Annotated in this window: 53 protein-coding genes (2 of these 53 only partly in view); 28 read left to right on the top strand and 25 right to left on the bottom strand. The window is 73.2% G+C overall.

The window, feature by feature from the left end:
- The 5 genes from AC4MBH_RS19010 to glf form a co-directional block, all read right to left on the bottom strand.
- Positions 1-463 carry the beginning of an N-acetylmuramoyl-L-alanine amidase gene (locus AC4MBH_RS19010; RefSeq protein ID WP_491796945.1) on the bottom strand. 1,718 nt of this gene lie to the left of the window's left edge, so the window shows 463 of its 2,181 coding nt (coding positions 1-463); it begins with the start codon at positions 461-463; its stop codon lies off the left edge, out of view.
- A 352-nt stretch (positions 464-815) separates the two neighbouring features.
- Positions 816-1,598, bottom strand: coding sequence for an ABC transporter ATP-binding protein (locus tag AC4MBH_RS19005; protein WP_491796944.1), 783 nt, complete (start codon positions 1,596-1,598; stop codon positions 816-818).
- Between the two features lies 1 nt (position 1,599).
- Positions 1,600-2,496: an ABC transporter permease gene (locus AC4MBH_RS19000; protein ID WP_491796943.1), complete on the bottom strand. Its 897-nt coding sequence runs from the start codon at positions 2,494-2,496 to the stop codon at positions 1,600-1,602.
- Positions 2,489-4,531, bottom strand: coding sequence for a glycosyltransferase (locus AC4MBH_RS18995; protein WP_491796942.1), 2,043 nt, complete (start codon positions 4,529-4,531; stop codon positions 2,489-2,491). The genes AC4MBH_RS19000 and AC4MBH_RS18995 overlap by 8 nt, the downstream gene beginning before the upstream one ends.
- Before the next feature lie 5 nt (positions 4,532-4,536).
- Positions 4,537-5,784 carry a UDP-galactopyranose mutase gene (gene glf, locus AC4MBH_RS18990; RefSeq protein WP_491796940.1) on the bottom strand — a complete coding sequence of 416 codons (1,248 nt, stop codon included), beginning with the start codon at positions 5,782-5,784 and terminating at the stop codon, positions 4,537-4,539.
- A gap of 126 nt (positions 5,785-5,910) precedes the next feature.
- On the opposite strand from glf, the gene AC4MBH_RS18985 reads away from it, so the two are divergent.
- Complete coding sequence (locus tag AC4MBH_RS18985; RefSeq protein ID WP_491796939.1) at positions 5,911-6,984, top strand: phosphatase PAP2 family protein; 1,074 nt, start codon at positions 5,911-5,913, stop codon at positions 6,982-6,984.
- A gap of 1 nt (position 6,985) precedes the next feature.
- Here the strand turns inward: AC4MBH_RS18985 and AC4MBH_RS18980 are convergent, their stop codons facing one another.
- On the bottom strand, positions 6,986-7,918 hold the full coding sequence (locus tag AC4MBH_RS18980; RefSeq protein WP_491796938.1) for a glycosyltransferase family 2 protein: 933 nt from the start codon (positions 7,916-7,918) through the stop codon (positions 6,986-6,988).
- Positions 7,915-8,820 carry a glycosyltransferase family 2 protein gene (locus AC4MBH_RS18975; protein ID WP_491796936.1) on the bottom strand — a complete coding sequence of 302 codons (906 nt, stop codon included), beginning with the start codon at positions 8,818-8,820 and terminating at the stop codon, positions 7,915-7,917. The genes AC4MBH_RS18980 and AC4MBH_RS18975 overlap by 4 nt, the downstream gene beginning before the upstream one ends.
- Positions 8,821-8,843: 23 nt before the next feature.
- Here AC4MBH_RS18975 and AC4MBH_RS18970 point away from each other — a divergent pair, with 23 nt between their 5' ends.
- Positions 8,844-9,623 carry an inositol monophosphatase family protein gene (locus tag AC4MBH_RS18970; RefSeq protein WP_491796934.1) on the top strand — a complete coding sequence of 260 codons (780 nt, stop codon included), beginning with the start codon at positions 8,844-8,846 and terminating at the stop codon, positions 9,621-9,623.
- Here AC4MBH_RS18970 and AC4MBH_RS18965 read toward each other — a convergent pair.
- Positions 9,620-11,074, bottom strand: coding sequence for an LCP family protein (locus AC4MBH_RS18965; protein WP_491796932.1), 1,455 nt, complete (start codon positions 11,072-11,074; stop codon positions 9,620-9,622). The genes AC4MBH_RS18970 and AC4MBH_RS18965 overlap by 4 nt on opposite strands.
- 148 nt (positions 11,075-11,222) lie before the next feature.
- Here AC4MBH_RS18965 and AC4MBH_RS18960 point away from each other — a divergent pair, with 148 nt between their 5' ends.
- Both AC4MBH_RS18960 and AC4MBH_RS18955 read left to right on the top strand, forming a co-directional pair.
- Positions 11,223-12,440 (top strand): LCP family protein, encoded by a 1,218-nt coding sequence (locus AC4MBH_RS18960; protein ID WP_491796930.1) that lies wholly within the window; start codon positions 11,223-11,225, stop codon positions 12,438-12,440.
- Positions 12,437-13,321 carry a crotonase/enoyl-CoA hydratase family protein gene (locus tag AC4MBH_RS18955; protein ID WP_491796928.1) on the top strand — a complete coding sequence of 295 codons (885 nt, stop codon included), beginning with the start codon at positions 12,437-12,439 and terminating at the stop codon, positions 13,319-13,321. The genes AC4MBH_RS18960 and AC4MBH_RS18955 overlap by 4 nt, the downstream gene beginning before the upstream one ends.
- Here the strand turns inward: AC4MBH_RS18955 and AC4MBH_RS18950 are convergent.
- Positions 13,318-14,037, bottom strand: a complete 720-nt coding sequence (locus AC4MBH_RS18950) for a sigma-70 family RNA polymerase sigma factor (protein ID WP_491796927.1) — start codon at positions 14,035-14,037, stop codon at positions 13,318-13,320. The genes AC4MBH_RS18955 and AC4MBH_RS18950 overlap by 4 nt on opposite strands.
- A 338-nt stretch (positions 14,038-14,375) precedes the next feature.
- Here AC4MBH_RS18950 and AC4MBH_RS18945 point away from each other — a divergent pair, with 338 nt between their 5' ends.
- The 6 genes from AC4MBH_RS18945 (at position 14,376) to AC4MBH_RS18920 (ending at position 19,364) form a co-directional block, all read left to right on the top strand.
- Positions 14,376-14,798 (top strand): CoA-binding protein, encoded by a 423-nt coding sequence (locus tag AC4MBH_RS18945; protein ID WP_491796925.1) that lies wholly within the window; start codon positions 14,376-14,378, stop codon positions 14,796-14,798.
- Positions 14,795-15,220 carry an alternative ribosome rescue aminoacyl-tRNA hydrolase ArfB gene (gene arfB / locus AC4MBH_RS18940; RefSeq protein ID WP_491796924.1) on the top strand — a complete coding sequence of 142 codons (426 nt, stop codon included), beginning with the start codon at positions 14,795-14,797 and terminating at the stop codon, positions 15,218-15,220. The genes AC4MBH_RS18945 and arfB overlap by 4 nt, the downstream gene beginning before the upstream one ends.
- Before the next feature lie 136 nt (positions 15,221-15,356).
- On the top strand, positions 15,357-16,442 hold the full coding sequence (gene alr, locus AC4MBH_RS18935; protein WP_491796922.1) for an alanine racemase: 1,086 nt from the start codon (positions 15,357-15,359) through the stop codon (positions 16,440-16,442).
- A complete protein-coding gene (locus AC4MBH_RS18930; RefSeq protein WP_491796920.1) occupies positions 16,439-17,383 on the top strand; it encodes a D-alanine--D-alanine ligase family protein in 945 nt (314 codons plus the stop codon). The genes alr and AC4MBH_RS18930 overlap by 4 nt, the downstream gene beginning before the upstream one ends.
- Positions 17,384-17,394: 11 nt before the next feature.
- A complete protein-coding gene (locus tag AC4MBH_RS18925; RefSeq protein ID WP_491796918.1) occupies positions 17,395-18,684 on the top strand; it encodes a sensor histidine kinase in 1,290 nt (429 codons plus the stop codon).
- Positions 18,681-19,364: a response regulator gene (locus AC4MBH_RS18920; RefSeq protein WP_491796916.1), complete on the top strand. Its 684-nt coding sequence runs from the start codon at positions 18,681-18,683 to the stop codon at positions 19,362-19,364. The genes AC4MBH_RS18925 and AC4MBH_RS18920 overlap by 4 nt, the downstream gene beginning before the upstream one ends.
- On the opposite strand, the gene AC4MBH_RS18915 is transcribed toward AC4MBH_RS18920, so the two are convergent.
- Positions 19,270-20,379, bottom strand: a complete 1,110-nt coding sequence (locus AC4MBH_RS18915; RefSeq protein ID WP_491796915.1) for an acyltransferase family protein — start codon at positions 20,377-20,379, stop codon at positions 19,270-19,272. The two genes, AC4MBH_RS18920 and AC4MBH_RS18915, sit on opposite strands and share 95 nt — an antisense overlap.
- 146 nt (positions 20,380-20,525) lie before the next feature.
- Here AC4MBH_RS18915 and AC4MBH_RS18910 point away from each other — a divergent pair, with 146 nt between their 5' ends.
- From AC4MBH_RS18910 to AC4MBH_RS18890, 5 genes are all read left to right on the top strand, one after another.
- Positions 20,526-22,082, top strand: a complete 1,557-nt coding sequence (locus AC4MBH_RS18910) for a BCCT family transporter (RefSeq protein WP_491796913.1) — start codon at positions 20,526-20,528, stop codon at positions 22,080-22,082.
- Positions 22,083-22,123: 41 nt separating this feature from the next.
- Positions 22,124-22,627, top strand: coding sequence for an Hsp20/alpha crystallin family protein (locus AC4MBH_RS18905; RefSeq protein ID WP_491796911.1), 504 nt, complete (start codon positions 22,124-22,126; stop codon positions 22,625-22,627).
- A 3-nt stretch (positions 22,628-22,630) separates the two neighbouring features.
- Entirely contained in the window at positions 22,631-23,518 is an 888-nt protein-coding gene (locus AC4MBH_RS18900) for a LysR family transcriptional regulator (protein WP_491796910.1), read from the top strand.
- A gap of 131 nt (positions 23,519-23,649) precedes the next feature.
- Positions 23,650-24,600: a TauD/TfdA dioxygenase family protein gene (locus AC4MBH_RS18895; protein ID WP_491796908.1), complete on the top strand. Its 951-nt coding sequence runs from the start codon at positions 23,650-23,652 to the stop codon at positions 24,598-24,600.
- Positions 24,600-25,979: an aldehyde dehydrogenase family protein gene (locus AC4MBH_RS18890; protein ID WP_491796906.1), complete on the top strand. Its 1,380-nt coding sequence runs from the start codon at positions 24,600-24,602 to the stop codon at positions 25,977-25,979. The genes AC4MBH_RS18895 and AC4MBH_RS18890 overlap by 1 nt, the downstream gene beginning before the upstream one ends.
- Here AC4MBH_RS18890 and AC4MBH_RS18885 read toward each other — a convergent pair.
- The 6 genes from AC4MBH_RS18885 to AC4MBH_RS18860 form a co-directional block, all read right to left on the bottom strand.
- On the bottom strand, positions 25,948-27,129 hold the full coding sequence (locus AC4MBH_RS18885; RefSeq protein WP_491796905.1) for a heparan-alpha-glucosaminide N-acetyltransferase domain-containing protein: 1,182 nt from the start codon (positions 27,127-27,129) through the stop codon (positions 25,948-25,950). The two genes, AC4MBH_RS18890 and AC4MBH_RS18885, sit on opposite strands and share 32 nt — an antisense overlap.
- A complete protein-coding gene (gene purE, locus AC4MBH_RS18880; protein ID WP_491796903.1) occupies positions 27,095-27,619 on the bottom strand; it encodes a 5-(carboxyamino)imidazole ribonucleotide mutase in 525 nt (174 codons plus the stop codon). The genes AC4MBH_RS18885 and purE overlap by 35 nt, the downstream gene beginning before the upstream one ends.
- Before the next feature lies 1 nt (position 27,620).
- The gene (locus tag AC4MBH_RS18875; RefSeq protein ID WP_491796902.1) at positions 27,621-28,790 is read right to left on the bottom strand and encodes a 5-(carboxyamino)imidazole ribonucleotide synthase; all 1,170 of its coding nucleotides are present in this window, start codon (positions 28,788-28,790) and stop codon (positions 27,621-27,623) included.
- A gap of 23 nt (positions 28,791-28,813) precedes the next feature.
- Positions 28,814-29,128 carry a winged helix-turn-helix domain-containing protein gene (locus AC4MBH_RS18870; RefSeq protein WP_491796900.1) on the bottom strand — a complete coding sequence of 105 codons (315 nt, stop codon included), beginning with the start codon at positions 29,126-29,128 and terminating at the stop codon, positions 28,814-28,816.
- 71 nt (positions 29,129-29,199) lie between these two features.
- On the bottom strand, positions 29,200-30,096 hold the full coding sequence (locus AC4MBH_RS18865; RefSeq protein ID WP_491796898.1) for an adenylate/guanylate cyclase domain-containing protein: 897 nt from the start codon (positions 30,094-30,096) through the stop codon (positions 29,200-29,202).
- 83 nt (positions 30,097-30,179) lie between these two features.
- A complete protein-coding gene (locus AC4MBH_RS18860; RefSeq protein WP_491796896.1) occupies positions 30,180-31,007 on the bottom strand; it encodes a biotin--[acetyl-CoA-carboxylase] ligase in 828 nt (275 codons plus the stop codon).
- Positions 31,008-31,116: 109 nt separating this feature from the next.
- On the opposite strand from AC4MBH_RS18860, the gene AC4MBH_RS18855 reads away from it, so the two are divergent.
- The 3 genes from AC4MBH_RS18855 to AC4MBH_RS18845 are packed head-to-tail and all read left to right on the top strand — an operon-like array spanning position 31,117 to position 33,505.
- Complete coding sequence (locus AC4MBH_RS18855) at positions 31,117-32,706, top strand: acyl-CoA carboxylase subunit beta (protein ID WP_491797066.1); 1,590 nt, start codon at positions 31,117-31,119, stop codon at positions 32,704-32,706.
- Positions 32,706-32,900, top strand: coding sequence for an acyl-CoA carboxylase subunit epsilon (locus AC4MBH_RS18850; RefSeq protein WP_491796894.1), 195 nt, complete (start codon positions 32,706-32,708; stop codon positions 32,898-32,900). The genes AC4MBH_RS18855 and AC4MBH_RS18850 overlap by 1 nt, the downstream gene beginning before the upstream one ends.
- Entirely contained in the window at positions 32,897-33,505 is a 609-nt protein-coding gene (locus tag AC4MBH_RS18845) for a Maf family protein (RefSeq protein WP_491796893.1), read from the top strand. The genes AC4MBH_RS18850 and AC4MBH_RS18845 overlap by 4 nt, the downstream gene beginning before the upstream one ends.
- A 3-nt stretch (positions 33,506-33,508) precedes the next feature.
- On the opposite strand, the gene AC4MBH_RS18840 is transcribed toward AC4MBH_RS18845, so the two are convergent.
- Together AC4MBH_RS18840 and AC4MBH_RS18835 are read right to left on the bottom strand one after the other, a co-directional pair.
- Positions 33,509-38,275, bottom strand: a complete 4,767-nt coding sequence (locus AC4MBH_RS18840; RefSeq protein ID WP_491796891.1) for a lamin tail domain-containing protein — start codon at positions 38,273-38,275, stop codon at positions 33,509-33,511.
- A gap of 133 nt (positions 38,276-38,408) precedes the next feature.
- Positions 38,409-38,867: a DUF2000 domain-containing protein gene (locus AC4MBH_RS18835; protein ID WP_491796889.1), complete on the bottom strand. Its 459-nt coding sequence runs from the start codon at positions 38,865-38,867 to the stop codon at positions 38,409-38,411.
- A 60-nt stretch (positions 38,868-38,927) separates the two neighbouring features.
- Here AC4MBH_RS18835 and AC4MBH_RS18830 point away from each other — a divergent pair, with 60 nt between their 5' ends.
- Entirely contained in the window at positions 38,928-39,410 is a 483-nt protein-coding gene (locus AC4MBH_RS18830) for an Lrp/AsnC family transcriptional regulator (RefSeq protein WP_491796887.1), read from the top strand.
- Here the strand turns inward: AC4MBH_RS18830 and AC4MBH_RS18825 are convergent.
- Complete coding sequence (locus AC4MBH_RS18825) at positions 39,359-40,771, bottom strand: HNH endonuclease signature motif containing protein (protein WP_491796885.1); 1,413 nt, start codon at positions 40,769-40,771, stop codon at positions 39,359-39,361. The genes AC4MBH_RS18830 and AC4MBH_RS18825 overlap by 52 nt on opposite strands.
- A gap of 131 nt (positions 40,772-40,902) precedes the next feature.
- Here AC4MBH_RS18825 and AC4MBH_RS18820 point away from each other — a divergent pair, with 131 nt between their 5' ends.
- Positions 40,903-41,226, top strand: a complete 324-nt coding sequence (locus tag AC4MBH_RS18820) for a hypothetical protein (RefSeq protein WP_491796884.1) — start codon at positions 40,903-40,905, stop codon at positions 41,224-41,226.
- A 38-nt stretch (positions 41,227-41,264) separates the two neighbouring features.
- On the opposite strand, the gene AC4MBH_RS18815 is transcribed toward AC4MBH_RS18820, so the two are convergent.
- Positions 41,265-41,423, bottom strand: coding sequence for a hypothetical protein (locus AC4MBH_RS18815; RefSeq protein WP_491796882.1), 159 nt, complete (start codon positions 41,421-41,423; stop codon positions 41,265-41,267).
- Between the two features lie 23 nt (positions 41,424-41,446).
- Entirely contained in the window at positions 41,447-42,337 is an 891-nt protein-coding gene (locus tag AC4MBH_RS18810; protein ID WP_491796881.1) for a LysR family transcriptional regulator, read from the bottom strand.
- A 73-nt stretch (positions 42,338-42,410) separates the two neighbouring features.
- Here AC4MBH_RS18810 and AC4MBH_RS18805 point away from each other — a divergent pair, with 73 nt between their 5' ends.
- On the top strand, positions 42,411-43,316 hold the full coding sequence (locus AC4MBH_RS18805; RefSeq protein ID WP_491796879.1) for an EamA family transporter: 906 nt from the start codon (positions 42,411-42,413) through the stop codon (positions 43,314-43,316).
- A gap of 9 nt (positions 43,317-43,325) precedes the next feature.
- Positions 43,326-44,288: an Ig-like domain-containing protein gene (locus AC4MBH_RS18800; RefSeq protein ID WP_491796877.1), complete on the top strand. Its 963-nt coding sequence runs from the start codon at positions 43,326-43,328 to the stop codon at positions 44,286-44,288.
- A gap of 16 nt (positions 44,289-44,304) precedes the next feature.
- Here the strand turns inward: AC4MBH_RS18800 and AC4MBH_RS18795 are convergent, their stop codons facing one another.
- Entirely contained in the window at positions 44,305-44,781 is a 477-nt protein-coding gene (locus AC4MBH_RS18795; RefSeq protein WP_491796875.1) for a GtrA family protein, read from the bottom strand.
- A gap of 47 nt (positions 44,782-44,828) precedes the next feature.
- A complete protein-coding gene (locus AC4MBH_RS18790) occupies positions 44,829-46,001 on the bottom strand; it encodes an acyl-CoA dehydrogenase family protein (protein ID WP_491796874.1) in 1,173 nt (390 codons plus the stop codon).
- A 110-nt stretch (positions 46,002-46,111) separates the two neighbouring features.
- Here AC4MBH_RS18790 and AC4MBH_RS18785 point away from each other — a divergent pair, with 110 nt between their 5' ends.
- On the top strand, positions 46,112-47,395 hold the full coding sequence (locus tag AC4MBH_RS18785) for a phytase (protein ID WP_491796872.1): 1,284 nt from the start codon (positions 46,112-46,114) through the stop codon (positions 47,393-47,395).
- 27 nt (positions 47,396-47,422) lie between these two features.
- Here AC4MBH_RS18785 and AC4MBH_RS18780 read toward each other — a convergent pair whose 3' ends face one another.
- Positions 47,423-48,085: a hypothetical protein gene (locus tag AC4MBH_RS18780; protein WP_491796871.1), complete on the bottom strand. Its 663-nt coding sequence runs from the start codon at positions 48,083-48,085 to the stop codon at positions 47,423-47,425.
- Positions 48,086-48,168: 83 nt separating this feature from the next.
- Between AC4MBH_RS18780 and AC4MBH_RS18775 the strand changes: the two genes are divergently transcribed.
- Positions 48,169-49,941 carry an acetyl/propionyl/methylcrotonyl-CoA carboxylase subunit alpha gene (locus AC4MBH_RS18775; RefSeq protein ID WP_491796870.1) on the top strand — a complete coding sequence of 591 codons (1,773 nt, stop codon included), beginning with the start codon at positions 48,169-48,171 and terminating at the stop codon, positions 49,939-49,941.
- Positions 49,925-51,169 (top strand): benzoate/H(+) symporter BenE family transporter, encoded by a 1,245-nt coding sequence (locus AC4MBH_RS18770; protein ID WP_491796868.1) that lies wholly within the window; start codon positions 49,925-49,927, stop codon positions 51,167-51,169. The genes AC4MBH_RS18775 and AC4MBH_RS18770 overlap by 17 nt, the downstream gene beginning before the upstream one ends.
- On the opposite strand, the gene AC4MBH_RS18765 is transcribed toward AC4MBH_RS18770, so the two are convergent.
- Entirely contained in the window at positions 51,156-51,446 is a 291-nt protein-coding gene (locus AC4MBH_RS18765; RefSeq protein WP_491796866.1) for a DUF1905 domain-containing protein, read from the bottom strand. The genes AC4MBH_RS18770 and AC4MBH_RS18765 overlap by 14 nt on opposite strands.
- A gap of 244 nt (positions 51,447-51,690) precedes the next feature.
- Between AC4MBH_RS18765 and AC4MBH_RS18760 the strand changes: the two genes are divergently transcribed.
- The 3 genes in view from AC4MBH_RS18760 to AC4MBH_RS18750 are tightly spaced (at most 57 nt apart) and all read left to right on the top strand, a layout consistent with a single transcriptional unit that may run on beyond the window.
- Positions 51,691-52,197: a PH domain-containing protein gene (locus AC4MBH_RS18760; RefSeq protein ID WP_491796864.1), complete on the top strand. Its 507-nt coding sequence runs from the start codon at positions 51,691-51,693 to the stop codon at positions 52,195-52,197.
- Positions 52,194-53,645 carry a PH domain-containing protein gene (locus AC4MBH_RS18755; RefSeq protein ID WP_491796862.1) on the top strand — a complete coding sequence of 484 codons (1,452 nt, stop codon included), beginning with the start codon at positions 52,194-52,196 and terminating at the stop codon, positions 53,643-53,645. Before AC4MBH_RS18760 ends, AC4MBH_RS18755 begins: the two co-directional genes overlap by 4 nt.
- Positions 53,646-53,702: 57 nt before the next feature.
- Positions 53,703-56,494, top strand: the 5' portion of a protein-coding gene (locus AC4MBH_RS18750; RefSeq protein WP_491796860.1) for a pyruvate carboxylase. The gene runs 595 nt beyond the window's last position; only the first 2,792 of its 3,387 coding nucleotides appear in the window; its start codon is at positions 53,703-53,705; its stop codon lies beyond the right edge, outside the window.

Here is a 56,494-nt window from a genome sequence, read left to right as displayed (position 1 = left end):
GGACGACGTCGCCGTGCTGCCAGGTCAGGCCCACGGCGCCGTAGCCGCTGACCCGCTGCGGCTCGCTCACGAGCCGCTGGACCCCGCTGGGCGCGACCTGGGAGCGGGCGGTGCCCAGCGCGCCGGGGGCGATCCGGGCCCCGGCCGGCGCGGTGAGGCTCACCTCGCGCACCACCGGGTCGACCGCCGCGGTCGGCACGACCGACGGCTCCGTCTGGGCCGCGGTGTACGCCGCCATCGACGCCGGCGGCAGCGCGGCCGCCGACCCGTCGGACGACCCGTCGGACGACCCACCGGGCGCGGACGCACCGTCGGGCACCGGACCGAAGTCGATGGACACGATGCGCGCCGCCGGCGTCAGCACGGCGAGGATCACGCCGAGCACCAGCAGCTGCTGGCACGTCGTGACGAACCGGGCCTGGCGGTGGCCGTCGGGCGCGGTGGAACGGGGAAGGAAAGGCATTCGAAGTCAGCTCCAGTGCGAGGGGGAAGAGTCACACGGGTAGCAACTTTCACACCAGTCACACGGGCTGGGAAGGGGAACTGAGTAACTACAAACCTGTAATTTCCAGTCGACACGCCGAGAAGTTCGAGATTGTCAAAGTCGCGTGGTGCGGGTTCAGAGGCGCGCCGCCGGCGGGATCTCACCGGTGGACCGGGGAAATCCCGAACGGGCGCCGGCGCGAGATCTCCCCGGTGGGCCGGGGAAACCTGAACTTCCCGGGCAATACATTGCCCGGGAAGTTCAGGAGTACCCGGTGGACCGGTGAAATCCGCAGCGACCGAGACGCGTCCGCGCCGACCGCCGGCGAGACCTAGATGTCGGCGCCGATCGCGTCGTCGGCGTCCTCCTGGTCCTCGGGGCGCTCGACGTCGTCGTCGTAGTGCAGGAAGGCGATCCCCTCGTCGACGTCGCCGTCGAAGACCAGGCGGCCCTCCTGCAGCACCAGGACGCGCGAGCACATCCGGCGTACCGAGCCGGCGGAGTGGGAGACGTAGAAGAGGGTGCGGCCGCTGTCGCGGACCTCCTCCATGCGCTTGAGGCACTTCTTCTTGAACGGCCGGTCGCCGACGGCGAGGACCTCGTCGGCCAGGAAGATGTCGGAGTCGACGTGGATGGCGATCGCGAAGCCGAGGCGGGCGCTCTGGCCCGAGGAGTAGTGCCCGACCTGGGTGTCGAGCTTGTCGGCGATGCCGGCGAAGTCGACGATCGCGTCGAGCTTGCGCATCGTCTCCTTCTCGCTCATGCCCAGGATGGCGGCGTTGAGGATGAGGTTGTCGCGGCCGCTGAGCTGGGGGTGGAAGCCGGCGCCGGTGGCGATCAGGCCGGCGATCCGGCCGCGGGTCAGGATCGACCCGGAGTCGGGTCGCATCACGCCGTTGATCATCTTCAGCAGGGTGCTCTTGCCCGAGCCGTTGAGGCCCATCAGCCCGATCGACTCGCCCTGCTCGACGGTGAACGAGACGTCGTCGACGGCGTTGAACTCCTCGATCGTCTTGTTGCCGCGCACCTTGGCGACGGTGATCTGCTTCAGCGTCCGCTGGTAGCGCTTGGTGAAGGTCTTGGTGGCGTGCTCCACCCGCATCGACTCGGCCACGTCAGAGCCTCTCGGGGATCTTGTTCTCCAACCGGCTGAAGACCAGCTGACCGATCCCGAGGATGACCGCGCTGACCACGACCATCGCCAGGCCACGCAGCAGGAGGTCGTCGGGCATCACGGTGCGGCTGTCGGTCGAGCCGACCCAGAAGGCCCGCTGGAACAGCAGCACCGCGTTGGCGATCGGGTTGAGGAGGTAGTAGGGCTCGGCCGCGCCGAACCGCTCGGCCACCATCTCGTAGCTGTAGATCATCGGGACGCCGAAGCGCACCAGGTTGGTGATGATGGCCACCGCGCTCCCGACGTCGCGGAAGAACACGTTGGCGGCGCTGAACAGCAGCGCCATGCCCGTGCCCAGCAGCATGATCATCACGATGGCGACGACCATGCAGGCGACGCCGTAGACGTCGGGGGTCCAGCCGTAGCAGATGGTGGCGACCAGCAGGATCACCAGCTGCGGGCCCACGTGGTAGAGCGAGACGAGCATCGTGGCCACCGGGAACATCTCCCGGGGCATCGCCATCTTCTGCACGATCTGCCGGTTGCGCACGATCGAGCGGGTGCCCGCACCCATCGTCTCGGTGAAGAAGTGCACGATGACCAGCGCCGAGAAGATGTGGATGGCGAAGTTCGGGATGCCCCGGTGCAGGGCGAAGACGACGCCCATGATGAAGAAGTAGATGCAGAACTGCGAGAGCGGGTTGATGTAGGACCACAGCAGCCCGAGCAGCGAGCCCTGGTAGCGGGCACTGATCTCGCGGCGGACCAGCAGCTTGAGCAGGTAGCGGCGTCGCAGGACGCCGGCCAGGCCGTTGTCGGCCGACGGCGCCCGCAGGGGCGGCAGGTCGGCGTCGTCGCCCGGTGCCGGGCCGACGGGGGCCTTGGCCAGGTCAGTCATCGCCGCGCTCGGACGTCCACGGCCGGAACGTCTCCTCCCACGCCTCCGGCGAGGTGATGTCGTCCAGGGCCGCGCGGTACTCCTCGGCCAGCCGGGGCCACTCGCGGCGCAGCCGCTCGTGGACGTCGACGGTCTTGCGGACCAGCTCGCGGAACTTCGCCGGGTCGCGCTGGTAGAAGGCGGCCGACGTGCCGTCGTTCATCGAGACCACCGCGGAGTCGAGGCGGCCCAGCCGGAACCACTTGGCGTCGATCGCGCGGATCTCGGCCTCGGGGTGCTTGCGCGACAGGGGCCGGGGCCGGCGCATCTGGCGCAGCGGCTGCAGCGCGGCGTTGATCCGCAGCTGCCGCCCGGTCGGCACCTCGGTGCCGTCGCGGCCCTTGCGGGGCGGCTTGGTACGGCGTACGGGCGGGAACGCGTCGGGGTCGGCCTGCAGCTGGGCGTCGGTGAACTGCTTGCGGAACGCGTTGACCTCGGCGAGCTTGGTCGGCAGCACCTCGTGGAGCCGGTGCGGACCGGCGAGCACGTCGAGCAGCGCCTGGTGGCGGATCTCGACCGTGGAGTACTGCATCGCGACCAGGTGGGCGATCTGGTGGTTGCGGCTCTCGCGCACCATCCGTCCGCCGTTCGGGTACTGCGAGTGCAGCAGCGCCGCCACGAACCGGTTGCGGACGTGGAAGTAGGCCTGCCAGTCGAGGGCGTCGTTCTTGTCCGACCACGGGATGTGCCACACCGCGGCGCCGGGGAACGTCACGGTCGGGTAGCCGGCCTCCTTGGCCCGCAGGCCGAACTCGGAGTCGTCCCACTTGATGAACAGCGGCAGCGACAGGCCGATGTCCTCGAGCACGACCCGCGGGATCGTGCACATGAACCAGCCGTTGAAGTCGACGTCGACGCGCTGGTGCAGCCAGCGCGTGGAGCGCAGGTTGCGGGCCGAGAAGTCCCAGTCGACGAAGACGCCGGGGGCCGACTGCCACCAGAACCGCCACGGCTGGATGATCTCGCCGAAGCTGTGCATCCGCGACCGGGCGTAGAGGTTGAACATGTGGCCGCCGACGATGGTGGGACGCCGGCACAGGTCACCGAACGTGACCGCGCGGATGATGCCCTCGGGCTCGCAGACGACGTCGTCGTCCATCATCATCGCGTACGTCGCCGTGCCCTTGCGCACGGACTCGAGCTGGCCCCGGGCGTAGCCGCCGGACCCGCCGAGGTTGCCCTGCTCGATGACGCGCAGCTTGTCACCGAGCACCTCCGCGGCGTAGGCGAACTCCTCGGAGTCGACGACCTTCTGGGTGCCCTGCTCCATCACGAACACCGTGTCGAGGTAGGGCTCCAGCGTCGCCCGCTCGCCGATCTGGCCCAGCAGCTTGGCGCAGAAGTCGGGACGGTTCATCGTCGTAATGCACACGTCGACGGTGCCGTGCTGGGCCCGGTCGGCCGGCACCTCGGCGGTCCACTCGGCGCTCTCCACGACGACGTCGCCGTCACCGGCGACAACGTCGTACCAGTACCAGCCACCGTCGACGAACGGCTTGAGCGTGAGGTCGAAGCCGAAGGTCTCGGTCTCCTCGGAGGTGGTGCTGACGGCGTCGACGCGCTGGCTGTTGCCGCGGGCCATCGACTTGTAGATGATCACCGTCGCGCCGGCCCCGCGCACCGAGATGGTCAGGTTGACCTCGGAGACGACCGTCCAGCGGCGCCAGTAGCTCGCCGGGAAGGCGTTGAAGTAGGTGCCGAACGAGAGCCGCTCGCCCGAGGTGACCCGCAGTGCCGTGCGGGACTCGATCTGGTCGGGGTGGATGGCAGCGCCGGTGGTGACGCCGTTGCGCATCGTCGCGGCGTTGAGCTCGCGGGCGTTGCGGTTGCTGCCGACCTCGTACTTGTCGGCGTCGAGGACGGCGGCCTCGGGGTCGACGTAGAGGGCCAGCACGTCGAAGTCGCGGTCGGTCGGCATGATCTGCCGCTGCAGCAGCCGGCGCGCGGTCTGCTCCGTGCCGTCGTCGACGCTCTGTGCCGTGCTCGTGGTGGTCATGCTGCTCACTCGTCCACTCCCCCGCTGGTCAGCGGTGCTCCGTCGGCGAAGTGCGGCCGGAGCAGGTTGTCGTACATCGACAGCGCGGACCCGATCGCCATGTGCATGTCGAGGTACTTGTAGGTGCCCAGTCTGCCCCCGAAGAGGACCATGGGCTCCTGCTTGGCCAGCTCCCGGTACTTCAGCAGCTTGGCTCGGTCTTCTGCGGTGTTGATCGGGTAGTAGGGCTCGTCGTCGTCCTCGGCGAAGCGCGAGTACTCGTGCACGACGATCGTCTTGCCCGGCAGGTAGGTCCGCTCGGGGTGGAGGTGCTTGAACTCCAGCACCCGCGTGAACGGGACGTCCTGGTCGTTGGCGTTGACCACACCGGTGCCCTGGTAGTCGTCGACGTCGAGCGTCTCGCGCTCGAGGTCGACCGTGCGCCACGACAGGCGGCCCTCGCTGTTGCCGAAGTACTCGTCGACCGGGCCCGTGTAGACGATCGGGACCTTGCCCTTGTACTGGTCGGCGACGCCGTTGGACCGGTCCAGGAAGTCGGTGTCGAGGCGGATGGTGATGTTGGGGTGGTCGGCCATCCGCTCGAGCCAGGCGGCGTAGCCGTCGGTCGGCAGGCCCTCGTAGGTGTCGTTGAACCACCCGTCCTGGAACGTGTAGCGCACCGGGAGGCGGGTGATGATGTCCGCGCTCAGCTCGGTCGGGTCGGTCTGCCACTGCTTGGCGGTGTAGCCCTTGATGAACGCCTCGTAGAGCGGGCGCCCGATCAGGCTGATCGCCTTCTCCTCGAGGTTGGCCGCCGACCGCGTGTCGAACTCGCTCGCCTGCTCGGCGATCAGCGCCCGCGCCTCGTCGGGGGTGTGGGCCTTGCCGAAGAACTGGTTGATCAGCCCGAGGTTCATCGGCAGGGAGTAGACCTGCCCCTGGTACTTGCCGAAGACCCGGTGGCGGTAGCCGGTGAAGGACGTGAACCGGTTGACGTACTCCCAGACCCGCTTGTTGGAGGTGTGGAACAAGTGCGTGCCGTAGAGGTGCACCTCGATACCGGTCTCCGGGTCGATCTCGGAGTAGGCGTTGCCGCCGAGGTGGTAGCGGCGCTCGAGGACCAGCACCTTGAGGCCGAGGTCGGTCGCGCAGCGCTCGGCGATGGTCAGGCCGAAGAAGCCCGATCCGACGACGACGAGGTCGGGCTGCTCGGCGGGCTGCTCGGCGGGCTGCGCGACGGGGTCTGCGGTGGGCGGCGGGGTGGCGTCTGACACGATGGTCGAGTCTACGGACGACCCACCCCCCGGCCCGAAACCGGCGCGCCCACGACTACCTCACACCTGCCGCGCACCCGGCCCGGTGATGCGCCATTTCCCGGGCGCACGATTTACCCTGGCCGGATGGAAGAGCCTCGTCCGCACGCCGGTCTGCGTGCCGCCCTGGAGCTGAACTTCGCCTGGGCCTGGGTCGCCGGCTTCGCCATGGCCGTCGCGACGGGGCTGCTCGCCGCGATCTCCGAGGTCCCGGTCCTCGACCCCGACGCGGTCGTCGCCGGCGTCCCCGCCTACGTCCGGATGCCCGCGATCATCCTGGGCGCCATCGCCCTCGACATCATCGGGGTCACGCTGTGGCGCGCCCGCCGCGACCGCAACGGGTTCCGGTGGGGTGAGGTGGCGCGCGACCGCTGGCACCGGACCCAGCTGCTCTTCGCGGTCAGCGGGGTGGGCGCCTGGTACCTGACCTACGCCACCTTCCGCAACCTCAAGAGCTACGTCCCGTTCGTCAACGGCAAGAACTGGGACGCCGAGCTGCGCGAGCTCGACCAGTGGCTGTGGTTCGGCCACGACCCCGCCGTGGTGATGCACGACTTCTTCGGCACCGGCTGGGCGGCGCACTTCTTCAGCGGCGTCTACTTCGTCTGGATCGTGCTGGTGCCGGCCACCATCGCCATCGCGCTGGTCTTCGTCCGGCACCGTCCGGCCAGCTCCTGGTACGTCACCGCGGTCGCCCTCGACTGGATGCTCGGCGCGGCCATCTACTTCGCCGTGCCGTCGCTGGGCCCGGTCTTCACCGCCGCGCAGCGCGACCAGTTCGGCGACCTGCCGCACACCTACAACTCCAACCTGGTCGACGTGCTCTGGTCCGACCGGGTCGCGGTGCTGGGAGACGTCTTCGGTGCCGGCACCCTGCAGACCATCGCCGCCTTCCCGTCGCTGCACTGCGGGATCATGGTCACCATCTGCCTGATCGCCCAGTACGTCGGCCTCCCCCGGTGGATCCGCGTCCTGTCGTGGGTCTTCCTGGTGCTCACGATGATGTCGACCCTCTACCTCGGCTGGCACTACTTCGTCGACGTGATCGCCGGTGCCGCGGTCGGCTCGTTCACCGTCTGGGTCGCCGCCCTGGCCACGGGCAACACCATCGGGCTGCGGCCGCGGCTGCAGGCCGAGCAGCGCGAGACCGTCGACGCCTGAGTCAGCGCGGCTGGGGCTCGGCCTCGGCGGAGAGCCGGTCCATCCGGCGCGCGTCCCGCACCGCCCGCACCACGTTGCCGGCCTCGGCGCGGCCGCCGCGCAGCGGGCTGAGCACCACCACGGCCAGCGCCACGAGCCAGGGCTTGGCGCGCACCAGCCGGTTGGCGCCGTAGCGGCGGTGGACGACGAAGAGGTTGCGGTACATGTAGTAGCCCTTCCACCCCGCCAGGTCGTGCTGCTGGTCGAAGTCGAGCTGGCGGACGAGCACCGCGTCGCGCACCGCCCAGATCCGCCGGCCCGTGCGGCGGGCGCGCAGGGCGTAGTCGACGTCGTCGTAGAAGATGAAGTACGCCGGGTCGGGCAGCCCGATCTCGGTGACGACCTCACGGCGCACCAGGAAGCCCTCGAAGGCGACGTTCTCGACCTCGACCAGCTCGGGCATCGCGGCGCGGGTGCCGAACTCGGTCTCGACCATGCCGGTCTTGGGCTTGATCGCCAGCGGGTTGTCGAGGTCGAAGCGGGTCGCGGCCTTCTCGACCAGGGCGCCGGCGAGGTCCTCGCGGACCGCGGTCAGGCACGCCTCGTCGTGGCTCATCAGCACCGCGAGGCAGTCGGGCGCCGGCACCACGTCGTCGTCGATGAGCCAGATCCGGTCGACCCCGCGCGCGTACGCCGTCCGCACCCCGGTGTGGAACCCGCCGGCGCCGCCGGTGTTGTCGTCGAGGTGCACCCGCTCGAGCGGCAGCCCGGCCGGCGCCGCGTCGAGGACGGCGCGGGTGTGGTCGGTGCTGGCGTTGTCGACCACGACCACCAGGTCGGGTACCCGCTCCTGGGCGGCCAGGCCGGCGAGCACCCGGGCCAGCAGGTCGGCCCGGTTGTAGGTGACGACGACGACGCCGACGGTCTCGGCGGTCCCCGTCGCGGCACCTGTCACCGGAGGTACCGCCGGTGCCCGGTGAAGTCGCCGCGGACGCCGGCCCAGGCGGCCCGGGCACTCATCGGGATCCGGGCCGGCTGGCGCCGGGTGAAGGCGTAGAACCAGAGGGTCTTGACCCAGAACATCAGCACGTGCGGCCAGCCGCGGTAGGTGCGCAGGTTGACGGTGTTGTTGCGGGCCATGCAGTAGTGCTTGAGGTCGCTCGGCGTGTGGTTGTACGTCGTCCGCCCGCGCATCATCGGGGTGCCGAGGTCGTCGGTGGCCGGGTGCGCGAACCGGGCGGCGACCACGGTCGCGATCCGGGCGCCGGCACGCTCGGCCCGCCAGAGGTACTCGACGTCGTCGCCCCAGATGAAGAACTCCGCCCGCGGGACCCCGATCTGCTCGACCAGGGCACGGGTGACCAGGACGCCGTTGAAGGGGATCACGACGCCGCGCACCAGGCCGTCGCGCGCGGCGGCCTCGACGTCGGCCATCCGGTGCACGACCGTGGTGCCGCCCGGCAGCCGGATCGGGAAGCACAGCCGCGACGGGTCCTGCTCGGCGAGCACGGCCGGACCCCAGAGGTCGAGGTCGCCCTCGTGCTCCAGGAGGCCGGCGAGGCAGTCGGGCTCGGGCAGGCCGTCGTCGTCCATCAGCCAGACGAGGTCAGCGCCCCGCTCCACCGCCCAGCCCAGGCCGTCGGCGAACCCGCCGGCCCCGCCGGTGTTGGTCGCCAGGGTGCGCACGACGACGCGGTCGAGACCGTCCTGGTCGCGCAGCCACTCCCCCGTGCCGTCGGTCGAGGCGTTGTCGACGACGAGGACCTCGGTCACCTCGGGCACCTCGCGGAGCCGGGCCACCAGGCGCTGGAGGAGCCCCAGGCGGTTGAACGTCACCACCACCGCCGTCACCGCCACGGCCGACACCCTACGGTGAGCCCGTGGAGACCGATGACATCGCTGCCCTGCTCCGCGACGTCGCCGCCGAGGTCATCACCCCGCGGTTCCGGCTGCTCGGCGAGGGCGACGTGAGCGAGAAGAACCCCGGCGACCTGGTCACCGTGGCCGACCGCGAGGCCGAGGTGCTGATCACCGACGTGCTGGAGTCGGCCTACCCCGGGGCGGTGGTGCTCGGCGAGGAGGCCACCGCGGCCGACCCGGACGTGCTGGCGCGCTACGCCGCCGCCGAGCACGCCTTCACCGTCGACCCGGTCGACGGCACCAAGAACTTCGTGCACGGCTCGCCCGACCACGCCGTGATGGTGGCCGAGCTGCGCGGTGGCGACGTCGTGCGCTCGTGGATCTGGCAGCCGCAGCACGAGGCGATGTACGTCGCCGAGCGCGGCGCCGGCGCGTTCTGCAACGGCGAGCGGCTGACGACGACGCCCCCGACCGGATCGGCGCAGGGGTGGCGCGGCGTCACCTCCCGCCGCTCCTGGGTGGGGCACGCGCTGGTCGGTCACGCCCCGCTGGAGCAGTCGTGGGTCGCCTGCGGCGTCGACTACCCGCGCCTGGTCGAGGGTGCCGCCGACTACCTCGTCTACTGGCACTGCCAGCCCTGGGACCACGCCCCGGGCCTGCTGCTGGTCACCGAGGCGGGCGGCGTCGTCCGCACCCCCGACGGCGGGACCTACGAGCCGCGGGCGCGTCGGGACGGACTGGTCGTGGCGCCCGACCGCGCGACGTACGACGCCGTGGTGGCCGGGTGGGACCTGTCCTAGCAGGACGCGGCCAGGTCGTCGGCCTGGTTGGCGGCGTAGCCCTCCTGGAGGGAGCCGATCGACCCACCGGTGACGGCGGTGGCGTCGGGCTTCGGCCCGCCCCCACCCTTGCGCGGCGCGGGCGCGTCGCCCTCGGCCCGGTCGATCGCCTCGGCGACCTTGCGGTGCACCAGGTCGATGTCGGGGTGGGCGGTGTCGATCATCGGCGGCACCAGCGAGACCGAGGCCATCTTCTGGCTGCGGGCCTTGAGCGCGAGGTCGACGAACCGGTCGAGCTCGGAGGCCGGCAGGTCGGTCCTGACCATGTCGGAGGTCGCCCGGGCGATGCTCTCGAAGTTGCGCACGGCCTGGGCGGGGCTGACCTGCTGGAGCAGTGCGTTCATCACGCACTTCTGGCGGGCCATCCGTGAGTAGTCGTCGGAGCCCTCGCGGGCGCGGGCGAACCACAGCGTCTCGAACCCGTCGAGCTCGCGGGTGCCGGCCTCGATCTCGCCGGTGACGGCGTCGCCGGGCAGCCCGATCGGGATCGGCTGGCGCACGGTGAGGGTGACGCCGCCGACGGCGTCGACCAGGTTCTTGAAGCCCTCGAGGTTGACCATCGCCCAGTAGTTGATCCGCAGGTCCGTGACGCCCTCGACGGCCGAGATGGTGGCGTCGATGCCGGGGTCCTCGGAGCCGGGGAAGAGCTCCCGGTTGTCCTCGGCCCAGGTGCTGACGCCGTTGAGCATGCAGCCCTCGCAGTCGAACCCGTCGGGGAACTGCTCGGCCATCACCGTGCCCTCGCGGAACGGGAACCGGGTCAGGTTGCGCGGCAGCGCGACCAGCACGGTGCGGCCGGTCTCGGCGTCGATCGAGGCCACCGTCATCGAGTCGGTGCGCGAGCCCCAGCGCCCGGCACCGGCGTCGCCGCCCATCAGCAGCACGTTGTAGCGCCCGGCGTGGGCGTCGCTGGCCGAGCCGTCGCCGAAGGTGGTGAGGATGAAGTCGCGCTGGACCGAGACCAGGTGGGCGCTGAACAGCAGCACGCCGGCGACGCCGAGCACGAGCAGGCCGTTGACGCCGACCGAGACCCGGCGGTGCGTCATCGAGTAGCTCAGCGGCTGCCCGATCCGCCAGGCGTCGAGGAGCAGCGCGGCCCAGCCCAGCGCGCCGACGACCAGCGCGGCGTTGAGCCAGAACAGCAGCGCGGTGTCGGTGGCGAAGGTGATCACCAGCGTGCGGTCGACCAGCAGCGCAGCGACGGCGACCACGCCGAGGGCGAGCGCGCCGACGTAGATCACGAACGCGACCATCCCGACCCGGCGGTTGCCGGCGACGACCTGGGCCGAGCCCGGGGCGAGCAGGGTCATCAGCATCAGGGACAGGGCACGCCGGAAGCGCACCTGGGCGGCACGTCGGGCGACCGGGGTCGACGACAGCGCGCGGTAGGAAACGGGTGACACGGAAGACATCAGGGGAAGAACCTCTGCCTGGGGAAGGAAGCAGACCGTCCGTCAGTATCACCAGTCACAGGAGTCACAGGCGTGCAGACGCGCCGAGCGAGGGAGGATCGGCTGCCGAACCCCTCTCGCGACCGGACGACCGGTAGCGTCTCGCGTCATGAGCGATCGCCCGGGGAGCCGGGGGCCCGACGACGGACCCGAGTTCGGCTGGCTGTACGGCCAGCGGCCGGGCAGCCCCGGCGACGACCCGGAGGCGACCCGCCGGCTGCCCGTGCAGCCCCGGCCCGACCAACCCCAGCAGCCGCCCCAGCAGCCCCCGCGACAGCAGCCGGTGCCGCCGCCGCACCAGCCCGGTCCCCCGCCGCCGTTCCAGCCCGGCCCGCCGCCGCGTCGCCAGGGCGGCGGCTTCTGGGCCAAGCGCCGGTCCAACCCGTTCTTCTACGTCCGGGTGGTCCTGGCGCTGCTGCTCGTCTGGGTGCTCTACACCGTGGCCGTCCCGTTCATCACCTGGCAGAGCGCCGACCGGGTCGACTTCGAGCCCGACGCCGACCGTCCCGGCGAGCAGGACGGGACGACGTACCTGCTCGTGGGCAGCGACTCGAGGGGCGACCTCACCGAGGCCGAGCGCAAGGAGCTGGCCACCGGCAACCCGCAGTCGGAGCTCACCGACACGATGATGCTGCTGCACACCGGCGACGGCCCGAGCGTGCTGCTGTCGATCCCCCGCGACAGCCGGGTCGACCGGGGGTTCTACTCCGGCAAGATCAACGGCGCCTACGCCCAGGGCGGCGCGCGGCTGCTGACCCGCGTCGTCGAGGCCGAGACCGGCGTCCGGGTCGACGAGTACGTCGAGATCGGGCTCGGCGGCGTCGTCGACGTCGTCGACGCGGTCGGCGGCATCACCATCAACCCGCGCGAGCGGCTCAAGGACCCGCTGGCCGGGCTCGACGTGCGCAAGGGCGAGCAGGAGGTCGACGGCAAGACCGCGCTGGCCTACTCCCGCTCGCGCAAGGAGTCGGCCCTCGGCGACCTCGAGCGCGTCCGCCGCCAGCGCGAGGTGATCGGCGCCATCGGCGAGAAGGTCCTCTCGCCGTGGTCGGTGATCAACCCGGTGCGCTGGTGGCGGCTCAACGACGCCGTCCCGTCGTTCTTCCGGTTCGGCGAGGGCACCAGCGCGCTCGACGCCAGCCGGTGGGCGCTCGCGATGACGCGCACGAGCAACGGCGACAACCGCACCTGCACGATGCCGGTCACCGACGGCTCGGCCGAGGTCTGGGACCGCGACCGCGCCGACCCGCTGCTGAAGGCGATCGCCGACGACGAGACCGACCGGATCACCGACGAGCAGTGCACCCCGAACGGAGTCCGGCCGTGAGCTACCAGACCCTGGACTGGTCGGTCGACGCCGACGGCGTCGCGACCCTGACCCTGGACCGGCCCGACGCGCTCAACGCCTTCGACCTGACCATGGCGCGCGAGCTGCTCGCGGTGTTCACCACCGACGCGCTCGACGACGACGTGCGCGCCGTCGTGGTGACCGGCGCCGGCCGGGCGTTCTGCGCCGGGATGGACCTCTCGGCCGAGGGCAACGTGTTCGGTCTCGACGAGACCCTCGACGTCACCCCCGAGACGCTCCGCGAGCGGTTCGACGACCCGGCGTACGCCGACGGCGTCCGCGACACCGGCGGCCGGGTCACCCTCGCCATCCACGCACTGCCCAAGCCGGTGATCGCCGCGATCAACGGTCCCGCCGTCGGGATCGGCGCCACGATGACCTTGGCGATGGACCTCCGGCTCGCCTCGACCCGGGCCCGGATCGGCTTCGTCTTCGGCCGGCTCGGGATCGTGCCGGAGGCGGCGTCGACCTGGTTCCTGCCGCGGATCGTCGGCGTCTCCCAGGCACTGGAGTGGATCTACTCCGCGGAGGTCCTCACCGCCGAGGCCGCGCACGCCGGCCGGCTGGTGCGCTCGGTGCACGAGCCCGATGAGCTGCTGCCGGCCGCCCTGGAGCTGGCCAGGTCGTTCGTGGTCGACCGCTCCCCCGTCGCGGTCGCGCTGGCCAAGCAGCTGGTCTACCGCAACAGCGCCGCCGACCACCCGCTCGAGGCGCACCTCTCGGACTCCGTGGCGATGTGGCACACCTCGGTCGGCGACGGCAAGGAGGGCGTCGCGGCGTTCCGGGAGAAGCGCGCGCCGCGGTTCACCGGCAGGGCGTCACGGCTGCCGCGGATCTTCCCGGCCGAGTCGGAGGACTAGGCGGCGAGCGAGCGGCGCATCTTGCGCAGGATGCCGGTCAGCAGCCGGGAGACCTGCTCCTGGCTGATCCCGACGTCGGCGCCGATCTGGGCCTGGGTGCGGTTCTCGAAGTAGCGCAGCTCGAGGATCCGCCGCTCACGCGGGGGCAGCGAGTCCATCAGCGGACCCAGGGCGACGCGCGCCTCGGCACTGGCGAAGGCCGGGTCGAGCTGGCCCATCCGGTCGATCGGCGACTCGACGCTCTCACCGTCGGGCCGCGGGGCGTCGAGGGAGACCGGGCTGAAGCAACCGGTGGCCGACATCGCGTCGACGACGAGGGTCAGCGGCACGTCCAGGTGCAGCGCCACCTCGGCGGGGAGCGGGCTGCGCCCCAGCTGCTGGGTCAGCTCGGCGTCGGCGAGCGTCACCCGGGGCTGGACCTCCTGCACCGAGCGCGGCGGGCGGACCGCCCACCCGGAGTCACGGAAGTAGCGGCGGATCTCCCCGCGCAGCGTCGGCACCGCGTAGCTGAGGAAGTCGTCCCCGACCGCCGGGTCGAAGCCGCGCACGGCCTTGACCAGCCCGAGGTAGGCGACCTGGTCGACGTCCTCGGCCGGGATGCCCCGACCGTGGTAGCGCCGGGCGACGTCGGTGGCGACCTGCATGTTGAGGCGGATCGCCTCGTCCTCGTAGCGGCTGCGCTCGGCGCCGCCGGCCTCGCGCGCTCGGAGGAGCAAGCGCGTTGTCTCGACTCGACGACGTGCGTCACTGACGGTGCGACTCGACCCCATGTGCGAGCTACCTTCCGGAGCGGGATCTCCCAGTCGAGATCCCCAAAAGTGATGTTGACATGCCGTCATCCGAGGCGCAAGCGTTTCCGTGGGACGCGTGGGGCCCGCAGGGCGGCCTGGCGACCCCGGATGTGCCCGGGTGAAGGAGCCGCCGAGTGGGGGGATCCCGGCGGCTCACGCCGTGATGTACCCCGGGTGCCGGACGGTATGCGACCGAATTTGACTGATCCGCCCGCCCGGTCCGCCCGCCCGGTGCGCTTGACCGGTTGGACTAGCGTGCCGGGATGGCCACCTCCCCCGACTGGCAGGACCCCGCCGCCGTCGCGATGATGCTCGACGACTGCACGGTGTGGGCCGTGGTGGGCCTGACCACCAACACCGACCGGACGGCGTACTCGATCGCCGCGATGATGCAGCGGCGGGGCAAGACGATCGTCCCGATCAACCCCGACGCCGCGGAGGTGCTGGGCGAGCAGGGCTACGCGACCCTGGCGGACGTGCCGTTCCCGGTCGACGTGGTCGACGTCTTCCGGCGCTCCGAGCACGCCGGCGAGTTCGCCGACCAGGCGGTGGCGATCGGCGCCCGCGGCGTCTGGTTCCAGCTCGGCGTCGTCGACGAGGCGGCGTTCGCACGCACCCGGGCGGCCGGCGTGGCGATGGTGATGGACACCTGTCCCGCCATCGAGTACCGCCGCCGGGAGTCGTGACCGGGGCGCCGGGGTCCGACCTGGAGGTCCGGCCCGGCGTGACCGTCCCCGCCGTCGAGCTGGTCGAGCGCTTCAGCCGGTCCTCGGGGCCGGGCGGGCAGTCGGTCAACACCACCGACAGCCGCGTCGAGCTGGAGTACGACGTGCTGGCCTCGACGGCCCTCAGCGACGCCCAGCGGGCGCGGGTCGTCGGCCGGCTGGGCTCGCCGGTCGTCGTGGTCGCCTCCGAGCACCGCTCGCAGCACCGCAACCGGGTCGCCGCCCGCGAGCGGCTGGCCGCCCGCCTGCGCGACGCCCTGCTGCCGCCGCCGCCGACGCGCCGGGCCACCCGGCCGACCAAGGGGTCGCAACGGCGCCGCCTGGAGGCGAAGAAGCAGCGCGGGCAGACCAAGTCGCTGCGCGGCCGCGTCCGCGGCGACTGACCCGCCCAGGACCGACCGTCCGGTACCTGCGGCCAACCCGGCGGCACCCGAGGACGATCCGGACCACCCCGCGGCAGACCTAGCGTCGTCGTGTGCCCACAGCCCTCCCCGTCCCCGCCCCCGGTCCGGCGAGCGCATGAGCGCCCGCCTGTCCGTCGACCACCACGCCGTCGCCGCCAACACCGCGCTGCTCGCCGCCCGCACCCCGGGCGCGCTGATGGCGGTCGTCAAGGCCGACGGCTTCGGCCACGGCGCCGTCGGCGTCGCCCGCACCGCCCTGGCCCACGGCGCCTCCTGGCTCGGCGTCACCAGCATCGAGGAGGCGCTCGCGCTGCGCGCCGCCGGTCTCGGTGCGCCGGTGCTGAGCTGGCTGAACGCGGTCGACGCCGACTACACCGCCGCCGTCGCGGGGCGGATCGACCTCGCCGTGCCCGACCGCGACCACCTCGACGCGGTCGTCCGCTCGGCCGTCGGGGCCCGCATCCACCTCCACCTCGACACCGGCATGGCCCGCGACGGTGCCTCCCCCGGTGCGTGGCCCGCGCTGTGCCGCGCCGCCCGGGACGCCGAGCGCGACGGCCGGGTGCGGGTCGTCGGCGTGATGGGTCACCTCGGGTGCGCCGAGGTGCCGGGCCACCCGGCCAACGCCGTGGGCCGGGCCCGCTTCGACTGGGGGCTCCGCGTCGCCCGGGCCGCGGGGCTGCGTCCGCCGCTGCGCCACCTCGCGGCGACGGCCGCCACCCTGACCGACCCCGCGTCGGTGCACACGATGTGCCGCGTCGGCGCCGGGCTCGTCGGCATCGACCCCAGCGGCACGACCCGGCTCGCCCCCGCGCTCACCCTCACCGCACCCGTCGTCGGCGTACGCCGGGTGGGCACCGGCACCGCGGTCGGCTACGGGCAGGCCTGGACCACCGACCGGCCGACCACGCTCGCCCTGCTCCCGGTCGGGTACGCCGACGGGCTGCCCCGGGTCTGCGAGGGACGCGCCGAGGTGTCGCTGGGCGGACGCCGGCGCCCGGTCGTGGGCCGGGTGTCGATGGACCAGGTGGTCGTCGACGCCGGCGACCACCCGGTCGCGGTGGGCGACGAGGCCACGATCTTCGGACCGGGGCACCTCGGCGAGCCGACGACAGCCGAGTGGGCAGCGTGGGCCGGCACCATCGAGCACGAGATCGTCACCGGCATCGGTGCCCGGGTGGTGCGCTCGTGGGCCGCGTGAGGGTCGCGGTCGTCGGCGGTGGCGCCAGCTGCGAGCACGACGTCTCGCTCGCCTCGGCCGCCTCGGTCGCCGCGGCTCTCGACCCGCAGGCCTACGAGGTCGTCCGCCTCACCATCGACCCGCACGGCACCTGGCTCGACGGCGGCGGCCGCCCGATCGGGCTCACCGGGGCCGCGTGCGTGCTGCGCCGCTGCGACGTGCTGCTGCCGGTCGTCCACGGCCCGCACGGCGAGGACGGCACCCTCGCGGCGCTCGGCGACCTCGCCGGCCTGCCGGTCGTCGGCTCGGGCGTCCGAGCCGGAGCCCTCGCCATGGACAAGTGGGCCACCAAGCTGGTGGCCGGCGCGGTCGGCGTCGCGACCGCGCCCGGCGTGCTGCTGACCCGTCCGGCGTACACGTGGACGCACCCGGTGGTCGTCAAGCCGGTCGCCGCCGGGTCGAGCCACGGCGTCACCCTGGTCGACGACCCCGCCGGTCTCGACGACGCGCTCGCGGCGGCCTTCGCCCTCGACGACCGCGTGCTGGTCGAGGACGTCGTGGTCGGCCGCGAGGTCGACGTCGCCGTGCTCCGCCGCCCCGACGGCGGCCGGGTCGTGGCACCGACCCTCGAGATCGTGACCGACGGCGTCTTCGGCTTCGAGGAGAAGTACGACGGCACCGCCGACTTCCGCATCCCGGCCGACCTCGAGGACCACGAGACCAAGGCGCTCGAGGAGGCCGCGGTCGCCGTCTACGACGCGCTGGGCTGCGCCGGTGTGGCCCGCGTCGACTTCTTCTGGGCCGACGGCCCCGACGGCCACCACCCGGTGCTCAACGAGGTCAACACGATGCCCGGGTTCACCGAGCAGTCGCAGGTGCCGCGGATGTTCGCGGCCGCCGGCCTCCCCTACCCCGCCCTCCTCGACCTGCTCGTGCGCGACGCGCTCGCGGGCACTCGGTAGCCTCGCGCCGGATGGACGACCGAGCGATCGACCGGGCGATCGAGCGCCTGCGTCCCTGGGCACCCGAGCTGGTGGTCGGGGTCGTCCTGCTGGTGCTGGGGATCCGCGAGGCCGAGTCCGCCGCGGTCTACACGGTCGACCCCTACCTCTCCTACCCGTCGCTGGTGACGCCGTCGTCCTTCGGGACCCTCTGCGCCGTCGCCGCCCTCACCGCCCTCGCCGCGGCCCTGTCGCGTCGCGCGCCGAGCGTCGCCCTGGGCCTGGCCTGGGTGCTGGCCCTGATGCACCTCCTCGGCGAGGTGCAGCCGATGTACGTCGAGCTGTCACTCGTGCTCGTGCTGTACGGCGCCGCGCGCTGGGGCCGGGTCGGCACCGTCGTGGCGGCCGGGATGTCGATCCCCCTCGTGGTGATCGCCGCCCTGCTCACCCTCTACCTCATCGGGTACGACACCTTCATCTACTCCCCCCTCGGCGTCGAGACGCGCCGCCTGTTCTCCGCCGCCAGTCCCAGCGGGATCGCCACCGCCCTGCTCGCAGCCGGCACGGTGCTGGCCGGACCGTGGCTGGCCGGGCTGACCGTGCGTTTCGCCCGGCGGGCGGTCGACTCGGGCGTCTCGCAGAACCGCGCCGAGGAGCGCGCTGCGCTGGCCGTGCAGCAGACCGAGCAGGCCCGCGAGATCGCCAGGCTCCGGGAGGAGCAGGCCCGGCTGGCCCGCGACGTGCACGACGTCGTAGGGCACTCGCTCGCCGTGATCCTGGCGCAGGCCGAGTCGGCGCAGTACCTCCCCGACGACGACCCGGCCCGCCTCAAGCAGACGATGGCGACCATCGCGGGCTCGGCCCGCTCGTCGCTGCAGGACGTGCGCCAGGTGCTGTCGGCCCCCCAGGGCGCCCCCGCCGAGACGCGCCCGCTCGACACCCTGGTCGACGGCGTGCGCGCCGGCGGGCACGAGGTCGTGGTGCGCGAGCTCGGCACCGCGCGGCCGCTGCCGCCCGAGCTCGAGGTGACGGCCTACCGCGTGCTCCAGGAGATGCTCACCAACGCCGTCAAGCACGGGCTCCGCGACGAGCCGGTCTTCGTGGAGCGGCACTGGCCCGACGACACGCTGACCGACGAGCTGCGGGTCGAGGTCCGCAACGCCGTCGACCGCGACGCGCAGGTCCGCGAGCGCGGACGCGGTCTCGACGGCATGCGCCAACGGCTCGAGGCCGTCGGCGGTCGGCTCGACGCGCGCCGTCGCGAGGAGGACGACGTCACGACGTTCACGGTCACGGCGTGGGTACCGTTGGGTCCCCGATGACCGACCAGTCCCCCACGTCCCCCGACATCCGGGTGCTGCTCGTCGACGACCAGGAGCTGTTCCGCGAGGGCGTGCGCGTCATCATCGACGCCCAGGACGGCATGGGCGTGGTCGGGGTGGCCGCCGACGGCGTCGAGGCCGTGCGCCTGGTCGACGAGCTCGACCCCGACGTCGTGCTGATGGACATCCGGATGCCGGAGATGGACGGCGTCGAGGCGACCCGGCAGGTCTTCTCCCCCGTCCGGGTCGCCGGCCGGCAGCGGCCGCTGCGGGTCGTCGTGCTCACCACCTTCAACCTCGACGACCGGGCCGCGACGGCCATCCGGTACGGCGCCAGCGGGTTCCTGCTCAAGGACACCACCCCGGTCCAGCTGCGTGACGCGATCCGCACCGTGCACGCCGGCAACGCCGTCCTCGCCCCCGGCGACCTGACCGCGCTGATGGCTGGCAGCTTCACCACGCGGCGCCCGACCCCGGCCGCCTACCTGGGGCTGACGGACAAGGAGCGCGACATCTTCGACCACGTGGCCCGCGGCCGCTCCAACAGCGAGATCGGTGCTCTGGTCTTCGCCAGCGAGTCGACCGTCAAGACCCACGTCGGCGCGATCCTGCGCAAGCTGGGGTTGCGCGACCGCGTGCAGATCGTGGTCTACGCCCACGAGCACGGACTCGTGGGCTGAACGCCCACCCGGCCCCGCAGCCGAGCAGCAGCCGGTGCAGGGCCAGCGAGGCCGCGAGCACGGCGGCCGTCACCACCAGCGGGTAGGCGGTGGCGAGCGGGAGCGACCGCGACAGCGCGCCGCCCTCGCCGACCAGGGACGCCGACGCCAGGTGGGCGAGCGCGACCAGCGGCAGGTGCAGGACGTAGACCGGCAGCGTCCGTCGACCGAGCCGGGCCAGCGGCGCGCCCAGCCGGGTGCGACCCGCGAGCACCGCCACGCCGGCGCCGGCGGCGACGCCGAGGAGCCCGAGCACGGGTCGCACCCCGAGCCAGTGGTCGGCCCCCAGCACCTGCCACACCAGCGCCGCGCCGACGAACGCCGCGACCGCGAGCAGGACCGTCCGGCGCGCGTCCGGCAGCAGCAGGGCGCGCGCCCGCGGGGGCAGGTGCGCGACCCGGGTGCCGAGCAGGAACCACACCAGGTTGGTCAGCAGGCCCGCCCGGTTGCCCGGCGTCGGCACCCACCCGGCGTACGCGACCGCACTGAGCAGCAGCGCGCCCGCCAGCGCGACGTGCGGGGCGGTACGCGTGACGCGCGCGACGACGACGTACACCGCCAGGGCCAGGAGGTACCAGAGGTTGCCGGGGGTGACGGTCAGCTGCTCGAGCAGGTCCCCCGGGCCGTGGGCGACCGCGGTGTCGAAGTCCGGGGTCAACCGCAGCACGACCGTGTGGACCAGGGTCCACAGCAGGAACAGGAGCAGGAGGGGCGCCACCCGGTCGTCCAGCACCCGCCGCCACGGCCGCTGCAGCACCGAGTGGGCGAACAGGCCCGAGACGAGGAAGAACAACGGCATCCGCACCGGCAGCAGCGACTCCGAGAGGGCACCCCACGCGCCGGTCACCGGCACCGCGGTGTCCCACGGCAGCGGCAGGTAGTCCTTGGGGGTCACGTGCCACAGCACCACCAGGACGATGCACGCGCCCTTGGCGACGTCGGGCCACAGCAGGCGCTCGGAGCGCGGTTCACTCACGCGTCGATGCTGTCGGCCCCGGAGGCCGGGCGGATCGGTCGCGGGTACCGCGGACGTGGCCGCTGGTACGAGACGCCCGCGAGCTGTTGTAGATTATCTCGACTTTGTCACTAGACATGACCAATGGACAACAGCACGGAGGCACGATGAACCGCGTGGTCAAGGGCGTCGATCCGGTCGTCTTCTGGGGGTCGGCCCTCCTCATCGCCGCCTTCGTGGGCTGGGGGCTGTTCGCCCCCGACAGCCTGGGCAAGGTGATGAAGACCAGCCTGGACTGGGTGATCGGCAACTTCGGCTGGTCGTTCGTGCTGCTCGCGTTCAGCGCCCTGGCGCTCTGCGTCTTCCTCGTCATCCACCCCTGGGGCCGGACCCGTCTCGGGCCCGACGACTCGCGCCCGACGTTCGGGACCTTCTCGTGGGTCTCGATGATGTTCGCGGCCGGGCTCGGCGCGGGCCTGCTGTTCTACGGTGTCGCCGAGCCTGTCACCCACTGGAGCAACCCGCCGCACGGCCTCGCCGAGCCGCAGAGCGAGGAGGCCACCAAGACGGCCCTGCGCTACACCTACTTCCACTGGGGGTTCAACGGCTGGGCGATGTACGCCGTGATGGGCGGCGCGATGGCCTACTTCAGCTATCGCAAGAACCTGCCGACCCTGGTCAGCGCGACGCTCACGCCGCTGTTCGGACCCGACGTCACCACCAAGCCGATCGGCCGCGTCGTCGACGCCCTCGCCATCGTCGCCACGCTGTTCGGGACCGCCACCGCCCTCGGCCTCAACGGCCTCCAGCTCAACAGCGGCCTGGAGTACCTCTTCGACGTGCCGAAGTCCGACACCGTCGCGGTCGTGATCATCGTGGTGGTGACCTCGCTGTTCCTGGTCTCCGCGACGTCCGGGGTCGAGAAGGGCATCAACTTCCTGGCCAACCTCGGCGCCTTCGCCACCATCGGCCTGTTCGTGTTCTTCCTCGTCGTGGGCGGCTCGACGGTGCTGGTGATCTCCAACGGCATCGAGTCGATCGGCGACTACGTCATCCAGGTCTTCCCGATGTCGCTGGAGACCGGCGTGGGCGACGAGCAGTGGATGGCCGGCTGGACGATCTTCTACTGGGCCTGGTGGGCCTCGTGGGCGCCGTTCGTCGGCATGTTCGTCGCCCGCATCTCGCGCGGCCGCACCATCCGCGAGTTCGTCATCGGCGTGGTCGCCGCGCCCACCGGCTTCGGGTTCCTCTGGTTCGCCGTCGTCGGCGGCACCGGGATCGACCTGCAGGAGAGCGGCAAGGCCGACATCCTCGGCACGCTGGCCACGCCGGAGCTCTCGCTCTTCACGGCCCTCGACGCCCTGCCGCTGCCGATCATCAGCTCGGCGCTCTGCGTGGTGCTGATCGCGCTGTTCTTCATCAGCGGCGCCGACGCCGCCAGCGTCGTGATGGCCACGATGGCCTCGCGCGGCTCGCTGCACCCGTCGCGGCTCGTGGTCGTCGTGCTCGGCGTCCTGATGGGCGGCATCGCGTGCGCGATGCTGCTGGTCGGGGGGCTGGTCGCGCTGCAGCAGGCGGCCGTGCTGGGGTCGGTGCCGTTCGCGGTGGTGCTCGTCCTGGTCGCCTGGTCGTGGGTCAAGGCGCTGCGCGAGGAGCACCGCACCGACCGCGTCGACGACGACGACCGGGCCGAGGTGCTGGTCGCGGCCCCCGACCGCGACTGACGACCCCACCCCCCATCCCCTGCCCCGAGAGGACCACCACCGTGCCCCAGCGACGCAACCCCTTCGAGGGCGTCACCGACTACGTCAGCGAGCTCGGTCGGCTCCGCTCGCTCGGCATCCACGGCACCGACCACGGCGCCGAGGTCACCGAGCGCACCCACGCCTCGGCGTGGGTGCCGCCGACCGACATCCTCGCCCGCGGCGACGACCTGGTGATCCGGGTCGAGCTCGCCGGCGTCGCGCCCGACGACGTCGACCTGCACCTGCAGCACGGCGCGTTGACCGTCTCGGGCGCCCGGGGGGCGACCGGCGGCGAGGCGCACGCCGACTTCTACGTCCGCGAGCGGCCGCACGGCGCCTTCCGGCGGGTGATCACGCTGCCGGAGGGCACCGAGGCCACCCAGGTGGAGGCGGCCTTCGACGCCGGCCTGGTCGAGATCACCGTCCGCGGCGCCGTCCGTCCCCGCGAGAGCACCCGGATCGGCATCGCCGACCGCTCGGCGGGGGCCACGTCGCGCACCGTCGAGGTCGACCAGGACGCTTAACGGGTGGACCGCCGCCAGCTCGAGTACTTCCTCGCGATCGCCGAGGCCGGCAGCTTCACCCACGCCGCGCGCGTGCTGACCATCGCCCAGCCGTCGCTGTCGTACGCGATCCGGGGCCTGGAGCGCGAGCTCGGCGAGACGCTGTTCGCCCGGCACGGGCGGGGTGTGCGGCTCACGCCGGCCGGCGAGGCGCTCGTGCGGCCGGCGCGGCGCACGTTGCGCGCCTTCGCCCAGGCCGAGGTGGCGGTCCGCGGCTCCGGCGACAGCGCGTTCGCCCAGGTGCGCGTGGTGACCAACACCGTCTGGGCGCTGGACCCGCTGGTGCGCGTGGTCGGCGAGCTGCGACAGCTGCGGCCCGGCCTGCAGCTGCAGGTCACCGACCCGGCGAGCCGGGTCGTGGTGGTGGAACAGGTGCGCGCCGGCGAGGTCGACTTCGGCCTGCTCGCCGGCACCCCGCCCGGTCCCCCGCTGACCAGCCTGCACATGGTCGACCTCGACCTGGTCGCCGTGCTGCCCCCGGGCACCGGGCCGCAGCACGGCCTGGTGGCCGACGTCGGCGACCTGCAGCACCACGGGCTGATCTGCACCCCGCCCGGCAGCGCCCTGCGCACGCTGCTCGACGAGCGCTTCGAGGCCGCGGGCCTGGTGCCGGAGGTCGCCGTCGAGACCGCCCACGTCGCCAGCCTCGTGCCGCTCGTGCTGGCCGGCGCCGGCGCGGCGCTGCTGCCGGAGGCGATGGCCGCCGAGGCCGGGGCCAAGGGCGCCCGCCTGGCCCGCCTCGAGCCGCCGAGCCGGGCCGCGGTGCACCTGGTCTGGCGCGAGGGCACCCTGTCCGAGGCATCGGCAGCCCTGCTCGGCGTCGCCCGGGGCCTCGCCGCCGACCAGCGATAGACATTCGCTATCGCAGGTGGCCGAAGCCGGTCTGGCTCGCGGGCGGTCCCGGCTTCGGTTCTCAGGTTTTTAACTCTATTGTTTCACTATAACTAGGCGAGACAGCCTGGAGGACAACCCGAGGAGGACCCGTGACCAGCACTCTCGAGCGCACCGAGCACACCGCCCACGCCACCGACGTCGAGGTGCACCGCCTCGGCGGCCGCATCGGCGCCCGCATCGACGGCGTCCGCCTCGGCGGCGACCTCGACCCCGTGACCGTGGCCCAGGTGCGCAGCGCCCTGCTGGAGCACAAGGTGGTCTTCTTCCGCGGCCAGCACCACCTCGACGACGCCGGCCACCAGGCCTTCGCCGAGACGATGGGCCCGCTCACCACGGCCCACCCGACGGTCAACACCGGGTCGGGCCGGGTGTTCAAGGTGACGGCCGACAAGGGCATGGCGGCCAACGCCTGGCACACCGACGTCACCTTCGTCGACCGCGTGCCGGCCATCAGCGTGCTGCGCGCCGTCGTGCTCCCGCCGTACGGCGGCAACACCGTGTGGGCCAACGCCGTCGCCGCCTACGAGTCGCTCCCGACCTCGCTGCGCGCCCTGGTCGACGAGCTGTGGGCGGTGCACACCAACAGCTACGACTACGCCCGGCTGAGCCACGACGAGGAGTCGGAGGAGCCCGACGCCAACTACACCCGCGCCGACTTCACCGCCCAGCTCTTCGAGACCGAGCACCCGGTGGTGCGGGTGCACCCCGAGACCGGCGAGCGCGCCTTCGTGCTCGGCCACTTCGTGAAGAACTTCACCGGGCTCAACGCCCGCGAGTCGGCGACGGTCTTCAACCTCCTGCAGAACCGGATCACCAAGCTCGAGAACACCATCCGGTGGACCTGGCAGCCCGGTGACGTGGCGATGTGGGACAACCGCGCCACCCAGCACTACGCCGTGGCCGACTTCGGCACCGAGTACCGCGAGATGCGCCGGATCACCGTCGCGGGCGACGTCCCCGTCGGCATCGACGGGCGCCGCAGCCGGGTGCTCCGCGGCGACGCCAACGGCTACTCGCGCATCGACGAGCTGATCAGCTGATGCCGGTCGACCTGATCGACCTGGTCGACCCCGTCACGGGCGAGGTGAGGTCGCGGGTGCCGGCCAGCAGCCCGGACGACGTCACGGCCGCGGTCGACACCGCGGCCGCGGCGTTCCCCGGCTGGGCCCGGCGTACGCCGGGTGACCGCGCCGACGCCCTGCTCGCCCTCGCCGACCTGGTGGCCCGGCACGGCGACGAGCTGACCCGGCTCGACGCCGAGGACGTCGGCAAGCCGATCGTGCACGCCCGCGAGGAGCTGCCCGGCGTCGTCGACCTGATCCGCTTCCTGGCCGGCGCCGCCCGCGTGCCCGCCGGCGGGTCGGGCTCCTACGCCGCCGGCCGGACCTCGACGCTGCGGCGCGAGCCGCTCGGCGTGGTGGCCCTGATCGCGCCGTGGAACTACCCGCTGCTCGAGGCGGTGTGGAAGGCCGCCCCCGCGCTCGCGGCCGGCAACACCGCCGTCCTCAAGCCGTCGGAGCTCACCCCCCGCTCGACGCTGCGGCTGGCCGAGCTGGCCGAGGTCGCGCTCGGGCCCGGGGTGCTGCAGGTCGTGCTCGGCGACGGCGAGGTCGGGCAGGCCCTGGTCCGCGACCCCCGCGTCCGGCTGGTCTCGGTCACCGGCGACAGCACGACCGGCAGCGCGGTCGCGCAGACCGCGTCGGCCTCGCTGACCCGCGTGCACCTCGAGCTCGGCGGCAACGCGCCCGTCGTGGTCTGCAGCGACGCCGACCTCGACGACGCCGTGGCCACCCTGGTGCCGGCGGGGTTCCTCAACGCCGGGCAGGACTGCACCGCCGCCTGCCGCCTCCTGGTCGCCGACGACGTCCACGACGCCTTCCTCGAGCGCTACCTGGCCGCGGTCGACGACCTCCGGGTCGGCGACCCCGCCGACGAGGAGACCCGGCTCGGACCCGTGGTCAGCCGGCGCCACCTCGACCGGGTGGCCGGCTTCGTCGAGCGTGCGGTCGCCGACGGCGCCGAGGTGCTCACCGGCGGCCAGCGCCTCGACCGGGACGGCTGGTTCCACGCCCCCACGGTGCTGACCCGGGTGCGCCAGGACGCCGAGGTCGTGCAGCGCGAGGTGTTCGGCCCGGTGGTGACCGTCCAACGGGCCGGCTCCGACGACGAGCTGCTCGCGCTGGCCAACGGCGTCGAGCAGGGGCTCTCGGCCGGCGTGTGGACCACCGGCCTGGCCCGGGCCGAGCGGTTCAGCGCCGCGCTCGACTTCGGCACCGTCTGGGTCAACGACCACCTCACCACCGTCGCCGAGATGCCCTTCGGCGGGTTCGGGGCCTCCGGCTACGGCGCCGAGCTGTCGCTGCGCTCGATCGACGACTACTCGCGGTTCAAGCACGTGCTGACGAGGACCGGCGCCTGATCCCGCCCAGCCTGACCCGGCGGGACAGCCACCCGACCAGCCACTCCAGCGGCCCGCGCCGACCGAGGGCGGCGTACGCGCCACCGATCCAGAGCACCGCCAGGACGTGCCAGACGTAGGTGTCGGGCTCCTCGGCCGGCCAGACCGGCTCGGTCTTCATCACCAGGTGCAGGGTGTAGAGGGTCAGCGTCATCGCGCCGGCGCCGAAGACGACCTGGACGAACCGCTCCCCCGTGCGGGACACGTCGCCGACCGCGCCGACGACCAGCAGGCAGAGGCCGATCACCAGCGCGGCGCTGCCGCCGGTCTGCGCCAGGTCGAACGGCGTCGTCGAGTGCGGGGCGACCAGGAGCAACCAGCGCGCGTCGTCGGTGGGCGTCTGGCCGTACATCCCGCCCTCCGCGTCGACGAGCTCGGCGGGCGTGAACCGCGAGTCGGTCAGCGCGTGGGAGACCACGGTCGCCGTCACCGCGACCGCCAGCCCGGCGCCGGCCAGGGTCGCCGCGACCCGGCGCGAGCGGAGGCCCATCCGGCCGATCGCCAGGCCCAGCAGCAGGTAGGCCAGCCACGGCACCGCCGGGTAGTAGCCGGTGAGGAGCAGCTCGGAGACCAGGGGGCCCAGGTCGTCGAGCTGACCGGGCCGGGGACTGTCGAAGCGACGCTCCGGCAGCTCCGGCCGCAGCACGTGGCTGACCACCGGCGCCACCGCGGCCCAGCCGACCGCGAGGACGAGCAGGGGCCGCCAGGTCAGCCCGAGGAACGGCAGCCCGAGCACGAAGAGCACGGCGTAGTAGGTGAGGATCACCGCGATCCCGGTGTCGGGGATGCCCAGCACCAGGCCCAGCGCGCCCACCAGCAGGGCCCGCACCAGCAGGGCGAGGGAGACGTCGAGGCGCTCGCGCCCCCGGACCGGCGTACGCCGGCCGCTGACCAGCGCGATCGACACCCCGGCCAGCACGGCGAACAGGGCCGAGGCCCGGCCGCCCGCGAGCCACTGCGCGGTCGTCAGGTCGCCCTCGGGCGTGCGCGCGTCGAGCACGTGGGTGGCCATCATGCCCAGCAGGGCCAGGCACCGCGCGACGTCGATCGCGACGAGGCGGCCGCGGTCGGACGTCCTAGAAGCCGAGCCGCCGGCCACCGCTGTCACCACGCACGGCAGCGCCCTTGTCCTGGGCCGTCTTCCGCAGGTCGTCCTGGAAGGCGACCATCCGCTCCTGCAGGTCGGGGTCGGCCGCGGCCAGGATGCGCACGGCGAGCAGCCCGGCGTTGCGGGCGCCGCCGATCGCGACGGTGGCCACCGGCACCCCGGCCGGCATCTGCACGATCGAGAGCAGCGAGTCGAGCCCGTCGAGGGTCTTCAGCGGCACCGGCACCCCGATCACGGGCAGCGGCGTCACCGCGGCGAGCATGCCGGGCAGGTGGGCCGCACCCCCGGCACCGGCGATGACCACCGACAGCCCGCGGCCGGCGGCGTCCCTGCCGTAGGCGAGCATCTCCTCCGGCATCCGGTGGGCCGAGACGACGTCGGCCTCGTGGGCGACGTCGAACTCGGCGAGCGCGGCGGCGGCCTCCTTCATCACCGGCCAGTCGGAGTCGCTGCCCATCACGATGCCGACGCGGGGTCGGTCAGACGCGGTCATGTCACTCACTTTCGTTGCCGAGCTCGCCCGCGAACCACGCGGCGGCGTGCCGCGCGCGCTCGAGGCAGTCGTCGAGGTCGTCACCGTAGGCGTTGACGTGGCCGACCTTGCGGCCCGGCCGCAGGTCCTTGCCGTACAGGTGCACCCGCAGGTGCGGGTCGCGGGCCAGCGCGTGCGGGTAGCCGTCGTAGAGGCGTCCCGCCCGGTCGTCGGGCCCGCCGAGGATGTTGACCATCACCGTCCAGGGTGCGCGGGCCGCGGGCGAGCCGAGCGGCAGGTCGAGCACGGCGCGCAGGTGGTTCTCGAACTGCGAGGTGACGGCGCCGTCCTGGGTCCAGTGGCCGGTGTTGTGCGGCCGCATCGCGAGCTCGTTGACCAGGATCCGGCCGTCGGCGGTCTCGAACAGCTCGACGGCCAGCACCCCGGTGACGTCGAGCTCGCCGGCGACGGTGAGGGCGACCTCCTGGGCCCGGGTGGCGAGGTCGGGGTCGAGGTCGGGCGCCGGGGCGACGACCTCGCGGCACACGCCGTCGACCTGGGTCGACTCGACCACCGGGTAGGCCGCCGCCTGGCCGCTGGGTGAGCGCACGACCAGCGCCGACAGCTCGCGCCGGAAGTCGACGAGCTCCTCGGCCAGCAGCCGGACGCCGCTGGCGGCGGCCACGCGCAGCGGCTCCTCGGCGTCCTGCGTCGTGCGGACGACCCAGACGCCCTTGCCGTCGTAGCCGCCGCGGGTGGTCTTCAGGACGCACGGGAAGCCGAACGCCTCGACCTCGGCGGTGTCGGCGACGATCGCGTTGCGCGGGCACGGGAGGCCGAGCGCGGCGAGCCGTTCCCGCATCACGCCCTTGTCCTGGGCGTGCACGAGGGCGTCGGGACCCGGGCGGACGGCGACGCCGTCGGCGGCGAGGGCCCGCAGGTGCTCGGTCGGCACGTGCTCGTGGTCGAAGGTCACGACGCTCGCGCCGCGGGTGACGGCCCGCAGGTCGTCGAGGTCGGTGTGGTCGCCGACGAGCCGGTCGACGACCACCTGGGCCGCCGAGACGCCCTCGGCCTCGGCGAGCAGCCGCAGCGGGATCCCGAGGGCCGCGGCCGGCTCGGCCAGCATCCGGGCGAGCTGGCCGCCCCCCACCACCGCCACCAGCGGCGCGGACGACGTACCTGAGGTCACGCGCAGAGACTAGTGAGCGCCCGTCACGGGCCCACCGGCGCCTCGGTCTCGAACCGCAGCCCCCGCCCCCGCAGCGTGGTGATCAGGTGGGGACGCCGGCTGTCGTCGCCGAGCTTGCGCCGGACCCAGCCGAGGTGCACGTCGATGGTCTTCGAGGACGTCCAGAACGTCGTGTGCCACACCTCGCGCATCAGCTCGTCGCGGGAGACCACCTCGCCCGCGCGGGAGATCAGGGCCAGCAGCAGGTCGAACTCCTTGCGGGAGAACGCGACCTCCTCCCCGTCCCGCCAGACGCGGCGCTCGGCCGGGTCGACGCGGACTCCCTGGACCTCGAGCACACCTCAACGTAGGAAGGCCCGGTCGGCCCGGACACCCCTTCCGGCGAATTGACGCGTGTGCTCTAGACCGGTCAGTGGCGGCGCACGGCGACGGGCTCGACGAGGCCGAAGCCGCGCACCGGCCGCTCGGGGAGCCGCCGGGTCTCGAACTGGTCGTCCGGCAGCAGTGCGGCGGTCGCGGCGTCGATGATGACCCGGTTGCGCCGCGCCACGGCGGTCAAGCGGGCCGCCAGGTTGACCGGCGGGCCGAACACGTCGCCGAGGCGCATGATCACGGCCCCGCTGGCCAGGCCGACCCGCACGTCGGGCATCCGGGTGTCGCGCCCGATGACGGTGATGATCCCCTCGGCGGTGTCGTAGGCCCGGACGGGGTCGTCGTTCACGAACAGCACGCTGTCGCCGATGCTCTTGATCACCCGGCCCCGCTGGCTGGCCACCACGTCGGCGCACCGCGACTCGAACAGCTCGACGAGGTCGCCGATGCGCTCGCGGGAGATCTCGTTGCTCAGCGCGGTGAAGCTGACGATGTCGGCGAAGCCCACGGTGAGGTCGTTGGTGTGCAGGTCGTCGGCCTCGCCGAGGGCCACGATGCGCGAGACGGCGGCCGCGAGGTGGCGCCGCCAGGCGTAGACCATCATCGCCTCGAACCCGTCGCCGAAGTCGTCGAGCATCCGCATCGCGGTGGCCATCCGGTTGCCCGGCTGCTCCTCCTGGAGCTCCTCGATGCGGTGCACGAGCGCACCGACCTCCCAGTCGGCGAGGCGCGCCATGGTCTGGCCGAGCGCGCGGGTGATCGTCACCGCGTTGTCGAAGTCGAGCAGCCCGGACTCGATCGGCGCGACCAGCGTGCGGATCGCCTCGGCGTCGGAGGAGGTGTAGACGACCGCGGCGCCGTCGGCCTCGGGGAAGCCGAGCGCCCGCCACAGCCGACGCGCCTGCTCGAGCGGGATGCCGGCCTCGCGCGCCACCTCCGACGCCGAGTAGGACGGCGCCTCGCGCAGGATCGCGTTGACGATCGCGGCCGGGTCGCCCCAGCTGGACTCGGTGGTGATCAGGCCCCCTGGGTGCGCACGTGCACCACGTCACCGGCCGCGACCGTGCGGCGGCGGCCGCCCGGGCCGCCGGCCTCGACCACGAGCTTGCCCGACGGGTCGACGTCGACCGCCCGGCCCTCGAGCACCGAGCCGTCGGGCAGGTCGACCCGGACGTCGCGGCCCACCGTGACGCAGGCGGCGACGTAGGACTCCTGCAGCCGCATGCCGCTCTTGTCGCCACCCATCGTCCAGGCGTCCATGGCCTCGCGGATGGCGTTGAGCACCTGGACCAGGACGTCGGTGCGGTCGACGGGGCGGCCGAGCTCGATCGCGAGGGAGGTGGCGGTCGGGACCGGCAGCTCCTCGGGGGTCTGGTTGACGTTGATGCCCACGCCGACCACGGCGGCGGGGCCGTCGTCGGTCTCGAGGCGCTCGACGAGGATCCCCGCGACCTTCTGGTCGCCGACGAGCACGTCGTTGGGCCACTTCACGCCGGCGCTCAGGCCGGCCGCCTGCAGCGCCTTGTCGACGGCGTACCCGGTGAGCAGCGGCAGCCACGGCCAGCTGCGGGTGGGCGCGTCGGGACGCAGCACGATGGAGAAGGTGACCGAGGTGCCGGGTGGGGTCTCCCAGGTGCGGTCGAGGCGGCCGCGGCCGGCCGTCTGGTGGTCGGCCACGAGGACCAGCCCGTCGGGCGCGCCGTCCTTGGCGCGCCGCACGGCCTCGGCGTTGGTCGACTCGAGCGTGTCGACGACCTCGACGGTCAGGTCGGGCATCAGCGCGGGGTTGTCGCGCCCGAGGCGGGCCTTGTCGAGGGATGGGCGCGCGGCGGAGTCCGTGGTCACGAGGTCTAGCCTGTCGTACCGATCAGCCAAGTCAAAGCACCCCGAGAGCGGAGAGACGTTGAGCGCGCAGCCAGGTGAGGGCACCGAGGTGCCGCCCGCAGAGTCCGGCATCGACCTCCACACGACGGCCGGGAAGCTGGCCGACCTGGAGCGGCGCCTCGACGAGGCCGTGCACGCCGGCTCGGCCAAGGCGATCGAGAAGCAGCACGCCAAGGGCCGCCAGACCGCCCGGGAGCGGATCGAGCAGCTCTTCGACGAGGGCTCGTTCGTGGAGATCGACGAGCTCGCGCGGCACCGCTCGACGGCGTTCGGGCTGGAGAAGACCCGCCCCTACGGCGACGGCGTGATCACCGGCTACGGGACCATCGACGGCCGCCAGGTGTGCGTGTTCAGCCAGGACTTCACCGTCTTCGGCGGGTCCCTCGGCGAGGTCTACGGCGAGAAGATCGTCAAGGTGATGGACCTGGCCATGAGGACCGGGTGCCCGATCATCGGCATCAACGAGGGCGCCGGCGCCCGCATCCAGGAGGGCGTCGTCTCGCTGGGCCTGTACGGCGAGATCTTCCGCCGCAACGTGCACGCCTCGGGCGTCATCCCGCAGATCAGCCTGATCATGGGCAACTGCGCCGGCGGCCACGTCTACTCCCCCGCCGTCACCGACTTCACGATCATGGTCGACCAGACCTCGGCGATGTTCATCACGGGTCCCGACGTCATCAAGACCGTCACCGGCGAGGACGTCTCGATGGAGGACCTGGGCGGCGCACGCACCCACAACACCAAGTCGGGCAACGCGCACTACATGTCCACCGACGAGGAGGACGCGCTGGAGTACACCAAGGCGCTGCTGTCCTACCTGCCGCAGAACAACCTCGACGAGGTGCCGTCCTACGCCGACCAGGACGCCGACCTCGAGATCACCGACCTCGACCGCTCGCTCGACGTGCTGATCCCCGACAGCCCCAACCAGCCCTACGACATGCACGACGTGATCACCGCGGTGGTCGACGACGAGGAGTTCCTCGAGGTCAGCGCGATGTTCGCGCCCAACATCATCATCGGCTACGGCCGGGTCGAGGGCCGCTCGGTCGGGATCGTGGCCAACCAGCCGATGCAGTTCGCCGGCACCCTCGACATCGACGCCTCCGAGAAGGCCGCGCGCTTCGTGCGCACCTGCGACGCCTTCAACATCCCGGTGCTCACCTTCGTCGACGTCCCCGGCTTCCTGCCGGGCACCGACCAGGAGTGGAACGGCATCATCCGCCGCGGCGCGAAGCTGATCTACGCCTACGCCGAGGCCACCGTGCCGCTGGTCACCGTGATCACCCGCAAGGCCTACGGCGGCGCCTACGACGTGATGGGCTCCAAGCACCTCGGCGCCGACATCAACGTCGCGTGGCCGACCGCGCAGATCGCGGTGATGGGCGCGCAGGGCGCGGCCAACATCGTGCACCGCAAGACGCTGGCCAAGATCGAGAAGGACGGCGGCTCCCCCGAGATGGTCGAGGCCAAGCGGGCCGAGCTGATCGACGAGTACGAGACGACGCTCGCCAACCCCTACATCGCGGCCGAGCGCGGCTACGTCGACGCGGTCATCGCCCCGCACGAGACCCGCACCGAGGTGGTGCGGGCGCTGCGGCTGCTGCGGTCCAAGCGGGCGACGCTGCCGCCCAAGAAGCACGGGAACATCCCGCTCTGATGGCCGACCTGCGCATCGTCAACCCCGACGCGACCCCCGAGGAGATCGCCGCCCTGGTGGCGGTGTTCAGCGCGCTCGGCGGCGGCGAGGAGCCCACGAGGCCGGTGCGGCCCGAGTGGAACGCCCCGCACCGCCAGGTCCGACGCCCGCTCCCCCACGGCCCGGGCGGCTGGCGGGCCAGCACGCTGCCGTGACCCCGTTCGTGCTGGCCTCGGCCTCCCCGGCGCGGTTGGCGACCCTGCGCAGCGCCGGGCTCGAGCCCCTGGTCGTGGTGTCGGGCGTCGACGAGTCCCAGGTCACCGACCCGCCCCCGGCCGAGCTCGCCCTCGCGCTGGCGAGCCTGAAGTGCGGAGCCGTCGTCGGCCGGGCTGAGGTGCCCGACGGCGCGCTCGTGCTCGGCTGCGACTCGGTGCTCGAGCTCGACGGCCGCGCCCTGGGCAAGCCCGACGACGCCGCCGACGCCCGCGCCCGCTGGCGGGCGATGCGCGGCCGGTCCGGCGTGCTGCACACCGGCCACGCCCTGCACGACACCGCGTCGGGACGCCGGGTCGAGCGCACCGCCTCGACCACCGTCCACTTCGCCGACGTCACCGACGACGAGATCACGGCGTACGTCGCCACCGGCGAGCCGCTGCACGTGGCCGGCGCGTTCACCGTCGACGGCCTCGGCGGGGCGTTCGTGACCGGGATCGAGGGCGACCCCCACAACGTGGTCGGCGTCAGCCTGCCGCTGCTGCGCGACCTCGTGGCCGAGCTGGGTCACCGGTGGGTCGACCTGTGGCCGACCCACCGGGCCTGACCCTCAGCGACGGACCGGGGCCGTGGGCCTGCTCGACGTGGTCGCCGGCGCGTAGCCGGCCCTGGTCCCGGTGACCCGCACGACGACCCGCTTGCCGCCGAACGCCGGGCGCAGGGTGAGCCGCGTGGTGGTGGCCCCGCGGACCTGCTTGCCGCCGACGTACCAGCGGACCCGCAGGCCGACCGGCGCCGGACCCCACCGGCCGGTCCGCACCGTGAGGGTGCGTCCGACGACGGGCTTGCCCGACAGGACCGGCTTGCTCGAGGTCAGCCGGCCGGGTGCGACGGTCCGGGCCGCGGAGACCGCGGTGCTCGAGGCCGAGCCCGGCAGGGCGCCGGTGACCGTGACGGTCAGCCGCCGCCCCACCAGCGCGGGGGTCAGCCGGAGCGTCCGGCCGGTCGCGCCGGCGATGGGACGGCCGGCGGCGCTCCACTGGTAGGTCAGTGACGTGCCGGCGGGCCAGCGACCCGGGTCGGCGGCGACGAGCTGGCCGACGCGGACGGTCCCGCGGATGCTGGGCGTGCCCGGGGTGGGTGCGCCGGGCGCCTCGACGGTGACGGTGCGCACCTCGGAGACGTCGGTGCCGCCGAAGGGCCCGGTGGTCTCGACGTACCAGCCGTGCTCGCCGGGCGCGACGTCCCAGGTGACGCTCCGCGTCGCGCCGGAGGGCACGTCACGGACCACCCCGATGTCCTTGGTGGTCAGCACGTCGGCCCGGAACGAGTCGGTGGCCAGCGTCTTGGTGACCGGCGCGATGCCTGCGCCGGCGTAGGGGATCTCGAACTCCTGATGCTCCGGGGAGAGCGAGGGGTCGTCGGAGTCGAAGTCGTCGAGGGACGGCGAGTAGGTGCGCACGACGATCCGCTCGCCCTCGTTGTCGAAGTGCAGCAGGCGCAGGTAGCCGAGGCCGCCCTCGGGCAGGCCCTGGTAGTCGAAGAGCATCGAGTAGACCGTGCGGTCGGCGACGCCGTCGCCGTCGTCGTCGAACTCGTCGGTGCGGGTGTAGGCGTCGTGGTAGTGACCGGAGGAGACCGCGAAGACGTTCGGGTTGGTCGCCACCACCTCGTCCTGGATGCGCTGCGGGATGGGGCCGAGCCCGCCCGTGGTCAGCATGAACTCGTGCAGGTTGATCCACACCTTGCGCTCGGGGTAGCGCGCGATGACGTCGTTCATCCAGGCGATCTGCTCGTCACCCGGACCCCAGCCCATGTAGAGCATCAGGAAGTCGACGCCGTTCGCGCTGACGAGGTCGTAGTGGCCGCGGTTGTCCTGCAGCGACCCGCCGTACCAGGGGTTGTCGTCGTAGCGGTCCGCGCCGAACCACTCGCTGTACTCGGTGTAGTCCTCCTCGGCGCCGCTGACGTCGTGGTTGCCGGCCAGCACGCCGTAGGGCAGACCGGCCTCGTCGAGCGGCTTGTACGCCGCGTCGGCGTTGACCCACTGCCGCCGCTCACGGGCGACGTTGACGATGTCGCCGGTGTGGATGACGTACTGCAGGTTGAGCTCCTCGCGCTGGTCGAGGAGGAACTCGTTGATGGCGAGCTGGTGCTTGTAGAAGTCCTGGGTCTCGTTGTAGTACTGCGTGTCCGACTGCCACCCGATGGTGAAGTCGTACTCCGAGCGCGGCGTCGCACCCGGTGCGTACGGCGCGGGGTTGCTGTCGCGGGTCGAGCCGGGCGCGCCGGCGAAGCCCTCGGAGTGCTGCACCAGGACCGTGACCTCGCCGTCGGCGACGTGGCCCGCGGTGGGGACCGTCGCCTCGAGCGCGAACGGCTCGGCGTCGGTGGTCACCTTGCGGGCGACCTCCTGCCACGCGCCGGACCCGGTGCCGCGGACGTAGAGGAGGACCTTGGCGCCGGCGTTGGCCGAACCGTTCCAGCGCAGCCGCACGGACGCGTCGGCACCGGCGTCGGCCGGCACGGCCACCGTGAACAGCTGGTAGGGCAGCTCGGTGTCCGAGGACACCTCGTGGGAGATCCCGTCGGTGCCCGCGACCTCGGCCAGCTCGGCGGCGCTGAGCACGACCCGCTCGTCGCGCTCCGCGCTGGTGGCGTGGTGGGTCGAACCGGCAAAGGCCTCGACCTCGGCGTCGGTCGGCACGAAGGTGTGCCCCTCGCGGAAGGACATGGTGAGCGCGTCGCCCTCCGGCGAGGCGGCGGTGGCGCTCAGCTCGACGCTGCCGGCCGTCGCCGTCGCGCCGTCGGCCGGGGCGCCGAGGGCCGTGTCGGGCTGCTCGTCGGCGGTGGTGAAGTCGATCGTCCGGACGGTCTCGTTGCCGACCCGGTCCCGGGCGGTGAGCACGACGGTGTGGGCGCCGGGAGCCAGGTCGAGCGAGCTGGTCCGGTGGGGCAGCGTGACCGGCTCGCCGTCGAGCGTGGCGGTGACGGCGTCGGTGCCGAGGCCGGAGCCGGCGTCGGTGGCCGTCGCGTCGACGACGACGTCGCCGCGGTAGCGCTGACCCTCCTGGAGCGTCGAGGAGATGGACGGCGCGGTGTTGTCGACCCGCACCGTGCGCGTGAGCGTCTGCCCGCCGGACGTCGCCGTCACGGTGTGCGAGCCGTCGGCGACGGCGGTGGTGTCCCAGGTGTGGGCCTGGGAGTCGAAGGCGTCGTCGGGGATGGCGAAGGTGGCGGTGAAGTAGACCTGGTTGGCGTCGGAGAACCCGATCCGGGTCGCGGGGTCGGCCGGGCAGGCGCGCACCGTCTCGACCTGGCCCTCGCCGGCCCCGCCACAGCTGACGGGTCGCAGCACGCGGCCGTCGGGCAGGGCCAGGCGCAGGTTGAGGGCCGAGAAGTCGTCGTTGTTCTCGTTGGGGTCGGGTTGCGGGAACGCCTTGGTGCCGGCGTAGATGCCGACGGTGACCTGCTGACCGCGCACCGCGCGCTCGACCGGGACGGGAGCCGTGACCGTCTCGATCCGCTCGTAGAAGCCCTCGTCGAAGACCGCGAGGACGTCGTCGCCCATGCGGACGCCGTTGCGGAAGAACGCGTCGGTGTTGGTGGCCTCGAAGGCGAAGACCGGCGCGTCCTCGAGCGCGGGGACCAGCGGGGCGACCGGCTGGCCGTCGACGGCGAGGCCCAGCCCGGCCGGGTCGCCGGCGGTGGTGGCGGAGAGCCGCACCGTGCCGCCGACGTACTGGTCGTCGGCGACGTTCAGCCGGACCGGGGCGGGGTCACCCTCGGCCAGGGCGACGCGGACGGGGCCGAACGTCGACTCGTTGGTGCCGTCGGACGTGCGGACGGTGTACTCGATCCAGCGCTTCCCGTAGAGGTCGACCGCCGGGATCTCGTAGGCGTACCGGTCGGGCGCACCGAACCGCAGGAAGCGGGTCGAGGGCTCGTCGACGTCGGTGTCGAGGACCAGCTCGACGGTGCGGACGAGGTGGTCGTCGGTGACCCGGAAGTCGAGCGCGAGGCCGTCGGTGTCCGGGGCGTCGGTGCTGCCGGTGAGGTCGGCGACGACGGGAGCGGTCGTGTCGTCGGGGGTGGCCACGAGGCCGGCCGGCACCTGGTCGGGCGCGGCGTACCCCGGGGTCGCGGTGCCGACGCCGATCTTGGTCTGCTTGGTGCCCGACTCCCAGCGGTACTGCAGCGGCTGGTCGGCGACCGTGTCGGCGTCGTCGAGGTAGTAGGCGCGGCTGATGTCGTGGCCGGTGTTGGTGAGCACCTGGATGCCCCGCAGGCCGCCGTTGGCCATGCCGCCCGACTCGATCTCGACCAGGTCGGTGCCGCCGGTGAGGTGCGCCCCGAAGTGGGTGTTGAAGTCGGCGGCGGTGAGCGCCGCGTTCTGGGCGTTCTTGATCCAGAGCACCAGCGTGCGACCCGGCTGGATGACCGGGTCGGCCGGGACGGCGGGCCAGAGCGCGCTGTTGGTCGTGATCTCGTTGGCGTCGGTGTAGAGGTAGTTGATCGAGTAGTCGGCGAAGTCGACCGGCTCGTCGGAGGCGTTGTAGACCTCGACGAACTCGTAGCCGTCGGCCGACCCGACGTTGGCGGTGTCGGGCGCGACCTCGGTGACCTGCAGCAGCGGTGCGGTGAGCGACGGGTCGGTCGCCGGCGGCGGACCCTGGTCGGGCACGTCGGGACCTTCCGGCTCCTCGGGGGGATCGACGACGGGCGGCGTCAGCTGGGCGGGGTCGACCACCCCGGCCGTGAACGGCGCCAGGTCGGCGGTGACGCGGGTCAGCCCGCTCCCCGTCGCCGGGACGCCGAAGTGGGTCGAGGCCATCGGCGTGGCGGTCCGGGTCGGGTAGAACGACCAGGTGAGCGGTGCTCCGGCGGAGTCGATGCGGACGCCGCGGGCGCCGCCGTTGGCCATCCCGGCCTGGCCGGTGGCGTGCAGGACGAGGGCATCGGCGGGGGCGCCGACCGCGGCGCGGAACTGGGCGTCGGTGCGCGCGAAGCTGTCGACGTTGCCGCTGGCGTACTGCAGCCAGACGAGCGCGACCCCGCGGGCCGGGATCGTCGCCGCGGCGTCGGTCACCGTGAGCGCCTTGTCGCTGGCGCTGGTGCCGGTGTCGCTGAAGATGTAGGAGAACCCGTAGCCCTGCTTGACGTCGATCGGCGCGTTCGTGGTGTTGGCCACCTCGAAGAACTCGTAGTCGTCGTTGCCGGTCACGTCGGGCGCGATCTCGGTGACCACAAGGCCCGGGACGACGACCGGCTCGGCGGCCTCCACCGGGCTCGGCACCGCGGCGAGCACGCCGGCGGTGAGGGCCGCACCCAGGACGGCGGCGAGGGGACGGATGAACGTGCGGTGCTGCAGGGGCATGCGGGTTCCACTTCTACTCGGGACCCGCGGACCCTCGCAGCCCTCTGGTGGCGGCCGGGGTACTCCACGTGACCCGCCGGTGTCTCCCGGGTGTCGAGTGGACGTGGGCCTGGCTCCGACCTGCGCGCGGGGGTCAGGCAGGTACCGCCCCGAGCAGCGCCAGCCGCTTGGTCCGGCGAGCCACCCGGTTGCGCGGGCCCGCGATCACCAGGGCGGTGATGTCGGCGTCGGCCTCGTCGGTCGCCTGCAGGGCGTCGAGGTAGTCGCCGTAGCTGCGCGCCCGTCGTGCCGTCTCGGTCAGGCACCAGGTGCGCAGCTGCTCGTCCGCCTGCGCCGCGCGGAACAGGTCCGTCAGGACGTCCGCGTCGGCGACCAGCACGGGGACGGGCGTCGTCACGATGCCGGGGTACGCCGTGCCCGACGCGTCGGTGCCCTCCGGTCCGAGCGCCAGCCCCAGACCGGATCCCGCGCTGGCCCCCAGGACGGCCGCGGCGTTGACCGCGAGTGCGGGTGGCAGTCCGTCCCGGACGACCAGGACGACCCGGGTCTCGCGTGCCTTCTCGTCGCCGTTGTTGCTTGCTGTTCGCTCCATGCCCTCGAGCATGTCCGGACCGCGGCGTGTTCGTGTTGTCGGCTTCGATATGTTCGACCTATGGCAGGAAGTTCGAACATGGATGCCCTGGATCGCGCACTCCTCGCCGCCCTCCAGCAGGATGCCCGGGCGCCGCTGCGCGACCTCGCCGCCCAGGTGGGGGCCGCGCCGTCCACCTGCTCCGAGCGCATCCGCCGGCTCCAGGACGCCGGCGTGCTCGCCGGCTACCACGCGGCGATCGACCCCGCCGCCCTCGGCCGGTCGGTCGAGGCGATGGTGTTCGCCCAGGTGCGTCCGCTCAGCCGCGACCTGATCGAGCGGTTCAGCCGCGACGCCCTCGCGATGCCGGAGGTGATGGCGGTGATCGTCCTGGCCGGCGGCGACGACTTCCTGCTGCACGTCGGCGTCCCCGACATCGCGGCCCTGCACGCGTTCCTGGTCGACAAGCTGAGCAGCCGGCGCGAGGTGGTGCAGTTCCGCAGCTCGGTCGTCTACACGCACACGCGCAAGGGCGTGCTCGAGAACCTCTCCCCCGGCTCCTGAACCACTGCCGCGTCCGCAGCGCACGATCGGGGTGGGACGTGGTCGACGAGCGACGTGCCGCCGCGGTCGCGCAGGTAGTGGTCTCCGTGCGGACTGGTCCACAGGAACCGCTGCGGCTCGATGCGTCGGTAACGCCACCCTGCATGGGTCTTGAGCCGGTGGTGGTGGCGGCACAGCGGCGCGAGGTTGCACGAGCAGGTGGTGCCGCCGCTGTCGAAGGCGATGGTGTGGTCGCAGTCGCAGCGTCGGGCCGGGGTGGCGCACCACGGGAAGACGCAGGTGGGGTGCAGCAGCTCGACCTGCTCGCGGAGCCGGTCGGGGACCTCGTAGGCCTCGGTCGCGCCGTGCCGGCCCAGGTCGAGGACCGGCTTGACCGTCACGTGCGTGTCGGTGCGCCCCAGCCAGGCCTGGACCTGCTGGACGAGCATCGCGCGGCCCGTCGTGTCGTTGAGAGCGACGGGATCGAGGCCGAGCACGGCGAGGTCGTTGAGGTGGAGGTGGACCACGGCCCGCTTGCTCGGCGCCGGTGCGTCCGTGCCGCCGAGCAGCGCTGCGGCCGTCCCGGGGTCGGCCAGCACCCCGACGGCCCGGGCCCGGCGCGCGTCGAGCGGGTCGTCGTCACCGGCTGCGCGGAGTGCGGCGGCGACGCGGGACACCGCCTGGTCGAAGTCGTGCAGGTCCTTCCAGTCCCCGCGGATGCACAGGTCGACCGTGCCGTCGTGCGTGAGGTCACCGTCGTGGAGCGTGACGTGGTGGCCGTCCACGGCTGCAGCCTGGTCGAGCTCGTAGGCCTCGGCGTGCAGCACCAGCATCGCCCGCTCCAGCACGCGGTCGAGACCGGTGAGACCGATCGTCCCGGCGACCGGTGCGACCTCGCTGTCGACGTAGGCGCACACGTCGGCGGGGGCCGCCAGGACGCCCTGGGCCACCCGCCGCGCCCGCCACGCCGGCACCGCGCCCGACCGCACGCGCGCCCAGGTCAGGGGTAGCCGGTGCCGCAGCACCAGGGCGTCGCGGAGGAGGGCCTTGCCGGCGGCCGTGGACATGCGGTTGGCCGCCGCGAACGCGGCGGGGGCGTCCCACGCGACCGGTGGGATGCCGCACCACTCGACGGCCTCCTCCGAACCGGCGTCGGAGGCGTCCAGGGCCGCCGCAGATCCATCGACCTCCCCCAGCGGCTCGGCCGTCGCCGGCGTGATCCGCCACGCCTCGGCGCCGTCGAGCGCGGGGTGGGCGTGCGCCCACTCGACCGCGATCTCGAGGATCCGCGCCTCGGCGGCGTCGGCCGCCGCGCGCGCAGCCCGCAGCTCGTCGAGCAGCGCTGCGGGTGTCACAGCGGCGTCGGCGAGGGGCAGCGTCATGCATCCATTCTAAGCGCTAAACTGTTCGAATACAAGACCAGTCCTGGGAACCAAGCACTACGGGACCACGGCCGGTAGCGTCCCCCTCCGCACCGCCCACCTCGGTCTCGAGACAGGAACTCCCCCACGCCATGTCGTCCCTCGCCACGAACACCTTCGACGTCACGGCCCCGCCCCCGGCAGCCGCCGTCGCCGTCCAGCGGCTCCTGGCGGAGAAGAAGTACCGCGACGTCCAGCAGAGCCCGGACGGATCCCGGTTCAGCTTCGTGACGCGCAAGACGATGCTCCTGTGGGAGCTCGAGGGTCAGCTGACGATCGAGCCGAACGGCGCCGGTTCGCGCATCGACCTGCAGCTCGACACCGCCGCCGGGCGCCCCCAGGCGCTGCTGGACGGCAAGAAGAACCGGAAGGCTGCCGACAAGCTCGCCGCGGAGATCCGAGCGGCGGTCGGCTGACGGCAGCCACCGGGCGACGACGGGGGCGTCGGCGCCCGCTACTGGGTGTCGTCCTCCGGGACGGTCGAGCCGCCGTCCGAGCCGGGCTCGCCCTCGACGACGTCCTCCTCGTGGGCCACGGACTCAGCGGCGGGCTCGGCGGCCACCTCGGACAGGTCGATCTCGCGGGGCGTCTCGGAGGCGACTGCGTCGGTCATGCGGGCCGGTGCCCACCGAGGGGTCACACCCGCGCAAGCACCTCCAGCAGCGCGGCGACCGCGGGCGAGGCGGTCATGCTGCGCCGGTGCAGGGCGACGATCGACCGGGTCGGGACGGGGTCGGTCACCGGTACGGCGACCAGGTCGTCGCCGAGCGGCTGGCGGCCGAGCCGCGGCACCAGCGCGATGCCGAGCCGGCAGCGCACCAGGGCGAGGTGGGAGGCGAACTCCATCGACTGGTGCGCGATCCGCGGGAGGCGCCCGGTGCCGTCGTACATCCGGTTCAGCCACTGGCGGCAGATGGTGCTCTCCGGCGTCGCCACCCACCCCTCGTCGAGCAGGTCGTGGGGCGTGACGACCTCGCGGCCGGCGAGCCGGTGGTCGCGGTGGACGATCACGTCGGCGACGTCCTGGGCCACCGGCGTCGCCGTCAGGTGGTCGGGTACGGCGAGGGGCACGTCGCCCCAGCGGTGCACGACGCCGAGGTCGGCCTGCCCCGAGGCGACCAGGTCGACGGTGTCCCACGGCTCGCACTCGTGCAGGCTGACGGTCAGGCCGGGGTGCTCGTCGAGCAGCGTCCGCACCCGCGGCGCCACGAGCCCGCGCACCGCGGTCGAGAACGCCGTCATCCGCAGGTGCCCGGCCACCGCCCCGGCCTGCTGGTGCAGCCCGGCCTCGAGCTGCTCCAGGTCGGCGAGCAACCGGCCGCCCTCGTCGACCAGGTGGCGTCCGTGCGACGACAGCACCACCCCGCGACCCACCCGCTCCAGCAGCGGTACGCCGGTCTGCCGCTCGAGCCGCTTGACCTGCTGCGAGACCGCGCTGGGGGTGAACCCGAGCGCCGTGGCTGCGGCGACGACGGACCCGTGGGTGGCGACGGCGCGCAGCGACGTCAGGGCGGAGAGGTCGATCATGCAGGCACGCTACCGGGAACGGTGCACAAAGCATCGCTGGTGCTACATCGTCGCCGTCCGCGACCGTGGTGGGGTGAACCGCCGCGACAGCCTGCTCGCCGCCATGGTCGCGACGGTGTGGGGCTTCAACTTCGTCGTCATCGACTGGGGCATGGAGGGCGTGCCGCCCCTGCTCTTCTGCGCCTTCCGCTTCGTCCTGGTGGTGCTGCCGGCGGTGCTGCTGATCCCCCGCCCGGACGCACCGTGGCGCACCCTCGCCGCCGTCGGCGTCTTCATGTCGCTGGGCCAGTTCGGCTTCCTCTACGCCGCGATGTCCGCCGGCCTGCCGCCCGGCCTGGCCGCGCTCGTGCTGCAGGCCCAGGTGGTCTTCACGATCGTGATCGCCGCCGGCGTGCTCCGCGAGCGACCCACCACCGGCCAGGTCGTCGGCGTCGCGCTCGGGGTGCTCGGCCTGCTCGTGGTCGCGCTCGGTCGGGGCGGCCACGTGCCGCTCGCCGCCCTCGGCCTCTGCCTGCTCGGCGCCCTGTCCTGGGGCATCGGCAACGTCGTCTGCCGCGCGGCGAGCGTGCCCGGCGGCCTCGGCCTCACGGTCTGGTCGGCGGCCGTCGTCCCGGTCCCCCTGCTCGCGCTCTCCTACCTCGTCGAGGGACCGGCCGCGATGGCCGACGGCGTCGCCGCGATCGGGTGGCAGGCGGTCCTCTCGACTCTGTACACCGCCGGCCTGGCGTCGCTGGTCGGGTACGGCGTCTTCAACACGCTGCTGGCCCGCAACCCCTCGGCCGCCGTCGTGCCGTGGGTGCTGCTCGCTCCCGTCGTGGCGATGACCTCGGCCTGGCTGCTGCTCGGGCAGACGCCGAACGCCGCCGAGGCCGGCGGTGGGCTGGTGCTCGTGGTCGGGGTGCTCGCGGCCCTGCGTCCTCCGGGACGCGCCTCGTCCGGACCGGCGCGACCGCCGGCCCGCGAGTCCGCCGAGGCGTAGGTTGACGGCGTGCTCCGCCGCCACCGTGCCACCTCGCTGCCCCTCGCCCTCGTGCTCTTCGTCACCGGCGCCACCGTCGCGCCGCTGTCTGCCACGGCATCCGCGGCATCCGCGGCCAGGGCAGCGGTGCGGGCCGCGGCGACCACCACGGACCTCACGGCCGCGGCGGGTGGCCAGGTGGTCGTCCTGGTGGCGCAGGTCGAACCAGCCGGTCCCGACGGGGCCGTCACGACCGGGTCGGTGACCTTCGCCGAGGCCGGCAGCACGGTCGGCACCGCCGACCTCGACGGTGACGGCGTGGCCCGGCTGACCCTCGACGACGCGTCCCGTGGCGAGCACACCTACACGGCGACCTACGGCGGCGACACCGTCCACGACCCGTCGACCTCCGAGCCGAGCCGCGTCGCGGTGGTGGTGCCGAGCCGGACCGCGGTCGCCGTCACCGTCATCGGTCGCGACGTCCGCACGGTCACCGAGGTCACGGCCGCCGACGGCGGTCCGATCAACGGGACGCTCTCCTACTACGACGACGGCCGGCTGCTGGGCGGGGGGACGATCCGCGGCGGACGCATGGCCTTCACGTTCGGCGGCGTCGATCCCGGGACCCACCGCTACCGCGTGACGTTCGAGTCCGACGACCCGGCCGTCGAGGGGTCGGCGTCTCCCGAGCTGACCGTCCCCGTCCGGCTGGCCTCCCGCACGACGCTCACCGGTCCGGGCACGGTGCAGGCCGGTCGACGCCCGACCGTGGCGGTCGAGGTCACGACCGGACGCGCCGGCACCCCCGCCGAGGGTGAGGTGTCCGTCGTCCTGGACTCCCGCCGACGGTTCGTGGTCACGCTGCGCGACGGACGCGCCCGGGTGCGGCTCCCGGCGCTTCGCGCGGGCCGGCACGCCGTGGCCGCACGGTTCACCGGCTCCCCGACCGCCCGCCCGTCGACCCGGCTGGTGCGGATCACGGCCACGCGCTGAGGCGGGGCACGACCTGCTAGGCCGCGGTCGCCACGCTCTCCTCTGTCGGCTCGGCCGGACGCCGGAACACGAACCGCTTGAACAGGTAGAACCGCGCCCAGAACGCCAGCACCAGACCCACGCCGTTGGCCGAGAGGTTGTCGGCGACCGCCGTCTCGAGGCCCAGCACGTGCCGGGTCAGCACCAGGCAGCCGACCGGAAGGGCCATCGCGGCCAGGTTGATGACGACGTACGCCGTCCACCCGCCGTCGGCCTGCCGCGGCGGGCGGTGCGGGAACACCCAGCCACGGGCGCCGTGGTAGCTGATCACCATGCCGACGAGGTTGGCCAGCACGTAGGCCACGATCGGCTGGGTCTCCAGCAGCGCACCGCCGGGGACGAGCCAGCCGTGGGCCAGCACGTTGAAGAGGACGAACGAGACCCAGGTGGCGGCCTGCGCCACGGCGAAGAACCGACCGAGCTCGCCGAGGTAGCGTCGCCAGCGGTCGGTCACGGGCTCCATCATGACGGACCGACGACCCGTCCTGCGGAGCAACCCACCTACTCGACCGGCAGTCCGAGGCTGCGGGCGATGAGCATCCGCTGCACCTCGGAGGTGCCCTCGCCGATCTCGAGGACCTTGGCGTCGCGGTAGAAGCGCGCCACGGGGTACTCCTCCATGAAGCCGTAGCCACCGAAGACCTGGGTGGCGATCCGGGTCGCGGTGACCGCCGACTCGGTGGAGTAGACCTTGGCGACCGACGCGGCCCGCTTGACCTGCTGGTGCGGGGCGCCGGCGTCCTTGAGCGCGGCGGCCTTGTACGTCAGCAGCCGCGAGGCCTGGAGCATCACCTCGATGTCGGCGATCTGGAAGGCGACGCCCTGCTTGCGGCCGATCGGGCCGCCGAACGTCTGCCGCTCGCCGGCGTACTGCAGCGCCGCGTCGAGGCAGGCCTGGATGCAGCCGACGCTGAGCGCCGAGATCGCGATCCGCCCGTCGTCGAGGGTGGCCAGGAACTGGGCGTAGCCGCGGCCGCGGTCGCCGAGGAGGTGGTCGGCGGGGACGTGGCAGTCCTCGAAGCTGAGCGCGTGCGTGTCGGAGGCGTGCCAGCCGAGCTTGTCGTAGGCCTTCTCGACCACGAACCCGGACGTCCCGCTCGGGACCATGATCGCGCTGATCTCGGGGCGGCCGTCGTCGCGGGTGCCGGTGCGCGCGGTGACCGTGACCAGGCTGGTGATCTCGGAGCCGGAGTTGGTGATGAACTGCTTGGCGCCGTTGACGACCCACTCGTCGCCGACGAGCTCGGCCCGGGTCTTGGTGGCGCCGGCGTCGGAGCCCGCACCCGGCTCGGTCAGGCCGAAGCCGGCCAGCGCGTCGGCGGCCACCAGGGCCGGCAGCCAGCGCTCCTTCTGCTCGGCCGTGCCGTAGGTGAGTATCGGGTTGATGCCCAGGCCGACCCCGGCCTGGAGCGTGATGCCCATCGACTGGTCGACGCGACCGAGCTCCTCGATGGCCACGCAGAGGCTGGTGAAGTCGCCGTCGTCGCCGGCCCCGCCGTACTCCTCGGGGGCGGTGAGGCCGAACAGGCCCAGCTTGCCCATCTGCTGCACGACGCCGACCGGGAAGTGGTGATCGCGGTCCCACTGCGCCGCGTGCGGCGCGATCTCGGCCTCCGCGAACTCGCGGACGCTGCGACGGAACTCTTCGTGCTCTCGGGACAGCTCGAACGTCATGCGGCGATCCTACGTCGTCCGGTTAGCGTTTGTTAACCACCGCGGGTGGGAACGTCGCCGTTCCGCCGGCGTTCACCGGCTGGTCGGCCGCAACCGCTTCGCTGCCCCCCATGACGCGTCCCCCGCTGCTCCCGCTCTCGCTGGTCGCCCTGACCGCGACCGCCCTCCTCGCCGCCACGCCCGCGGTCGCCGCCCCGGCTCCCCCGGCCGGGCCCGACGTGCTGCGCCCGGCGCTGGAGACCGCGCCGCAGTTCGACGACGAGGCCGGCGGCGACGCCGACGCCGACGACCCGGCGATCTGGGTGCACCCGACCCGGCCCGGGCGCAGCCTCGTCCTCGGCACCCTCAAGAACGGTGGGCTCGACGTCTACGACCTGCGCGCCCGCCGGGTGCAGCACGTCGACACGCCGCCCGCGCCGGCGCCCGGGCTCGAGTCGGGCCGGTTCAACAACGTCGACGTCGCCCCCGGGACCCGGTGGGGCGACCTCGCCCTGGTCACCGACCGGGGCCGTGACCGGCTCCGGGTCTACCGGGTCGACCCCCGCGGCGCCGCGGCCCCGCGGCAGGTCGTGCGCGACGTGACGGCGCCCCGTGCGCCGCGGCTGTTCAGCCGCACCGAGGCCGCGGTCGAGGAGCAGCGCACCGGCTACGGGCTCGCCGTGCGCCAGGTCGGCCGGGCGACGTACGCCGTGGTGAGCCGGCGCAGCACGAGCGGGCTCGGCATGGTCCGGCTGCGCGGCACCGCCGACCGGGTCGACTACCGACGCACCGCCCGGCTGCGGTTGCCCGACACGTTCCGGCTGCGCGACGGCTCGTCGTGGTCGCCGTGCACCGACCCCGGCGACGGACCCCAGGTCGAGGGCATGGTCGTCGACCAGGTCCGCGACGTCCTCTACGCCGCGCAGGAGGACGTCGGCGTGTGGCGAGTCCCGCTGCGCGGGGCCGGCTTCGGCACGCCGCGGCTGGTCGAGAAGGTCCGCGAGTTCGGGCGCGACGCCTCCTACGACGAGGAGACCGAGGAGTGCGTCGTCACCGGGCCGCGGGTGCCCGACAGCGGCCGCCACCTCAGCGCCGACGCCGAGGGGCTGACCTTCGAGACCCGCGGCGGCCGCCCGGTGCGGCTGCTGGCGTCCAGCCAGGGCGACGACACGTTCTCGGTCTTCACCCTCCGCGGCAACCACCTGCGCACCTTCCGCGTCGGCGCGACGAAGGGCCGCCCCCGCATCGACAGCGTGCAGGAGAGCGACGGCGCCGCGCTGGTCGACCGGCCGCTCGGGCGCCGCTTCCCGCGAGGACTGCTCGTCGTCCACGACGGCGACAACGGTCCCGCGGTGCCCGGCGACGACGGCGAGCCGCGTCCCGGCACGAACTTCAAGCTCGTCCCCTGGCGCTGACCTGGCGCTGACCCGGCGCCTGCCGGGTCAGCCGCAGTTGTCGCAGATCCCGGTCGCCGGGATGGCCATGAAGCAGGTCGGGCACACCGTGACCGGGCGGTCGGACGCCGCGACCCGCTTCGGCGCGGAGACCTTCGGCTCCTTCGGCTCCTTCGGCGCCCGGGGGGCGCGCGGGGTCTTGGGCGCCGCCCCGGCGGTGCTGCGGGGAGCGCGGGCGCGGGTCGTGGTCGGCACCGCGGCGGGCACGCCGCCGTCCTCGGGGGCCGACCCGGCCCACTGGTAGCAGGTGAGCCGGGCGCGGGCCGCGTGCCGCTCGCGCGCGGCCGGGTCGGTGATCGGGAGCTCGTCGTGGGCGCGGAGCACGTCGTCGTACCGCTCCCCCACCCAGCCGCGGGCGTCGACCACCAGCGCCGTCAGCGGCGGGTAGCCGTCGTGGTGGTGCAGGTGGGCCAGGGGCAGCAGCATCTTGGCGATCCAGCGCTCGGGCGGCCGGGTCGTGCGGATGCCGGTCTCGGCCTGGAGCCGCTCGGCGAGCTCGGCCTCGCGGACGACGCCGTGGTAGTCCGCGGCCGCCTCCTCGAGGATCGGGTGCGCGGCACGGGCCCACGTCTCGAGGGCGATCCCCTCGGTCGTCGGTCGGCCACCCGGCTCGTGCCAGAAACCCTTGCGTTCTTGCTGGTACTCGGACACGACTCCGAGCATAGGTCGACTGCCCGGTAACCTGCGCGGCGGGACGGACTCCCGGCCCCCCGACCGACAGTGCAGGAGTGCAGGTGCCCGACGTCAAGCCGTTGCAGAAGGTCCTGGTCGCCAACCGTGGCGAGATCGCCGTCCGGGTCATCCGGGCGTGCAAGGACGCGGGGATCGGCAGCGTCGCGGTGTACGCCGACCCCGACCGCGACGCCCAGTTCGTGCGGATCGCCGACGAGGCCCACGCGCTCGGCGGGGCCACCCCGGCCGACTCCTACCTCGACATCGGCAAGATCCTGGCGGTCGCGGAGAGGTCCGGCGCCGACTCGGTCCACCCCGGCTACGGCTTCCTCGCCGAGAACGCCGAGTTCGCCCAGGCCGTGCTCGACGCCGGCCTGGTGTGGATCGGCCCGCCGCCCTCGGCGATCGACGCGCTGGGCGACAAGGTCAAGGCCCGCCACATCGCCGAGAAGGTCGGTGCTCCCCTGGCCCCCGGCACCAAGGACCCGCTCGCCAACGCCGACGAGGCGGTCGCCTTCGCCGAGCAGAACGGGCTGCCGATCGCGATCAAGGCCGCCTTCGGCGGCGGTGGGCGCGGCCTGAAGGTGGCGCGCGAGATGTCGGAGGTGGCCGACGCGTTCGAGTCCGCCGTCCGCGAGGCCGTCTCGGCGTTCGGCCGCGGCGAGTGCTTCGTGGAGAAGTTCCTCGACCGGCCGCGCCACGTCGAGACCCAGTGCCTGGCCGACCAGCACGGCAACGTCGTGGTCGTCTCCACCCGCGACTGCTCGCTGCAGCGCCGCCACCAGAAGCTCGTCGAGGAGGCGCCCGCGCCGTACCTGAGCGACGAGCAGGTCACCGAGCTCTACGAGTCGTCCAAGGCGATCCTGCGCGAGGCCGGCTACGTCGGCGCCGGCACCTGCGAGTTCCTGGTCGCCCTCGACGGCACGATCTCCTTCCTCGAGGTCAACACCCGCCTCCAGGTCGAGCACTGCGTCTCCGAGGAGGTCACCGGCATCGACCTGGTCCGCGAGATGTTCCGGATCGCGGCCGGCGAGGAGCTCGGCTACGACGACCCCGCGGTCACCGGCCACTCCATCGAGTTCCGGATCAACGCCGAGGACGGCGGCAACAACTTCATGCCGGCGCCGGGCACGCTGTCGGCGTGGAGCCCGCCGCAGGGCCCGGGCATCCGCCTCGACGGCGGCTACGAGAACGGCGAGACGATCCCGGGGGCCTTCGACTCGCTGATCGCCAAGCTCATCGTCACCGGCCGCGACCGCACCCAGGCGCTCGAGCGCTCCCGCCGTGCCCTCGACGAGTTCGTCGTCGACGGCATGCCCACGGTGATCCCGTTCCACCGCGCGGTCGTCTCCGACCCGGCGTTCACCGCCGAGGGCGGCGACTTCGAGGTCTACACGACGTGGATCGAGACCGACTTCGACAACCAGATCGAGCCGTACGGCGGCGCCGTCGCCGAGGCCGACGAGCCCGGCGAGCGGCAGACCGTCGTCGTCGAGGTCGGCGGCAAGCGTCTCGAGGTCGTCATCCCCGCCGGCCTGGGCGGTCTGTCGTCCGGCGCGGGCGCGGGCGCCAAGAAGCCCCGGCGCGCCGGCGGCAAGAAGGCCGGTGCCGCCGCGTCCGGAGACGCCGTCACCAGCCCGATGCAGGGCACGATCGTCAAGGTCGTCGTCGAGGAGGGCCAGGAGGTCGCCGAGGGCGAGACCGTGGTCGTCATCGAGGCGATGAAGATGGAGCAGCCGCTCAAGGCCCACAAGGCCGGCACCGTGACCGGTCTGCAGGCCGAGGTGGGCGCGACCGTGACCAGCGGGGCCGTCATCTGTGAGCTCAAGAACTAGCCCCGCCGACGCCCCGGTCGAGGCGACCGGGGCCGGCGGCCACGGCCAGGCGATCCTGGCCGGCATCATCACCGCGGTCGTCGGGTTCACCTCCGGGTTCGCCGTCGTCCTCACCGGGCTCGCCGCGGTGGGCGCCTCGCCCGACGAGGCCGCCTCGGGACTGCTGGTGGTGACCCTGACGATGGGTCTGGGCTGCCTGCTCTTCTCCTGGTTCACCCGGGTGCCGGTGACGATGGCCTGGTCGACCCCGGGCGCCGCGCTGCTGGCCGGTGCGACCGTCCCCGACGGCGGCTACGCCGACGCCGTCGGTGCGTTCGTGCTCGCCGGCGTGCTCTACCTGCTGACCGGCCTGGTCCGTCCGCTGGGCGACCTGGTCGCCCGGATCCCGACGCCGCTGGCCAACGCGATGCTCGCCGGTGTCCTGCTGACCCTGTGCGTCGAGCCGTTCCTGGCCCTGGCCGACGAGCCGGCCGCGATCGCACCCGTGCTGGTCACCTGGCTGGTGCTGCTGCGGTTCGCCCGACGCTGGGCGGTGCCCGGCGCCTTCGTCGCGGCCGTCGTCGTGATCGTCGCCTCCGGCTCGCTGGGCGACGTCGCAGCGGGCGACCTCGCTCCCACGCTGACCTGGACGACGCCGACGGTCGACCTGGCCACGGTGGTGGCGATCGGCGTACCGCTCTACCTGGTGACGATGACCAGCCAGAACATCCCGGGTGTCGCGGTGCTCGCGTCGTTCGGCTACCGCGCGCCGTTCTCCCGCGCGATGGCCTACACCGGCGGCACGACCGTCCTGACCGCCCCGCTCGGCGGGTTCTCGATCAACCTCGGCGCCATCTCGGCCGCGATCTCGGCCGGGCCGACCGCCGGCGACGACCCGTCGCGGCGGTGGGTGGCCGGCGTCTCGGCCGGGGTGACCTACCTGCTGCTCGGTCCGCTCACCGCGCTCGTCACCACCGTGTCGGCGGCGGCGCCGGCCGGGGTGATCGCGGCGGTCGCGGGCGTCGCCCTGATCGGCACGTTCGGGTCGGCCGCGGCGTCGGCGCTGGGCGACGACGACTACCGCGAGGCGGCCGCCGTGACCTTCGTGGTCGCCGCGTCGGGCCTGGCCGTCGCCGGGATCAGCGCCGCGTTCTGGGCGCTGCTCGCCGGCGGGCTCTTCCTCGTCGTGATGCGGGTGCGCCTCGGCCGGCGCGACGACGACATCGACGACGGCGTCACGGCATCGTGACCGTCAGGGCCACGGTGATCACGTCACCGAGGTCGATGTCCTCGGCGCGGCGCACGGCGTCCTTGATCGGGACGACGTAGCCGCCGTTGCGCGGCCACAACGCCGTGGTGAAGCCGGTGTCCCCCACCCGGCCCGAGACCGGGATCATCCCCCAGCCGTAGGAGACCAGGGGCGAGACGTCGGCGAGCTCGGCCGCCTCGGCCTGTGGGACCTCGACGAAGTGGTAGGGCGCGGGACCGCGCCACGACACCACCTCGCCGTCGAACTCGAGCTCCACGCGGCCAGCCTAGGAGACCAGCCGCGTGCGGGGGTCAGACGCGACGGCGACCGGCGATGAGGAACTTGTAGACGAGGAAGGCGATGACGATGACGGCGATCACGATGATGATGGTGCGCACAGGTGTGCTCCTTCGATGGGGGACGGATCCCCTCCAGCCTCGCGTGCCCCTCGCCGCCCGGACCCACCCGCTCAGGTGGACCACACCCGGCACCGGCCACGGGGCGACTCCTAGGCTCGGGCCATGTCCACCGACGCCGCGACCGGCCTGCGCGACCCCGGCCTGCGCGACCCCGCCCACCGGGTCAGCCCCCGGGCACGGGTGATGTGGGTGCTGACCTCAGCGGTCGAGGGCGTGGTCGGGCTGGCGGTGCTGCTGGGCGCCGTCCTGGTCTGGGACGAGGTGCCGGCCTGGACGCTCGCGCTGCTCGGCGCCGTGGTGGTCGCCTGGGTGTGCGTGGTCCCGCAGTGGCGCTACCTCGTGCACCGGTGGGAGACCACCGAGACGGCGGTCTACACCCAGACCGGGTGGTGGGCCCGCGAGCGGCGGATCGCCCCGATGAGCAGGATCCAGACCGTCGACTACGCCGAGGGCCCGGTCGCGCGGTTGTTCGGGCTCGCCAGCGTCACCGTCACCACGGCCTCGGCGGCCGGCGCCCTGAGCATCGACGGGCTCGACCGCGACGTGGCCCGGCGCCTCGTCGGCGACCTGACCCGCCAGGCGGACGCCGTCGAGGGCGACGCCACGTGAGCGACGCCCCCGCACCCGTGGAGGCCGCCTGGCAGCGGCTCGACCCGCGGATGCTCCTGGTCCACCCGATCCGCGAGCTCCTGCGGTTCCTGCCGGTCCTGATCGCCCTGGCCGTGGCCGGTACGGCGTCGGGCGGCCCGCCCTGGCAGCTGCTCGGCGTCCTGGTGCCGGTCGCGCTCGGCGTGCTGCGCTACCTGACCACCCGCTACCGCATCGCCGCCGGCCGGGTGGAGCTCAGCCGCGGGCTGCTCAGCCGCCGGGTGACCTCCACGCCGCTCAACCGGGTGCGCACCGTCGACCTCACCGCCTCGCTCATCCACCGGCTGCTCGGCCTGACCACGCTGCGCATCGGCACCGGCCTGGCGTCGAGCGACGACGGCGACGGGCTCGACCTCGACGGCCTGCCCGTCGACCGCGCCCGGGCGCTCCGGTCGGACCTGCTGCACGCGGCGACCCCCGTGGACGGCGCCGAGCCGGCCGTGGTCCCGCCCCTGGTCGAGTTCGACCCGCGCTGGCTGCGGTTCGCGCCGTTCACCGGGACGGGCCTGGTGGTGGCCGCGGCGACCGTCGGCGGGGCGAGCCAGCTGCTCGACGCCGTCGACGGCTGGGAGCGGCTCGACCCCGGCGACCCGGGGTCGCCCTCTGCACTGGCCGTCGCGGGCGGCGTCGGGGTGGGGCTGCTGGTGCTGCTCACGCTGTCGGTGCTCGGCTACCTGGTCGTCAACGGCGGCTTCCGGCTGACCCACCAGGCCGGCGCCTGGCACGTGCGCCGCGGGCTGCTGACCACCCGCGAGACCAGCATCGACGAGGAGCGACTGGCCGGCGTCTCCCTCGGCGAGCCCCTGGCGCTGCGAGTCGCCCGCGGGCGGCACCTGCAGGCCATCGTCACCGGCGTCGACCGGGCCCAGACCGGCAGCTCGACGCTGGTGCCACCGTCGGACGCCGACGTGGCACCCCGCGCGGCCCGAGCGCTGATCGGGCGCACCGAGCCGGTCGACGGCGTCCTGCAGCGGCACGGCGACGCCGCCGCCCGGCGGCGCTGGTCGCGGGCCCTGACGCCGGTCGCGGTCCTGGTCGGCGCAGCCGTGGTGGCGGTCGCGACCGGCGGCCCCTGGCTGCTGCTGGTGCCGGCCCTCGTGCTGCTGGCCGGCGCCGCGGCCCTGGCCGCCGACCGGGTCGCGGGCCTGGGCCACGCCCTCGTCGACGGGTACCTCGTGGCGCGGTCGGGCAGCCTGGCCCGCCGGCGCGACGTGCTGGCGGTCGACCACGTGATCGGCTGGAACCTCCGGGCCACCTGGTTCCAGCGCCGTGTCGGCCTCACCACCCTCGCGGCCACCACCGCCGGCGGCCGGCAGTCGGTGGCCGTGCTCGACGTGCCCGAGGCCGACGCCGTCCGCCTCGCCGACCGGGCGATCCCCGGCCTGGTCAGCCAGTTCCGCCGCGCCTGATTTCGGACGTGAGACGGGTCGCGGGCGCGGGGCCCGGTCCCCACTAGGTTTGCCCGCATGTTCTCGAAGGTGCTGGTGGCCAACCGTGGCGAGATCGCGATCCGGGCGTTCCGGGCGGCGTACGAGGTCGGGGCCCGGACGGTCGCGGTCTTCCCCTACGAGGACCGGTGGTCCGAGCACCGCCTCAAGGCCGACGAGGCCTACGAGATCGGCGAGCGCGGGCACCCGGTGCGGGCCTACCTCGACCCCGAGGCGATCGTCGCCGTCGCCGTCAAGGCCGGCGCCGACGCGGTCTACCCGGGCTACGGGTTCCTCTCCGAGAACCCCGCCCTGGCCGAGGCCTGCGCCAACGCCGGCATCACCTTCGTCGGACCGACCTCCGAGGTCCTCGAGCTGACCGGCAACAAGGCGCGCGCGATCGCCGCGGCCAAGGCGGCCGGCGTACCGACCCTGGCCAGCGTGGAGCCGTCGACCGACGTCGACGCGCTGGTCGAGGCGGCCTCCGAGCTGCCCTACCCGCTGTTCGTCAAGGCCGTCGCCGGCGGCGGCGGCCGCGGCATGCGCCGCGTCGACGACCCGGCGCTGCTGCGTGAGGCGGTGGAGACCTGCATGCGCGAGGGCGAGGGCGCGTTCGGCGACCCCACCGTCTTCATCGAGCAGGCCGTCGTCGAGCCGCGCCACATCGAGGTGCAGATCCTCGCCGACGGCGCCGGCAACGTGATGCACCTCTTCGAGCGCGACTGCTCGGTTCAGCGGCGGCACCAGAAGGTCGTCGAGATCGCCCCGGCACCGCACCTCGACCCCGAGCTGCGGGAGAGGATGTGCGCCGACGCCGTCCGCTTCGCCACCGAGATCGGCTACCGCAACGCCGGGACCGTGGAGTTCCTGCTCGACCCGCACGGCAACTACGTCTTCATCGAGATGAACCCCCGCATCCAGGTCGAGCACACGGTGACCGAGGAGGTGACCGACGTCGACCTCGTGCAGTCGCAGCTGCGGATCGCCTCCGGCGAGACGCTCGAGGACCTCGGCCTGTCGCAGGAGACGGTGACCCTGCGCGGCGCGGCGCTGCAGTGCCGGATCACCACCGAGGACCCGGCCAACAACTTCCGCCCCGACACGGGCGTCATCACCACCTACCGCTCCCCCGGCGGCGGCGGGGTCCGGCTCGACGGCGGCACCGTCTACACCGGCGCCGAGGTCTCCGCCCACTTCGACTCCATGCTGTCCAAGCTCACCTGCCGCGGGCGCACCTTCGAGAGCGCGGTGGCCAAGGCCAAGCGCGCGGTGGCGGAGTTCCGGATCCGCGGCGTCTCCACCAACATCCCGTTCCTGCAGGCCCTGCTCGACGACCCCGACTTCGCCGCCGGGCGGGTCACCACGTCGTTCATCGAGACCCACCCCTACCTGCTCAACGCGCGCAGCTCGGGCGACCGCGGCACCAAGCTGCTCACCTACCTGGCCGACGTCACCGTCAACCAGCCGCACGGCGACGTGCCGGTGACCCTCGACCCGGCGACCAAGCTGCCCGACGTCGACCTCGACGTGCCGGCGCCCGACGGCACCCGCCAGCTGCTGCTCGAGGTCGGGCCCGAGGAGTTCGCCCGGCGGCTGCGGGCGCAGGACACGGTCGCCGTCACCGACACGACGTTCCGCGACGCCCACCAGTCGCTGCTGGCCACCCGCGTCCGCACCCGCGACCTGGTCGCCGTCGGCGGCCACGTGGCCCGCACCACCCCACAGCTGTGGTCGGTCGAGGCCTGGGGCGGGGCGACGTACGACGTCGCGCTGCGCTTCCTGGGCGAGGACCCGTGGGAGCGCCTGGCCGCGCTACGCCAGGCGGTGCCCAACATCTGCCTGCAGATGCTGCTGCGCGGGCGCAACACGGTCGGCTACACGCCGTACCCGACCGCGGTGACCCAGGCCTTCGTGGAGGAGGCCGCCGCCACCGGCGTCGACGTGTTCCGGGTCTTCGACGCCCTCAACGACGTCGAGCAGATGCGCCCGGCGATCGAGGCGGTGCGCTCGACCGGCACGGCCGTCGCGGAGGTCGCGCTCTGCTACACCGGCGACCTGTCCAGCCCCGACGAGAAGCTCTACACCCTCGACTACTACCTGCGCCTGGCCGAGCGCATCGTCGACGCCGGCGCCCACGTGCTCGCCATCAAGGACATGGCGGGGCTGCTCCGGGCCCCGGCGGCACGCACGCTGGTCACCGCGCTACGCGAGCGCTTCGACGTGCCGGTCCACCTGCACACCCACGACACCCCCGGCGGCCAGCTGGCCACCCTGCTCGCCGCGATCGACGCCGGCGTCGACGCGGTCGACGCGGCCTGCGCCGCGATGGCCGGGACGACGTCGCAGCCGGCGCTCTCGGCGCTGGTCTCGGCCACCGACCACTCCGACCGCGAGACCGGCCTGTCACTGGCCGCGGTCAACGCCCTGGAGCCCTACTGGGAGGCCACCCGCCGCGTCTACGCGCCGTTCGAGTCGGGCCTGCCGTCGCCGACCGGCCGCGTCTACCGCCACGAGATCCCCGGCGGCCAGCTGTCCAACCTGCGCCAGCAGGCGATCGCCCTCGGGCTCGGCGAGAAGTTCGAGCAGGTCGAGGACATGTACGCCGCCGCCAACGACATCCTCGGCAACGTCGTCAAGGTCACGCCGTCGTCCAAGGTCGTCGGCGACCTCGCGCTGTCGCTGGTCGGCGTCGGTGCCGACCCGGCGGAGTTCGCCGCGGACCCGGCGAGGTTCGACATCCCCGACTCGGTGATCGGGTTCCTCAACGGCGAGCTCGGTGACCCGCCCGGCGGCTGGCCCGAGCCGTTCCGCACCAAGGCGCTCGAGGGCCG

The sequence above is a fragment of the Nocardioides sp. WJ219 genome (assembly GCF_058559815.1).
Note: the sequence above shows the minus strand (reverse complement) of the source record. Positions and strands in the feature narration are given on the sequence as shown.

Excerpts from the sequence above, each read along its gene's own strand:
- AC4MBH_RS18890 (WP_491796906.1), top strand. The coding sequence starts at position 24,600 with ATGCCGGTCGACCTGATCGACCTGGTCGACCCCGTCACGGGCGAGGTG.
- AC4MBH_RS18760 (WP_491796864.1), top strand. The coding sequence starts at position 51,691 with ATGTCCACCGACGCCGCGACCGGCCTGCGCGACCCCGGCCTGCGCGAC.
- AC4MBH_RS18985 (WP_491796939.1), top strand. The coding sequence starts at position 5,911 with ATGGAAGAGCCTCGTCCGCACGCCGGTCTGCGTGCCGCCCTGGAGCTG.
- AC4MBH_RS18960 (WP_491796930.1), top strand. The coding sequence starts at position 11,223 with ATGAGCGATCGCCCGGGGAGCCGGGGGCCCGACGACGGACCCGAGTTC.
- purE (WP_491796903.1), bottom strand. The coding sequence starts at position 27,619 with ATGACCGCGTCTGACCGACCCCGCGTCGGCATCGTGATGGGCAGCGAC.
- AC4MBH_RS18820 (WP_491796884.1), top strand. The coding sequence starts at position 40,903 with ATGTCGTCCCTCGCCACGAACACCTTCGACGTCACGGCCCCGCCCCCG.
- AC4MBH_RS18995 (WP_491796942.1), bottom strand. The coding sequence starts at position 4,531 with ATGACCACCACGAGCACGGCACAGAGCGTCGACGACGGCACGGAGCAG.
- AC4MBH_RS18790 (WP_491796874.1), bottom strand. The coding sequence starts at position 46,001 with ATGACGTTCGAGCTGTCCCGAGAGCACGAAGAGTTCCGTCGCAGCGTC.
- alr (WP_491796922.1), top strand. The coding sequence starts at position 15,357 with ATGAGCGCCCGCCTGTCCGTCGACCACCACGCCGTCGCCGCCAACACC.
- AC4MBH_RS18810 (WP_491796881.1), bottom strand. The coding sequence starts at position 42,337 with ATGATCGACCTCTCCGCCCTGACGTCGCTGCGCGCCGTCGCCACCCAC.
- AC4MBH_RS18945 (WP_491796925.1), top strand. The coding sequence starts at position 14,376 with ATGGCCACCTCCCCCGACTGGCAGGACCCCGCCGCCGTCGCGATGATG.
- AC4MBH_RS18910 (WP_491796913.1), top strand. The coding sequence starts at position 20,526 with ATGAACCGCGTGGTCAAGGGCGTCGATCCGGTCGTCTTCTGGGGGTCG.
- AC4MBH_RS18830 (WP_491796887.1), top strand. The coding sequence starts at position 38,928 with ATGGCAGGAAGTTCGAACATGGATGCCCTGGATCGCGCACTCCTCGCC.
- AC4MBH_RS18965 (WP_491796932.1), bottom strand. The coding sequence starts at position 11,074 with ATGTCTTCCGTGTCACCCGTTTCCTACCGCGCGCTGTCGTCGACCCCG.
- AC4MBH_RS18850 (WP_491796894.1), top strand. The coding sequence starts at position 32,706 with ATGGCCGACCTGCGCATCGTCAACCCCGACGCGACCCCCGAGGAGATC.
- AC4MBH_RS18840 (WP_491796891.1), bottom strand. The coding sequence starts at position 38,275 with ATGCCCCTGCAGCACCGCACGTTCATCCGTCCCCTCGCCGCCGTCCTG.
- AC4MBH_RS18785 (WP_491796872.1), top strand. The coding sequence starts at position 46,112 with ATGACGCGTCCCCCGCTGCTCCCGCTCTCGCTGGTCGCCCTGACCGCG.
- AC4MBH_RS18815 (WP_491796882.1), bottom strand. The coding sequence starts at position 41,423 with ATGACCGACGCAGTCGCCTCCGAGACGCCCCGCGAGATCGACCTGTCC.
- AC4MBH_RS18925 (WP_491796918.1), top strand. The coding sequence starts at position 17,395 with ATGGACGACCGAGCGATCGACCGGGCGATCGAGCGCCTGCGTCCCTGG.
- AC4MBH_RS18825 (WP_491796885.1), bottom strand. The coding sequence starts at position 40,771 with ATGACGCTGCCCCTCGCCGACGCCGCTGTGACACCCGCAGCGCTGCTC.
- AC4MBH_RS18920 (WP_491796916.1), top strand. The coding sequence starts at position 18,681 with ATGACCGACCAGTCCCCCACGTCCCCCGACATCCGGGTGCTGCTCGTC.
- AC4MBH_RS18835 (WP_491796889.1), bottom strand. The coding sequence starts at position 38,867 with ATGGAGCGAACAGCAAGCAACAACGGCGACGAGAAGGCACGCGAGACC.
- AC4MBH_RS19000 (WP_491796943.1), bottom strand. The coding sequence starts at position 2,496 with ATGACTGACCTGGCCAAGGCCCCCGTCGGCCCGGCACCGGGCGACGAC.